This window comes from Pseudoalteromonas sp. SR43-2 (assembly GCF_014163885.1).
GTDB lineage: Bacteria > Pseudomonadota > Gammaproteobacteria > Enterobacterales > Alteromonadaceae > Pseudoalteromonas > Pseudoalteromonas distincta.
Genome location: NZ_JACJED010000024.1, coordinates 1 through 57,671, shown reverse-complemented (window position 1 = coordinate 57,671; position 57,671 = coordinate 1). Strand labels below are relative to the sequence as shown.

Annotated in this window: 52 protein-coding genes and 1 tRNA gene (1 of these 53 running past the window's edge); 20 read left to right on the top strand and 33 right to left on the bottom strand. The window is 39.1% G+C overall.

Features of this window, described 5'->3' with window-relative positions:
- Together H5120_RS17580 and H5120_RS17575 are read left to right on the top strand one after the other, a co-directional pair.
- Positions 1-25, top strand: partial view of a GGDEF domain-containing protein gene (locus H5120_RS17580; RefSeq protein WP_182675639.1) — the end only. It extends 2,507 nt beyond the left edge of the window; 25 of the gene's 2,532 nt are visible here — the last part of the coding sequence; the start codon falls outside the window, past its left edge; the stop codon is at positions 23-25.
- A 191-nt stretch (positions 26-216) separates the two neighbouring features.
- Complete coding sequence (locus H5120_RS17575; RefSeq protein WP_002957835.1) at positions 217-429, top strand: hypothetical protein; 213 nt, start codon at positions 217-219, stop codon at positions 427-429.
- Positions 430-447: 18 nt separating this feature from the next.
- Here H5120_RS17575 and H5120_RS17570 read toward each other — a convergent pair whose 3' ends face one another.
- The 7 genes from H5120_RS17570 to H5120_RS17540 all read right to left on the bottom strand — a co-directional run bounded on the left by H5120_RS17570 (position 448) and on the right by H5120_RS17540 (position 9,095).
- Entirely contained in the window at positions 448-1,374 is a 927-nt protein-coding gene (locus H5120_RS17570) for a hydrogen peroxide-inducible genes activator (RefSeq protein WP_002957836.1), read from the bottom strand.
- 82 nt (positions 1,375-1,456) lie between these two features.
- Entirely contained in the window at positions 1,457-2,725 is a 1,269-nt protein-coding gene (locus tag H5120_RS17565) for an inorganic phosphate transporter (protein WP_024597536.1), read from the bottom strand.
- Between the two features lie 39 nt (positions 2,726-2,764).
- Positions 2,765-3,442 carry a TIGR00153 family protein gene (locus tag H5120_RS17560; RefSeq protein WP_002957838.1) on the bottom strand — a complete coding sequence of 226 codons (678 nt, stop codon included), beginning with the start codon at positions 3,440-3,442 and terminating at the stop codon, positions 2,765-2,767.
- 150 nt (positions 3,443-3,592) lie between these two features.
- The gene (gene phoU / locus H5120_RS17555) at positions 3,593-4,294 is read right to left on the bottom strand and encodes a phosphate signaling complex protein PhoU (protein WP_007586465.1); all 702 of its coding nucleotides are present in this window, start codon (positions 4,292-4,294) and stop codon (positions 3,593-3,595) included.
- 46 nt (positions 4,295-4,340) lie between these two features.
- Positions 4,341-5,168 (bottom strand): phosphate ABC transporter ATP-binding protein PstB, encoded by an 828-nt coding sequence (pstB, locus tag H5120_RS17550; protein WP_002957840.1) that lies wholly within the window; start codon positions 5,166-5,168, stop codon positions 4,341-4,343.
- A 27-nt stretch (positions 5,169-5,195) separates the two neighbouring features.
- A complete protein-coding gene (gene pstA, locus H5120_RS17545; RefSeq protein ID WP_002957841.1) occupies positions 5,196-6,845 on the bottom strand; it encodes a phosphate ABC transporter permease PstA in 1,650 nt (549 codons plus the stop codon).
- Between the two features lie 15 nt (positions 6,846-6,860).
- The gene (locus tag H5120_RS17540) at positions 6,861-9,095 is read right to left on the bottom strand and encodes an ABC transporter permease subunit (RefSeq protein ID WP_182675638.1); all 2,235 of its coding nucleotides are present in this window, start codon (positions 9,093-9,095) and stop codon (positions 6,861-6,863) included.
- 380 nt (positions 9,096-9,475) lie between these two features.
- On the opposite strand from H5120_RS17540, the gene H5120_RS17535 reads away from it, so the two are divergent.
- A complete protein-coding gene (locus H5120_RS17535) occupies positions 9,476-9,982 on the top strand; it encodes a glycine cleavage system protein R (protein ID WP_182675637.1) in 507 nt (168 codons plus the stop codon).
- 137 nt (positions 9,983-10,119) lie between these two features.
- Here the strand turns inward: H5120_RS17535 and H5120_RS17530 are convergent, their stop codons facing one another.
- From H5120_RS17530 to H5120_RS17500, 7 genes are all read right to left on the bottom strand, one after another.
- Complete coding sequence (locus H5120_RS17530) at positions 10,120-10,575, bottom strand: hypothetical protein (protein WP_002957844.1); 456 nt, start codon at positions 10,573-10,575, stop codon at positions 10,120-10,122.
- Positions 10,576-10,775: 200 nt separating this feature from the next.
- On the bottom strand, positions 10,776-13,895 hold the full coding sequence (locus H5120_RS17525) for an efflux RND transporter permease subunit (RefSeq protein WP_182675636.1): 3,120 nt from the start codon (positions 13,893-13,895) through the stop codon (positions 10,776-10,778).
- Between the two features lie 8 nt (positions 13,896-13,903).
- Positions 13,904-15,457, bottom strand: coding sequence for an efflux RND transporter periplasmic adaptor subunit (locus H5120_RS17520; protein WP_182675635.1), 1,554 nt, complete (start codon positions 15,455-15,457; stop codon positions 13,904-13,906).
- The gene (locus tag H5120_RS17515) at positions 15,447-16,823 is read right to left on the bottom strand and encodes a TolC family protein (protein WP_182675634.1); all 1,377 of its coding nucleotides are present in this window, start codon (positions 16,821-16,823) and stop codon (positions 15,447-15,449) included. The genes H5120_RS17520 and H5120_RS17515 overlap by 11 nt, the downstream gene beginning before the upstream one ends.
- Before the next feature lie 112 nt (positions 16,824-16,935).
- Positions 16,936-17,298 (bottom strand): hypothetical protein, encoded by a 363-nt coding sequence (locus tag H5120_RS17510; RefSeq protein ID WP_259397853.1) that lies wholly within the window; start codon positions 17,296-17,298, stop codon positions 16,936-16,938.
- Positions 17,299-17,392: 94 nt separating this feature from the next.
- Positions 17,393-18,007 carry a paraquat-inducible protein A gene (locus H5120_RS17505; protein WP_182671454.1) on the bottom strand — a complete coding sequence of 205 codons (615 nt, stop codon included), beginning with the start codon at positions 18,005-18,007 and terminating at the stop codon, positions 17,393-17,395.
- 2 nt (positions 18,008-18,009) lie between these two features.
- Positions 18,010-19,275, bottom strand: a complete 1,266-nt coding sequence (locus H5120_RS17500) for an HDOD domain-containing protein (RefSeq protein ID WP_182675633.1) — start codon at positions 19,273-19,275, stop codon at positions 18,010-18,012.
- A gap of 149 nt (positions 19,276-19,424) precedes the next feature.
- On the opposite strand from H5120_RS17500, the gene H5120_RS17495 reads away from it, so the two are divergent.
- The 3 genes from H5120_RS17495 (at position 19,425) to H5120_RS17485 (ending at position 21,759) form a co-directional block, all read left to right on the top strand.
- Complete coding sequence (locus H5120_RS17495) at positions 19,425-20,174, top strand: ABC transporter substrate-binding protein (RefSeq protein WP_182675632.1); 750 nt, start codon at positions 19,425-19,427, stop codon at positions 20,172-20,174.
- Positions 20,175-20,252: 78 nt separating this feature from the next.
- The gene (locus tag H5120_RS17490) at positions 20,253-20,819 is read left to right on the top strand and encodes a PhnA domain-containing protein (protein ID WP_007586451.1); all 567 of its coding nucleotides are present in this window, start codon (positions 20,253-20,255) and stop codon (positions 20,817-20,819) included.
- 121 nt (positions 20,820-20,940) lie between these two features.
- Complete coding sequence (locus H5120_RS17485; RefSeq protein ID WP_182675631.1) at positions 20,941-21,759, top strand: META domain-containing protein; 819 nt, start codon at positions 20,941-20,943, stop codon at positions 21,757-21,759.
- A 107-nt stretch (positions 21,760-21,866) separates the two neighbouring features.
- Here the strand turns inward: H5120_RS17485 and H5120_RS17480 are convergent, their stop codons facing one another.
- A complete protein-coding gene (locus H5120_RS17480; protein ID WP_182671457.1) occupies positions 21,867-22,706 on the bottom strand; it encodes a 23S rRNA (adenine(2030)-N(6))-methyltransferase RlmJ in 840 nt (279 codons plus the stop codon).
- A gap of 238 nt (positions 22,707-22,944) precedes the next feature.
- Between H5120_RS17480 and H5120_RS17475 the strand changes: the two genes are divergently transcribed.
- From H5120_RS17475 to H5120_RS17440, 8 genes are all read left to right on the top strand, one after another.
- Complete coding sequence (locus tag H5120_RS17475) at positions 22,945-23,175, top strand: cell division protein ZapB (protein ID WP_182675630.1); 231 nt, start codon at positions 22,945-22,947, stop codon at positions 23,173-23,175.
- Entirely contained in the window at positions 23,175-23,480 is a 306-nt protein-coding gene (locus tag H5120_RS17470; RefSeq protein WP_182675629.1) for a cell division protein ZapA, read from the top strand. Before H5120_RS17475 ends, H5120_RS17470 begins: the two co-directional genes overlap by 1 nt.
- A gap of 63 nt (positions 23,481-23,543) precedes the next feature.
- The gene (locus H5120_RS17465; RefSeq protein WP_182675628.1) at positions 23,544-24,566 is read left to right on the top strand and encodes an MBL fold metallo-hydrolase; all 1,023 of its coding nucleotides are present in this window, start codon (positions 23,544-23,546) and stop codon (positions 24,564-24,566) included.
- A 55-nt stretch (positions 24,567-24,621) separates the two neighbouring features.
- Entirely contained in the window at positions 24,622-26,091 is a 1,470-nt protein-coding gene (locus H5120_RS17460) for a LysM peptidoglycan-binding domain-containing protein (protein WP_182675627.1), read from the top strand.
- Between the two features lie 66 nt (positions 26,092-26,157).
- The gene (locus H5120_RS17455; protein WP_002957860.1) at positions 26,158-26,646 is read left to right on the top strand and encodes a peptidylprolyl isomerase; all 489 of its coding nucleotides are present in this window, start codon (positions 26,158-26,160) and stop codon (positions 26,644-26,646) included.
- A gap of 21 nt (positions 26,647-26,667) precedes the next feature.
- Positions 26,668-27,396 carry an SDR family NAD(P)-dependent oxidoreductase gene (locus tag H5120_RS17450; protein ID WP_182675626.1) on the top strand — a complete coding sequence of 243 codons (729 nt, stop codon included), beginning with the start codon at positions 26,668-26,670 and terminating at the stop codon, positions 27,394-27,396.
- Entirely contained in the window at positions 27,393-28,232 is an 840-nt protein-coding gene (locus H5120_RS17445) for an amidohydrolase (protein WP_182675625.1), read from the top strand. The genes H5120_RS17450 and H5120_RS17445 overlap by 4 nt, the downstream gene beginning before the upstream one ends.
- Positions 28,233-28,281: 49 nt before the next feature.
- Positions 28,282-28,653, top strand: coding sequence for a hypothetical protein (locus H5120_RS17440; protein ID WP_182675624.1), 372 nt, complete (start codon positions 28,282-28,284; stop codon positions 28,651-28,653).
- Between the two features lie 94 nt (positions 28,654-28,747).
- On the opposite strand, the gene H5120_RS17435 is transcribed toward H5120_RS17440, so the two are convergent.
- From H5120_RS17435 to H5120_RS17420, 4 genes are all read right to left on the bottom strand, one after another.
- Positions 28,748-29,923, bottom strand: a complete 1,176-nt coding sequence (locus H5120_RS17435; RefSeq protein ID WP_182675623.1) for a mandelate racemase/muconate lactonizing enzyme family protein — start codon at positions 29,921-29,923, stop codon at positions 28,748-28,750.
- A gap of 26 nt (positions 29,924-29,949) precedes the next feature.
- On the bottom strand, positions 29,950-30,717 hold the full coding sequence (locus tag H5120_RS17430; protein ID WP_010554363.1) for a class II aldolase/adducin family protein: 768 nt from the start codon (positions 30,715-30,717) through the stop codon (positions 29,950-29,952).
- Positions 30,718-30,882: 165 nt separating this feature from the next.
- A complete protein-coding gene (locus H5120_RS17425; protein WP_002957866.1) occupies positions 30,883-31,206 on the bottom strand; it encodes a c-type cytochrome in 324 nt (107 codons plus the stop codon).
- A gap of 182 nt (positions 31,207-31,388) precedes the next feature.
- Positions 31,389-31,928: a DUF2058 domain-containing protein gene (locus tag H5120_RS17420; RefSeq protein WP_002957867.1), complete on the bottom strand. Its 540-nt coding sequence runs from the start codon at positions 31,926-31,928 to the stop codon at positions 31,389-31,391.
- 198 nt (positions 31,929-32,126) lie between these two features.
- Between H5120_RS17420 and H5120_RS17415 the strand changes: the two genes are divergently transcribed.
- A complete protein-coding gene (locus H5120_RS17415) occupies positions 32,127-33,275 on the top strand; it encodes an MFS transporter (RefSeq protein ID WP_182675622.1) in 1,149 nt (382 codons plus the stop codon).
- Here H5120_RS17415 and H5120_RS17410 read toward each other — a convergent pair.
- Entirely contained in the window at positions 33,242-33,742 is a 501-nt protein-coding gene (locus tag H5120_RS17410; protein WP_182675621.1) for a prolyl-tRNA synthetase associated domain-containing protein, read from the bottom strand. The genes H5120_RS17415 and H5120_RS17410 overlap by 34 nt on opposite strands.
- A 1-nt stretch (position 33,743) precedes the next feature.
- Positions 33,744-34,139 carry a hypothetical protein gene (locus H5120_RS17405; protein WP_002957870.1) on the bottom strand — a complete coding sequence of 132 codons (396 nt, stop codon included), beginning with the start codon at positions 34,137-34,139 and terminating at the stop codon, positions 33,744-33,746.
- Positions 34,140-34,305: 166 nt separating this feature from the next.
- Here H5120_RS17405 and H5120_RS17400 point away from each other — a divergent pair.
- The 4 genes from H5120_RS17400 to H5120_RS17385 all read left to right on the top strand — a co-directional run bounded on the left by H5120_RS17400 (position 34,306) and on the right by H5120_RS17385 (position 41,308).
- Positions 34,306-34,381, top strand: a tRNA-Ala gene (locus tag H5120_RS17400).
- A gap of 179 nt (positions 34,382-34,560) precedes the next feature.
- The gene (locus tag H5120_RS17395; RefSeq protein ID WP_182675620.1) at positions 34,561-35,823 is read left to right on the top strand and encodes a PotD/PotF family extracellular solute-binding protein; all 1,263 of its coding nucleotides are present in this window, start codon (positions 34,561-34,563) and stop codon (positions 35,821-35,823) included.
- Positions 35,823-39,041, top strand: a complete 3,219-nt coding sequence (locus tag H5120_RS17390) for an ATP-binding protein (RefSeq protein WP_182675619.1) — start codon at positions 35,823-35,825, stop codon at positions 39,039-39,041. Before H5120_RS17395 ends, H5120_RS17390 begins: the two co-directional genes overlap by 1 nt.
- A 59-nt stretch (positions 39,042-39,100) precedes the next feature.
- Positions 39,101-41,308: an EAL domain-containing protein gene (locus H5120_RS17385; protein ID WP_182671469.1), complete on the top strand. Its 2,208-nt coding sequence runs from the start codon at positions 39,101-39,103 to the stop codon at positions 41,306-41,308.
- 72 nt (positions 41,309-41,380) lie between these two features.
- On the opposite strand, the gene H5120_RS17380 is transcribed toward H5120_RS17385, so the two are convergent.
- Together H5120_RS17380 and proB are read right to left on the bottom strand one after the other, a co-directional pair.
- Positions 41,381-42,628 (bottom strand): glutamate-5-semialdehyde dehydrogenase, encoded by a 1,248-nt coding sequence (locus tag H5120_RS17380; protein ID WP_182675618.1) that lies wholly within the window; start codon positions 42,626-42,628, stop codon positions 41,381-41,383.
- The gene (gene proB, locus H5120_RS17375) at positions 42,625-43,731 is read right to left on the bottom strand and encodes a glutamate 5-kinase (RefSeq protein WP_002957876.1); all 1,107 of its coding nucleotides are present in this window, start codon (positions 43,729-43,731) and stop codon (positions 42,625-42,627) included. The genes H5120_RS17380 and proB overlap by 4 nt, the downstream gene beginning before the upstream one ends.
- 869 nt (positions 43,732-44,600) lie before the next feature.
- On the opposite strand from proB, the gene H5120_RS17370 reads away from it, so the two are divergent.
- Positions 44,601-46,448, top strand: coding sequence for a sodium:proton antiporter (locus H5120_RS17370; RefSeq protein WP_002957877.1), 1,848 nt, complete (start codon positions 44,601-44,603; stop codon positions 46,446-46,448).
- Between the two features lie 69 nt (positions 46,449-46,517).
- Here H5120_RS17370 and H5120_RS17365 read toward each other — a convergent pair whose 3' ends face one another.
- From H5120_RS17365 to tsaE, 10 genes are all read right to left on the bottom strand, one after another.
- Positions 46,518-47,156: a tetratricopeptide repeat protein gene (locus tag H5120_RS17365; protein ID WP_182675617.1), complete on the bottom strand. Its 639-nt coding sequence runs from the start codon at positions 47,154-47,156 to the stop codon at positions 46,518-46,520.
- 111 nt (positions 47,157-47,267) lie between these two features.
- Positions 47,268-48,581: an adenylosuccinate synthase gene (locus H5120_RS17360; RefSeq protein ID WP_024597266.1), complete on the bottom strand. Its 1,314-nt coding sequence runs from the start codon at positions 48,579-48,581 to the stop codon at positions 47,268-47,270.
- A 214-nt stretch (positions 48,582-48,795) separates the two neighbouring features.
- On the bottom strand, positions 48,796-49,674 hold the full coding sequence (gene hflC, locus H5120_RS17355) for a protease modulator HflC (RefSeq protein ID WP_002957880.1): 879 nt from the start codon (positions 49,672-49,674) through the stop codon (positions 48,796-48,798).
- Between the two features lie 5 nt (positions 49,675-49,679).
- Entirely contained in the window at positions 49,680-50,849 is a 1,170-nt protein-coding gene (gene hflK, locus H5120_RS17350) for an FtsH protease activity modulator HflK (RefSeq protein WP_149593759.1), read from the bottom strand.
- A gap of 100 nt (positions 50,850-50,949) precedes the next feature.
- Complete coding sequence (gene hflX, locus H5120_RS17345; protein ID WP_182675616.1) at positions 50,950-52,239, bottom strand: ribosome rescue GTPase HflX; 1,290 nt, start codon at positions 52,237-52,239, stop codon at positions 50,950-50,952.
- A 15-nt stretch (positions 52,240-52,254) separates the two neighbouring features.
- Positions 52,255-52,518 (bottom strand): RNA chaperone Hfq, encoded by a 264-nt coding sequence (gene hfq / locus H5120_RS17340; RefSeq protein WP_007586402.1) that lies wholly within the window; start codon positions 52,516-52,518, stop codon positions 52,255-52,257.
- Positions 52,519-52,596: 78 nt separating this feature from the next.
- Positions 52,597-53,514 carry a tRNA (adenosine(37)-N6)-dimethylallyltransferase MiaA gene (gene miaA, locus H5120_RS17335; protein ID WP_002957884.1) on the bottom strand — a complete coding sequence of 306 codons (918 nt, stop codon included), beginning with the start codon at positions 53,512-53,514 and terminating at the stop codon, positions 52,597-52,599.
- 10 nt (positions 53,515-53,524) lie between these two features.
- Positions 53,525-55,372 carry a DNA mismatch repair endonuclease MutL gene (gene mutL, locus H5120_RS17330; protein ID WP_182675615.1) on the bottom strand — a complete coding sequence of 616 codons (1,848 nt, stop codon included), beginning with the start codon at positions 55,370-55,372 and terminating at the stop codon, positions 53,525-53,527.
- Between the two features lie 36 nt (positions 55,373-55,408).
- Positions 55,409-56,749: an N-acetylmuramoyl-L-alanine amidase gene (locus H5120_RS17325; RefSeq protein WP_182675614.1), complete on the bottom strand. Its 1,341-nt coding sequence runs from the start codon at positions 56,747-56,749 to the stop codon at positions 55,409-55,411.
- A 27-nt stretch (positions 56,750-56,776) separates the two neighbouring features.
- Complete coding sequence (gene tsaE, locus H5120_RS17320; protein ID WP_182675613.1) at positions 56,777-57,244, bottom strand: tRNA (adenosine(37)-N6)-threonylcarbamoyltransferase complex ATPase subunit type 1 TsaE; 468 nt, start codon at positions 57,242-57,244, stop codon at positions 56,777-56,779.
- Positions 57,245-57,671: the final 427 nt, after the last annotated feature.

Below are 57,671 nucleotides of genomic sequence, written 5' to 3'. Positions count from 1 at the left end.
CCAACAACAAGCTAGCCCAAAATAAACAAAATTAAACAATTTTAATCATTTTATTACTACCAATATTACCTTTCTTGCCTATACTTTCAGCATCAAATAAAAAATGTCGTGCCTTTTTATGTATTACACTTTAAAAACATGACATTACCTTTTGGCGGCGTAGTACCGATATTTATAGTGGGTTTCAAAGCTATTTAAGCTTTTAAGGAAGAAGGTATGACACAACTAGTTATGTTATTACTGATTATACATTTTGCAATCGCGTATCAGTGTTACCGCTACGCGAATATTAAAGGCTACCCAGTTAAGGTTTTTACTGTATTAGGCTGCGTGCCTTACTTTAACTTGGTGGTATGGATTTATTTATTATTTTTACCTGAACTTGAGCCTTTTGAAAGTCATCTTCAAAATCAAAAGCAGCCTTTGTAGGCTGCTTTAGTTCACTTATTATTCTGCTTTAGAAAAATCTAAACTACATTGACGCTTTAAAAACACCTCAAGCTGTTGACTAAATAGCCTAAAGTCTCGAATTCGGCCCGTAGTTTTACGCCACAAGATACCAATATCTCTATATGCATCACTTTGTGATGGTGTAGCCACCATATTTTTATTATCTAAAATACCCGCATTAATCGCCATCTGTGGTAAAAAAGTCACCCCGAGCTGATGCTCAACCATGCTTAATAGAGTATGTAAGCTTGCAGCTTCGAATGGGTTAATACAACTGGCACGGTTTAAGTGACATGCACTAAGCGCATGGCCCGTCATGCAGTGCTCGCGCTCTAATAAGAATACGCTAGCCTCTGGTAATAGATTAAAGTCGACTACGCCCTTTGCTGCGCTGTAATCCTTATGGTGCACTAAACTAAACTGATCTTTTGCCAATACTTGTGTATGAAATTTATCTGTTTCGTACGGCAGTGCAAGTAGCGCTAAATCAATATGCCCATGTTCAAGTTTATCCAGTAGCTTGTCACTCGTATCTTCAATTAATACCAGCTCTAAATCACAAAAGGTTTCTTTACAAAAATGATAAAGCGGAGCCGCTATAAAGCTTGCAATTGTAGGTATAACACCCACAGTCAGCTTACCACTTAGTGGTGTTAAAAAGCTTTTTGTAAGCTCTTTTAAACTAATTGTATCGTTAATTATTTTACGAGAACGCTCAACAACTTCTTCACCAATACTGGTAAACATCAGGCTGCGATTTTCACGCTCAATTAGCTGACAGCCTAGTGTTTCTTCAAGATTTTGAATAGCGCTACTTAAAGTAGATTGTCCTATAAAGCAGGCGCTAGCGGCTCTGCCAAAGTGCTGATGTTGATGAACAGCTAATAAATACTGTAGTTGTTTAATACTTGGAAGGTTAGTCATTTTTTCTTTCCACAAATAAAAAGACCCCAACACCTAGGGCATTGAGATCTTTTCAAGCTAAAAGTCTTTGAGTACTTTTTTATTAAACCCCAAATGCGGTTCTTAGTACGTAGAAAATAACAATAGCAAGGGCAGCGCCAACTGGCAATGTAATTACCCAAGAAACTACAATGTTTCTGATAACACCCATGTTAAGCGCGCCAATTCCACGTGCCATACCTACACCTAATACCGCACCCACTAGGGTTTGAGTAGTAGAGATTGGCATACCAGTACCTGAGGCAATAACAACGGTAGAAGCAGCAGCTAGTTCAGCAGCAAAACCACGGCTAGGTGTTAAATGTGTAATACCTTCACCGATTGTTTTGATTACTTTTTTGCCTAAAATAGCAAGACCAGCAACAATACCAAAACCACCTAGAGGTAGAATCCACCAAGCAATAGCTGCTTTTTTAGCAATTTCACCATTGTTTTCAACAATGTTTACAACAGCTGCTAGTGGACCAATTGCATTAGCAACGTCATTGGAACCATGTGCAAATGCCATACAACATGCTGTTAGTACCATAAGAACAGCAAATACTTTTTCAACATTGTTGAACTGCATTTGTTTATCTGCTTTTGGATCAATATTTAAGCGAGATATGGCAATTTTACCAATCACAGCAACAACTATTGCAACACCTACTGACAGTGCATAGCCTTCAGCTGAGCCTAGGTCTATACCAACGTGCTTTAAGCCCTTTTTAATTGTAACCAATGCCATGATAAAACCTGCTAAGCCCATATAAAGAGGGACATAACGTTTAGCATTTTTTAGTGGTGCATCTGTATTAAAAATAAGTTTTTGTGCACTCATGAATATTAAGTATGCAATAAAGCCTGATATGGCAGGTGTTATAATCCAACTACCTACAATACCACCTACTTTATCCCATTGAATCGCCTCAGTACCTACTGCAACTAACGCAAAACCAATGATTGCACCAATGATTGAGTGAGTTGTAGATACAGGCCAGCCTAAGAAGGAGGCCATTAATAACCAAGCGCCGGCTGCAAATAAAGACGAAATCATACCCAGAACCATTAATTCCGGAATATCTGCAAATGGTGCTGCATCAATAATTCCTTTACGAATTGTTGATGTAACCTCACCACCTGCTAAATAGGCGCCTGCAAATTCAAAAATCATCGCTATAAAAATAGCTTGTTTGATTGTTAGCGCTTTTGAACCTACAGATGTACCCATGGCGTTCGCTACGTCGTTCGCGCCAATACCATAAGCCATAAAAAAGCCGACTGCTGCGGCAATTAAAATTAATACCGTGCCGTAAGATGCAATGATATCCATTGTAAAACCTTAATCTTTCGTGTTTGAACTGATTTTAAATTAACGAGCTAACATCAGCTCAAGACGTGATCCTACGCGCTCTGCAATATCTGCAAGCTCGCCAACCCATTCAATGATTTTGTACAAAAACATAACATCAATTGGATTTAACTCACCCTCTACATCACGTAGCTGGCGGCGTACTTTTATCTGCATTTCGTCCGTGTCTTGTTCTATGGCATCCAATTCAACTAACATTTTTTCTACTAAGGTGACTTCTCGACCTTTAAAACCCGTTTCTAGCAATTCTTCTAATTCGTTAATTGCTTTAGATGCTTGTTTAGTCGCATCTACACAACGGGTTAAGTAAGCTAAGAAATCAGCTTGCATAACTTTAGGAATGGTCATTTCACGACCAATCACTCGTCCTGCAATATCTTTTGCTTTATTGGCAATTTTATCTTGTTGAGTTACTAATTCGAGAAGATCTGTACGCTCTACCGGCATGAATAAACCACGTGGCAATTGTAAACGTATATCTCTTTTCATATCATCAGCTTCACGTTCTAAATTGCGAATAGTGATGCGAAGCTCTTCAGCTTGTACCCACTCTTCTTTAAATACGTGATTAAAAAAAGGTATCAAAGCTTTACTTGCTTGATGAACCTTCTTGATGTGTTCTTCCATTGGTTTGATAGGAGATTTTGCAAATACTCCTAAAAACGCGTTTGTAGGCATAACTGACCCTTTAATCAAATTGATATGCTTTGCAGCATGAATTTTACAGTATTAACCAAGATTGTGAACGCTTTTTATTACTTCACTAAGGCTTGCAATGCACAAAGCGGCACTAAGCCGCTTTAATAAAAAAGAAAAATAGGTAAAAAATTATAGCGATTTTTCTATATCTTCTTGAGATGTATGACGAATATCTTTGCCATTTACAAAATAAATAATGTATTCCGCAATATTTTGACAGCGATCCCCTATGCGCTCTAATGAACGAACAGACCAAACTAAGTCCATAATTTTAGGGATTGAGCGTGGATCTTCCATCATATAAGTCATTATTTGACGTGTGATAGCTTCATATTCACGGTCAACTTTTGCATCTTCTTTATGTACTTGAAATGCGCGCTGCACATCCATACGTGCAAATGCGTCTAGTACATCATGTAACATCTTTAAAACTTGGCGGCCCATATTCTCAATATTTACTAGCAAGTCTTGTTGATCTTTAGTAAATGAGTCTAGTGCAACTTTAGCAATTCGCTCAGCTTCATCGCCAATACGTTCTAAATCTGCAATAGTTTTTGCAATTGCAATCACTAAACGTAAGTCACTTGCTGCAGGCTGACGACGAGCAATGATACGCGTACATTCTTCATCAATGCTGACTTCCATTGCATTTACTTTGTAATCGTTCTGACGTACCTTTTGAGCAAGCTCAGCATCGTTACGACTCACCGCATCAAGCGCGCTATTTAATTGCTGCTCAACTAAGCCACCCATACTCAATACATGGTTACGTACATTTTCTAGTTCTTGGTTAAAGCGCCCAGAAATATGCTTATTAATATTATGTTCCATAGTTACCTTCTCTCTTAATCTTGTACAACACGCTATAACGGGCTAATTAACCGTAACGACCGGTAATGTAATCTTCAGTCTTTTTCTTCGTTGGTGTAGTAAATAAGGTATTTGTGTCTGAGTATTCAATCAATTCGCCCATATACATAAAGGCTGTTTGATCAGATACACGCGCTGCTTGTTGCATGTTGTGTGTAACAATAACAACGGTAAATTTGTTTTTTAAATCGTTTATTAGCTCTTCGATTACCAAAGTAGAAATAGGGTCGAGTGCTGATGTTGGTTCATCAAGTAAAAGTACCTCTGGCTCAATTGCAATTGAGCGAGCTATAACTAAACGTTGTTGCTGACCACCCGATAAGCCAAACGCGCTATCGTGCAATCTATCTTTTACTTCATCCCACAAAGCAGCACCACGAAGTGATTGCTCTACCACTTCATCTAATTTACGTTTCTCTTTAATGCCTTGTAAGCGCAGGCCATAAACTACATTTTCATAAATTGATTTAGGAAATGGATTAGGGCGCTGAAACACCATGCCTACATTACGACGAAGTGCTGCTACATCTACGCTCTTATCGTAAATATTTTGACCATGGAGTAATATTTCACCTTCAATACGGCAAATATCAACCAAATCATTCATGCGATTAATACAACGCAGTAATGTTGATTTACCACACCCAGACGGCCCGATAAACGCAGTTACTTGGCCTTTAGGAATGTTCATATTTACTTTATTAAGCGCCTGCTTATCACCGTAGTAAAGATCGAGGTCTTTAATCTCTAGCGCTTTTTGATCATCCGTTAAATTTTCTAGGTCTAACTTTTGACCAATATTAGCTTGGTTTACTTGTGGAGCGACTGTAATCATTTTTGTTACCTATAAAATCTTTACTAATTAGTGTTCAAGCGATCTGAATTTTTCACGTAAATGGTTACGTATACCAATGGCCGTTATGTTTAGGGTAATAATCACCGACACCAATAAAAAGGCAGTGGCGTATACCAGCGGACGTGCCGCTTCAACATTAGGGCTTTGGAAGCCAACATCGTATATATGAAAGCCTAAGTGCATGAACTTTCTATCTAAGTGAAAATACGGGAAGTTACCATCAAGTGGTAATGTAGGGGCCATTTTTACAACGCCTACTAACATTAATGGTGCAACTTCACCTGCAGCACGCGCAACTGCCAGTATTAAACCAGTCATAATTGCAGGGCTTGCCATTGGAATAATTATGCGCCATAACGTTTCAACCTTTGTTGCGCCAAGCGCTAGTGAACCGTCACGTACGGTACTTGGAATACGAGATAAGCCCTCTTCAGTCGATACAATAACAACTGGCAAAGTTAATATAGCAAGCGTTAACGCCGACCACATTACACCTGGCGTACCAAATACTGGCGTTGGTGCCGCTTCAGGGTAAAATAATTGGTCTAAGCTACCACCTAACATGTATACAAAAAAGCCGAGGCCAAATACACCGTACACAATTGAAGGCACACCGGCCAAGTTAATCACCGCAATACGAATCATCTTAGTGACTGCATTTTTAGCGGCATACTCGTGTAAGTAAATTGCAGCAACAACACCAAACGGCGTCACTATTACAGCCATCAGCATAACCATAAACACAGTACCAAATATAGCAGGGAAAACACCGCCCTCTGTATTTGCTTCACGTGGGTCATCAGATACAAACTTACCTAGCTGCACAAAGTAGTGCCCTAGCTTTGCAAAAAAGCCCATATCATTTGGAAACCAAACATCAAGTACTTGATACATTGGAATCGTAACTACTTCACCGCGCATATCTTTTACAGTTACGTGGTCACGTTTAGCTTGTTTACGTAGTGCAAATAAATCTTTTTCAAGTACACCATACTGCGCACGTAATTCAGCACGCTCTTGAGCAAGCTCAGCAACACGTTCATCAGTGAGTGCGTTATCTAGTAAGTAGCCCTTTTCTTTTAAACGAAGACGCTCAAGCTCATAGTTAATATGCCCAATGTCACCATTTTGTAAATCAAGTGCTTCGTCGTTTAAATCCACGGCACGCTCTACAAGTTCATGTAGAGCTTCAATTTTATCGCCTTCGACTGGTTTACCATCTTTAATTACACTTTCAACATAACCATAAAAATTACCGTTTTTACTACGCTCAAATACAGCAAGCGTTGCTGGCGTTGTTTTATTTTTAATATCGGTTTCTAATATCCAACGAAAGTCTAAATCTACATACTCACGATTACCTGTTTTAATAAGTAAGCGCTCTATTTCTTCTTTTTCAAATCCGCTAACGTCAATACCTGTCGCGGCTAAACGCGTTTTTGGTACTAATTCACGGTCATAAACTTCGCCAATAACGGTTTGTTTTGAAATTGACCCTTCAAGTTCAAACTGTACAACTTCTGAAGGCCAGAAAAAACTTAATCCTTTCCAGGCTATCATTGCTAATAAGCCTAAAACTGAAATTAAACTGATGCTCACTGCACCACCGGTCATCCAAATCCAAGGAGAACCAGACTTAAACCACTGCTTTACCATGTCATGTCTCTCCGCTTACATTGAGCTATATTTTTCACGCAGTTGCTGGCGAACAAACTCAGCGACTGTGTTAAAAATGAATGTGAATATGAATAGTACAAAGGCCGCTAAGAACAATATTCTGTAATGCGAACTACCTACTTCTGACTCAGGCATTTCAACTGCAATATTTGCTGCAAGCGTACGCATACCTTGGAAGATGCTCCAATCCATAATAGGTGTATTACCCGTTGCCATAAGTACAATCATGGTTTCGCCAACGGCTCGGCCAAGTCCCATCATTACCGCAGAGAAAATACCAGGGCTTGCTGTTAGTAATACAACACGTATTAGTGTTTGCCACTGCGTTGCACCTAATGCTAATGAGCCATTTGATAAATGCTTTGGAACACTAAATACGGCGTCTTCTGCAATTGAGAATATAGTTGGAATAACTGCAAACCCCATCGCAATACCTACAACAAGCGAGTTACGTTGATCGAATGTCATACCCAGCTCATTTGTTAAGTACTGACGTACATTGCCGTCAAACATCCAAAGCTCAACAAATTCACTCATCGCAAACGAAAACCAGCCAATAAGTAAAACGACCGGAATAAGGATAATTGAATGAGATCCTTCAGGAATTCGATGACGGATTTTGGTTGGTAATTTAGTCCAAGCTAAACCTGTCGCTAACATACCTAAAGGTAATAATATGAGTAACCCAACAATTGCAGGTAAGTGCTCTTCTATCAAAGGAGCTAACCAAAGACCGGCTAAAAAACCTAAAATAACGGTTGGTAATGCTTCCATTATTTCAACAGTAGGCTTAACTACCTTACGTAATTTACTCGACATAAAGTATGCCGTGTAAATTGCCGCCGAAAGCGCAATAGGCACTGCAAATAACATCGCATAAAGGGCTGCTTTTAATGTACCAAACGAAATTGGCACTAATGAAAACTTAGATTCAAAGTCATCACTGGCTGATGTTGACTGCCATATATAACCTGGCTTTGGGTAACCTTCGTACCACACTTCTTGCCAAAGCGCTGACCAAGTGACTTCTGGATGCTCGTTATGTATTTCTAATACTGTTAGTTTGTTATCCGCCAAAATTAATGCAGCATTTGAACGCGGTGAAATTGCAAAGTTTTGTATTGCGCCTTCACTTACTTTACCTTGCCATAATTTTGCTTCGCTTGTTGTGTAGTACACCCCAAGCTCACCGTTACTGCTGGTCGTAAAAAAAGTACGACGGTAGAACTCTGTAAATACATTTAATTTACTTTGCTTAGTCGTTTCAAATGAACGTATTTTTTGATATTCGCGGCCAGTGTCAGTGTTAACTTCAAACCACTGCGAAACTTCGCCGTTATCATTGGCAAGCATTAATGAGTTTGCACCTGCTAGTAATTGTGCAGATACAATATTGGCATTTTCTTCGTTAGCTGAAAGTAACTGAATTTGCTCTACATCACTTGGGTCACGTGTATCGTATACGTAAACTTGATTAGCAGAACGTACAAAAGTACGGGTTGTATCTGGCGACATTAATAGCTCATCTACACGCCCTTCAACATCTAGCTCTGTGCGCTCAACAACCCACTCAACTTCGCCAGTAAACATATTCTCTTCAGCAACAAAACTGCTAAACAGCACCCGTTTGTCTTCTGTAAGTGCGACAACGGCTGTTCTGTCTTCATAGTGGCTAAATGCAAAGCGTTTAATAGCTGAGCCTTGTTCATCTACTTCCAGAGCCATTTCCCCAAGAGGAAAGTCTAAACGAGGCGTTAATTTACGCTCGTTATTAGGAAAGGTGACCAAAAATTTAGGTGCTACGACCGTTACAGTGCCATCTTTTAAACCAAACGCATAATGCCCTTGAAAAGGCGCGCTAGTTGCAAAGCTTGTTGCATCACTTGGTAGCTCGGCGTTTAATGTTTTAAGCTTTTTACCAAAGCTGCCATCTTGCACACTGTAAAAATCAACCTGCCCTTGCTGACTGAGTAAATAAGCAACTTCAGTTTGCTCTTCTACACCTAGGCCTGCTATTTGCTGCGAATTAGCGACCTGAAAGCTATCGCGTTTTTCTACTTTTGCTGATTCAAAAATTGGCTGTACTACATAAAGAAGGTAAAAGAATATTAATAGCAGTGCTACCAATACCATTATCCCACCTGCGGTTATACCAAATTTGGCAAACCGATCTTTAAATAGACGGCTTCGATCCGTATTAAAAGTCGGTTTATTCGGATTTGAAGTCATCAAAACACCCTTAAATCTTAACGTTGTATAAATTATATTTCATCAAGATGACAGTAATGTTACAGCAGTAATAATAAGCACGTTAAAACGGTTTTAAATAAAACTAGCAAAGAAAATCGCTAAATAAGTCTCATATAGATGATTTTTAAGTGAACTAAATTATAAAATAATTGGACAAAGCATTTATCGAGGTCAATACTAAAAGAGTACTTACTAAAAAAAGAATGACTATTAATACCGCGTATAGTCAACACAACCACATTTATTTTTATTACTTTAAAATCAACGTTTTATAAAAAGTACAACAACACAATTTAGATTAGACAATACACTTAATGCCTATGCATTTACTTTCTTTGGGCTTAAAAAGAGAATTATTTATGAAGCAGTTGGTTATAACTATTTTAGGGCAAGATCGCCCAGGTTTAGTAGAGAGTATCTCATCCGTCGTGTTACAAAATCATGGCAACTGGCTAAGCAGTAACTTAAGCCATTTATTAGGTCATTTTGCAGGTATTATTCAACTTGAAGTTGCTGAGGAACACTTTCAATCATTACAAAGCGCTTTAAATAAGTTACCTAAGTTAGACGTTCGAATTGAAACCGGAAACACAGAAATTGAACCACCAACATTAGAACAAATCAATCTGGTTATTACAGGTAACGATCGCCCAGGTATTGTTCAAGAGTTGGCGAGTGTAATACGCCACAAAGGCGCTAACATTACTCATTTAAATTCAAGGCAGCAAAGTGCGCCTAATTGGGGGGTGCCTATTTTTAGTGCTGTGGCTACCGTTACTTTACCCAATGGTATGAATAAAGATGAAGTCATTGAAGCATTGGAATCAATAACAAGTGATTTAATTGTAGATACAGAAGAAGTTTGACATCCCTAGGTGCGTGCCACACGTTGACACGCATATTATTTTAGCCAGTTTATCAAAGCCCTCTGCGGGTTATTTAACGCAGACATAAAATAAGCCGATGCAAGCATCGGCTTATTTTAAATAGTTATCTTATAAAGCTACATATCCATATGACGATTCGTACTTTGCATCATTTGCTTTATACCTTGCTTTTCCAGCTCTAGTATTTGTTGCAGCTTTTCTTGGCCACTTTGAGTTTCAGCGCGCTCAAGTAAGTATTCGTATAATTCAATTACCTTTTGATGCTGCTCTGATAAATAAGCTTGAATAACTTTCTCATCAAATTGCTGGTCTTTACTAATGTCTTCGAAAGTAATTAGCTCAGGATTTTTAGCAAAGTATTCATAACAGTACGTATCAAGCGTATTTATTTCGGTTATCGCTTTAAACCCGACTAAATCTTCAGCGAGTTTTTTTTCGTAATTTAGGTAGTAGTCCACCAGCATTGCATTATGTTCATCGAGTAAATCCTTTACGCTATGAAAATTAGCCGCCATTTGCGTATGAAACAAAACGGTCCAATCGTATACCTCTTTAATTGTTTTAACTTGCATGTGCATTCCTTACTTAGTTGACTGTATAGGTACTACACTGCGTAAAGCGTGCCAATTAAAAAACCATTTAAAAACAGAAGGTTAATTTCAAAATGGATATTAGTTAGCAATTTAATAGAATAACTTACAAATTATAGGTAATTTTTATAGAGCAATGCGTGAGTAGTAACCGCACTGCTCTATCGTCTTGTTGCTTTATATTATTTAAGTCCTTGTTTGCGCCACAGTAGGTAAACCGCAGGAATAACAAGTAAGGTGAGTACAATTGCACTGCCCATACCGCCAACCATAGGTGCAGCTATTCGACTCATTACTTCGCTTCCGGTGCCTGTGCCATACAGCACAGGTAGCAAGCCAATAATAATTGTCGCGACAGTCATCATAACCGGGCGTACTCGAAGCCCTGCACCTTCAATAATAGCTTGCTGTAATTGCACTAAACTAAGTGGCTTACCAGTCTGCTCTGCTTCGATGCATTTTTCTTGATAGGCCTGGTTTAAATACACCAACATAATGACCCCAATTTCTACCGCTACCCCAGCTAAGGCAATAAAGCCCACACCTACTGCAACTGAAAAGTTAAAGCCCTCTAAATACATTAGCCATACGCCACCAATCATTGCCAGTGGCAACGTAGCCATAATAATAGTGACCTCAGCAAAGCTTCTAAAATTAAGATAAAGCAACACAATAATAATCGCTAATGTAAGTGGTAATACATAAGTCAGTTTGTCTTTAGCGCGCTGCATGTATTCATACTGCCCAGCCCACGTAATTGAGTAGCCAGCTGGTAGTATTAGGTCTTTATCGAGCACTTGCTGAGCGTGCTCGACATAAGTACCAATATCAACGCCATCTATATCAATAAAACTCCAACCGTTTAAACGTGCATTTTCGCTTTTTATACCAGGCGGTCCATCTTCAATAAATACAGCAGCTACATCACCAAGTGCTATACGCTGCCCTGTAGGCGTTACAATAGGTAACAACATTAGCTCTTCTGGCGAGTCTCTGTATGCTTGCGGATAACGTAAATTAACAGGGTAGCGCTCTTGCCCTTCAACGGTTTGAGTTACGTTTGTACCACCTATTGCAGTAGATACAACTTGCTGTACGTCGCTAATGTTTAAGCTATAACGCGCCGCTTTTTCACGATTTATATCTACTTTTATATAACGCCCACCAGCTACTCGCTCTGAATAAACCGATGCGGTGCCTTGTAGATCTTTTAAAAGCACTTCTATTTGTTGACCAATTTTTTGAATTTCACTCAACTTTGGTCCCGCAACTTTAATGCCCACGGGAGTTTTAATACCGGTTGCGAGCATATCAATACGTGTTTTAATTGGCATTACCCACGCATTCGTCAACCCCGGAAACTTAACCAAACCGTCGAGTTCTTTCTTAAGTTTTTCAAGAGTCATCCCCTCGCGCCATTCATCTTTTGGTTTTAACTGAATAAACGTCTCTATCATTGTAAGCGGCGCAGGATCTGTTGCAGTTTCTGCTCGCCCAACTTTACCAAATACTGTTTTAACCTCGGGTACTGTGGCAATTAGCTTGTCGGTTTGCTGTAGTATTTCGCGCGCTTTACCTACCGATAAACCAGGATACGTTGTGGGCATATACATTAAGTCGCCCTCATCAAGTGGCGGAATAAATTCACTGCCTATTTTGTTTACCGGGTAAAAGCCAATAACAGAAACAACCACCGCGAGTACCAATGTCATTTTTGGAAATTTAAGCACCCAGTTAAGTAGTGGGCGATACGCTGCGACGAGTAATCGGTTAACTGGATTTTTTTGCTCCGAAATAACTTTACCTCTAATAAAGTAACCCATTAATACCGGCACTAAGGTAATCGCAAGCCCAGCAGACGCCGCCATAGCATAGGTTTTAGTGTAAGCCAGTGGCGCAAACATACGTCCTTCTTGCGCTTCTAAAATAAATACCGGCATAAAGCTGACGGTAATAATTAATAAACTAAAAAATAATGCAGGACCCACTTCACTCGCCGATTTAGCTACAACTTCCCAGCGGTTTTCGTTGGTAAGTGGCGTTTTTTCCATATGTTTGTGCATATTTTCAATCATGACGATAGCGCCGTCGGTCATTGCGCCTATCGCTATTGCAATTCCTCCTAAAGACATAATGTTGGCGTTAATCCCCTGCCAATACATAATTATAAATGCCGTTAAAATGCCAAGCGGTAACGTAATAATTGCCACCAATGATGAGCGCACATGAAACAAAAACACCACACACACTAAAGCAACTACAATCAGCTCTTCAATTAGCTTACTTGTTAGATTATCTACCGCGTTATTTATTAAGTTGGAGCGATCGTACACAGGGACTATTTCAACGCCCTCTGGCAATCCCTTTTTAAGCGATTCTAATTTTGCTTTTACCAGCTCAATGGTTTTTTGTGCATTTTCGCCATAGCGCATAATAACGATGCCGCCGGTTACTTCGCCTTCGCCATTAAGCTCTGCAATACCACGGCGCATTTGCGGCCCGACTCTAATATCGGCTACATCACGCAATTGCAGCGCAGTACCATTAGCGTTTACACCAAGCGGAATAGCTTCTAGGTCGGCAACACTTTTAATGTAGCCTGTGCTTGTTACCATGTATTCAGCTTCAGCCATTTCAACTACCGAGGCGCCCATCTCTTGGTTGCCTTGTTGAATCGCCGTTTGAATAAGGCTAAGCGGGATACCATATGCACGTAATTTATCAGGCTCTACATTGACTTGGTATTGCTTAACCATGCCACCAACAGCAGCCACTTCAGATACACCGGGCACAGTTTGTAGCTCAAACTTTAAAAACCAATCTTGTAAGCTTCGTAGCTGACTAATATCGTGTTTATTTGTTTTATCAATTAGTGCGTATAAGTAAATCCAACCTACGCCTGTTGCATCAGGGCCAAGCTCTGGCGTAGCGCTATCGGGCAATCGGTTTGCTGCTTGGCTTAGGTATTCTTGTACTCGGCTACGCGCCCAATACAAATCAGTTTTTTCGTCAAAAATAACGTAAACGTACGAGTCACCAAAAAACGAAAAACCCCTTACAGTTTGTGCACCCGGCACAGAAAGCATTGCAGTGGTGAGCGGAAATGTAACTTGGTCTTGCACTACTTGCGGCGCTTGCCCCGGGTAAGTAGTTTTTATAATGACCTGAACATCAGATAAGTCAGGTAAGGCATCCACGGGCGTATTTTTTAGTGCAAACAATCCTCCACCCAGTAAAATAAATGTAAGCAACAACACAAAAAAGCGATTGCCAACAGACCAACGAATAATGGCAGTTATCATAATGGCTCCTAGTGAGAACTATGTTGCATAGTAGAATGATCAATCGGCTCTGCGTTTTGCGCTTTAGTAATTACAAATTCATCGTTAATAATGCTAAAAGTAAAATTAATATACTGGGCATTTTCAAACTGACTAATATCAATATCTGGCGCTAATACAAAGTCCATTGTGGCGGGTTCTCGATTCCATTTTTCAATGGCCTCTCGACTAATATTAATAATGCGATTTTGTGTATCTATGGCATTAATAGTGCCGTTAACCGTGGCGCTTTGTGGCTGTATATCCATGCTCATATTTGAGTCTGAACCAGAATCCGAACTCATACCTGAGCTAATGCTAGAACTAGGCATTTCCATTCGTTTAAAGTCGGAGCTCTTACTTGACTCAGAATCTATTAAAAATTGCGCTGAGGTCACTACCGTGTCACCTGTCGTCACACCTGACAAAATGACCGCTTCATTACTATTAATTTGCCCAACTTCGACTTCTACCGATTTAAAACGACCCTCACCTAATGCAATAACCACACGGTTTTGATGCTGCGTGCGAATTACCGCTTCTTTAGGGACTGTAAATTGCGCTTTACTCGCTTTAGCGTGAATGCTCACTTGTGCAAACATATTTGGTTTTAACCGATGATCTGTATTTTCAAACCTGAGTCTTACACGCAGAGTCCGGTTTTTAGCATCAAGCGCGGGGTAAATGTAATCAACCTTACCTTCCCACTTTTGACCTTTTAAGTAATCAAGCGTCATTGTTACAGGTAAACCAACGCTCACTTGTTCTGATTGGCGCTCGAATACTTCTGCCTCTACCCAAATTTCATCAAGCTGAGCAATACTCATCATTGATGTGCCTGGTTTAACGTAAAAGCCTTCTCGTACTGTTAGCTCATCTACCACACCACTTTGCTTTGCGTAAAAAGTAATGTTTTGCATTATCTTTTTATTTTTTTGTAAGCGCTCGATAAATCCATCAGATACATTTAACGACTCTAAACGCGCCTTTGCAGCGCGAATTAACACGGTATTATTACGATTAACCGCCAATAAAAACTCTTCCTGTGCATTCACCAATTGTGGTGAATACAAAGTATATAAAGGCTCACCGGCTTTAACTTGTGCTCCTTGCGCTTTAACGTACAAGCTTTCAATCCAGCCCTCTACACGCGGATGAATGTGAATAAGTTGGTCTTGGTTATATTGCACATACCCCACAGTATTTATATCGCTGTGAAGTGTTTTAAGCTCTACTTTGGCAGTTCTTACACCCAAGTTATTAATGACTGCAGGCGAAATAGTTACTGCACCTGGTCCATCCTGAGCGTTGCTATCGTTTTCATATACAGGGACTAAATCCATTCCCATTGGCGACAGCCCTGGCGCGTCACGCCTGTAATTACTATCCATAGGGGCTACCCAATATAAGGGCTGTTTTTCAGCACTTTGCTGTTCATGCAACGCCGAGCTGCTAGGTAAAAACTGCATCACTAAGGCGCCAATTAACGCAAATGCGCCCGCACCAACTAAGGCAGCAACAAGTAACTTTAAATTAGTATTCATTATGTAATTCTCCAGTTTTATCGCTCATTACTTGGGGGTCTAAGCTACTTGCATAATAATTAAGGCGAGCGGTAATAATATGCTGATCTACTTGAATATTAAGCGCGTCTATTTTGGCGTTAAGCTCACTAATGCGCGCGCGCATCACGTCAGAAAAATCCCCATCGTCGCGCGTATAAGCATTTAGTGTTGCTTGAGATTGCTCTGACATTTGCGGTAATAACGTATTTTGATAAAGCGCATCGCGTTTTTGCAAACGAGCGAGTTGGCTAAACTCCTTAAAGTACATGCCTTTGAGTTTTTGAAGCGCCACCAGCTTTTGTGTTTTAGTAGCTTCTGCACTAGCAATAGCCGATTTAACCTGTTGATCTTGTCTGTTATCAGTAAACAATGGCAAATCAATGCTAAATCCTACTGAAAGTAAATCAGCTCGCGACTCCCCCATCGGCGTATCATCTCGATAACCATAACCCACATTAACGCCCATTTGAGGTTTGTAACTTTGCTTGGCGAGTGCAACTTCGGTTTGCTTTGCGGTGGCGGTTTTGTCTATCGCAATAATTGCGGGATGCGCCATAAGCAACTGTATTAATTTATCAAATTCAAGGTTTGCAAAATCAACCAGCCCTGTGGTTTTAGTAAATTCGGCATTTAAAGGCTGCATAAGCATATTCATAGGTAACCACTGTGCTAAACGGTTTTTAGCACTTTCAAATTGCTGCTCAAGCATAACCAGCTTATCTTCAAGGCGAGTGAGCTCTAATTGCGCACGAATAATATCTTGCTGGCGTGTTTTACCTAAGGTACTTGCGTAGCTTGCTTCGGTAACTTCAATAAGCTGAGTAAATAGCCCTTTATCTTGCTCAATTAAAGCAATACTTCGCTGAGCACGATACGCGTTTAACCACGACTCAATCACAATTGCTTTTACTTGTGCTAAGCGATCGGCGCGCTGCCAAGGGTATTGTTGAGCAGACTGAGCTAATGCCTTTTGTTTAAGCGCTAAACTATTCCCTCGGCTAAACTTTTGGCTCAAATCGACTTTAAGCTGCGTCATCCCTTCTTGATCAAACGCATAACCGTTAGTAGGTAAGTTAAGTAAGCCAACCGTTAAAACAGGATCGGGTAAGGTGCCTGCGGCAATACTTTGCGCTATTGCGGCATCTTCTTGGTAGTCACTCGCTTTTAGCCATGGCTCATGCGTTAGTGCATAATTAAGCGCTTGCGTTAAGCTAAGCGTTTGCTCATTGCGGGCTTGCTTTAGCGTATCGATATTTAGGTTATTTGAATTGTTTTGCGCATCAACAGCTGTGCTAAAAAACACAACACTACATAATACGGCTTTAATACTTACAGCGTGGTTCATCACCTGCTCCATCTAAAAATAAAAGAAATTCTTAAATTAGGAAGCAAAAAAGGTGTTTAGGAATTACCAATAAACGGGGTTACCGCAATTTTTACATACACCTATCCTGCTATTAAGCAGACATAGGAGGGCGGTAAAGTGAACGAGGTATATTAATTTGTGTAGTAAATACACTTATATTTACTTTTTCAGATTCAAGTAAAGTAACGCTAAATAAAGTATCAACATTAAGCATTGAATTAGCAGCGCAGCCACTGATAGGGCATTTGCAATCATTTTGTGGCGTACTTTCGTCGTCGCAACAATCCATCTGCATCATATTTTCAGACATGCTAGCGACAGCTGTTGTATCACTACTTTGTGTCATTGGCATTTGGGCATGCATTGCTGTTTTCGTTGGCATATGTGGCATTTCGCATACCATAGCTACAGACGCAACTGCCTGACCCACAAAAGTGATCAGTAAAGTTATCATGAGTAAACTAGAGTAAAAACGTTGCAACATTATGCCTTTTAATAAATTTTAAAATGATTGTAAGATAACCTAACGGCAACCACAAATACTTTAATTATGTAGACTGCGGTTTATCAGGTGTTTTAATTAAGTTACTCGCTATAATTGCAAATATACAATATGCGCTAAAATACCAAAAGCCCTCACCAAATTGTGCATTCATAACAAGTAGCTCACCACTTTTACCATGAGCGTTACCTGCTAGGTAAGTCACTATTAATGCAATAACAAATACATCAACCATGCTCCACTTACTTAATGCACAAATAACCAGACCGAGCTTTTGCTTCAACCCATTCAAAGGTAGGCAACAATAAAGCAATTGTAATAGCAGCTTCAAGCTTGGAATAACAATAGAAAACAACCCCACTAAAGCAGCTACAAATAAATTATTATTACTAGCAAGCTCTTTAACTGTGCCTAAAATACTTTGTGTTTTGTTATAGGCGCTAATCTCGCCCTCTAACTTATCAAGCCCTAGCATATTTGAGAACATCATTAGCATGCTACGAGTCCGACCATCGCCCTCTTCAGCAAGCATTTCAATGCCCGCCTGCGCTAATTTTGATTTATCTATGTTGCCCTCTATTGTTAATACTGGTTTTGTAATACCAGGAAACAATAAACAAAGAGCAACCACTACACTTATAACCGACAACCAATTACGCATATTTATTCTGCTATTGCCTCAATAATGTCATCACTGTATAAAACAGCATCCAATAAAAAATTAAATATATCGCCAATATGCAGCTCTGAGTTTATGTTGGCCAAATGGACCATAGCTTCATCTATATTATCTAATTCAAACTCTTTTATAAGCGATAAACAGTTCCCTAAAATGCCGCTCTCTAATAGTAACGCATCAGATATTGCAGCATCTAAAGTAAACTCTTTAACTATGTCTTTTAATTCAGCATCTAAAATAGCATCAAGCACCGAGAACAAACCCACCAGATACCCTTGCTCGGTCAACTCTTTATTATTTTGCTCCAATATTAGCGACATAAATTGAGCCCGCGTTAAAGCAAGCTTAGTTAATTCGGTTGGTTTTTCGACCCCCAACTCACTAATTGCTAATACGCGAACAAATTGTCTTATTGTGTCCTCACCTAAATAAATAACCGCTTGTGAAATAGACGTAATGACTAAATTTGCTTTGCCTGAACGCGCGTTAGCTAGCTTTAAAACCCTCGCTGTTATGGCGACATCCCTGGCCACTCGTTGATGAACTTCTTTAAAGCAAAGTGTTTCTTTTGCTGTAAAACGTAATAGATCAAAAACGGTTAGCTTTGAAGGCTCTACACCTTTATACGTAATCATTTCTGGGCGAGAAAAAAAGAACCCTTGAAATAAATCGCAGCCAGCCAATTTTAATGTATTAAATTGCTCATACGTCTCTATTCGTTCAACAATTATTTTTGCATGTGGATTTGCGCGTTTTATTTTTTTAATGCGCATATTGGTTTTAATAACCGGATCATCTATCTCAATTTTTATGTAATCAACATGTGCTAACAGTGGCTCCCATTTTGGATCGCCATCGTAATCATCAAGTGCAAAAACATAGCCTTCTTTTTTAAGTTCTTGCACACGCTCAGCCACCGCAGGAATATTACCCGTGCGCTCCACTATTTCAATAACACTATTTTCTGGCAATAAAAGTTTGGGGAAGTTATCGAGAATAGTTTCTGATGACAAGTTTATAAAAGCTAAATGATGTGCGGTAAGTCTATCTAAACCAACCAACATTAAAGCATTAAAAAATAGGCGGCTTGTCGCATGGACATCAGAAGTGCCTGCAGGAAACGCATTATTGGCTGAGTCTCTATAAAGCAATTCGTACGAGAAAACATTCTGGTCTATATCAAAAATAGGTTGCCGCGCAACAAACTGAGTTATTTTTTGTACTTCATCAGGTATGTTATGTAATTTCACTTGGCTCAAAACCTATAAATAAAAGATGGCAAAACAGCCAATAATATGTGTACTTTAATGCAACACGCATAAGATAAATATAGTCGTCATTGCAAAAATGTTAAAATTACACAACACTAATATAAAATATTAATATAAAAGGTAGAGATTTGACTAACTTTATTCGGTTATTAGTACTGAGCCCTCTGCTATTTGTATTTTTTAGCTATGCCAGCATTAACCCTACTCCTCTCAAATATAATGTTAGCGCGTCAGGGAGTCATTATCCATATTATACAAATGATCCAGAAAAGCCTGGCATATTACCCGAAATTATTGAAAAAGTACTCGATGATGCCAATATTGCAGCTTCTCATATCGGCCTACCTACAAAGCGTATTACCAAATATTTACAAGATGAAATAATCGATTTTGATGTTATTTCATTAGAATGGCTCTCTAAGAGTGAGAGAAATGACCCTCGTTATGTTTTTTCAGAGCCGCTTATTTATGCCACAGAAATGATTGTTACCTTGCCTAAAAATGCCCAGCATTGGCAAAGCGCTGATAGCTTGAAGGGTAAAAATATAGGAACGGTACTAGGTTACTATTACTTTAATGACAACACCTTTGAGCGTGTTGACTTTCCATCCGAAAAAGAACTTATGACAGCCCTATCAAGAAACCGTGTAGAAGCGGCACTAGTAGGTAAGTTAACTGCGCTCTATTGGGCAAAGCAGTTAGGGATAAACATTGCCTTTGGCGCACAGCATTCCCATGGTTTTTTAAGAATTCGCTTATTGAGCAAACATAAAGAATTATTGCCCCAAATAAACCTAGCAATTAAAAACCTTCACGCTCAAGGATATATAAAAACTATTGAAGATAAGTATATGAGTAATATACCCACACAAAATTAAGGGACTAATGGCGCAGAGCTCGTGTTTTGGAGTATAATAGCAGCAAATGTTAACTCGACCAGAATCAGAAAGAGCCCCATGAGTATTGAAAAAGCCTTAATCGAACGTAGTAATAATCAATGTGAATTGTGTGCAGCCACCGAGAACTTATCTGTTTATGAAGTACCACCGGTAACTGAAACCCACTCAGATAAATGTATTTACACGTGTCAAACATGTAAAGATCAAATCGAGAATAACAGCGAAATAACGCCTACGCATTGGCACTGTTTAAACGATAGCATGTGGAGCCAAACTCCTGCAGTACAAGTTGTAGCTTACAGAATGCTTTCGCGTTTAGCGCCTGATAATGGCTGGGCACAAGATGCGCTAGACATGATTTACCTTGAAGAAGACACGCTAACGTGGGCTAAAAAAGCACTTGCTGAAGATGACGATTTAAAGCATGTAGATAGCAACGGTGTAGTACTTCAAGCAGGCGATACTGTTACCCTAATTAAAGACTTAGACGTTAAAGGTAGTAGCCTTACAGCTAAACGTGGAACAGCTGTTCGTAATATTGGCCTAACCAGCAACCCTGAACATATTGAAGGGCGAGTTGACGGCCAGCGCATAGTTATTTTAACTAAGTTTGTTAAAAAATAATCGTTTGTTTTTAATTATTAAAGGCGCTAATGCGCCTTTTTTTATGTTTAAAATAAGTTAAGGAATGATTAAGTCACTAGGTAATACACTAGGGGGATAATATTGAGTAAGGATAACAAACATGGAAACGCATCAAGCAGTACATTCACGTAAAAAAGCACTTACAGGACTTAGTTTATTAGCACTGAGCGCTTTTGCTATAACCGGTTGTGATCAACAAACAAAGCCGACTGAAAATACAGAGCAAGCAAAATCAATATCGACTCTAACTACCCAAGTTAGCTACAAAGATCGCAGTATGCTTCGCCCCGGTTCACAGTTAATAGTTACGCTTTCGGATGTATCTAAAATGGATGTAAAAGCAGATATAATAACCCAAGAAGTGATTGATATTACCCAAGCCCCACCATTTACTGTAGAGCTAACTTATGATGCCAGTAAAGTTAACGATAAACACCGCTATAGCCTAAGCGCCAGAATCATAAATAAAGACAAAGTACTTTACACAAGTACCACAAATAACGACCCATTTAGAGAATCACAGCTAACTGGCCCTTATAAAATTGAGCTTTCAAAAGTATCCGTTGAAAAGCCAGACGTAACGCTTACAAACACGTACTGGAAAGCAATAACAATCAATGCTCAAACAGTAAATGTTACAACTAAAGAGCCGTTTATTCAGTTCGATAAAGACTACCGTGTTAATGGCTTTTTAGGCTGTAATAATTTTAGCGGAAGTTATAGCACCGAGCAGCACACAATTACACTTAGTCAGTTAGCGAGTACAAAAAAGATGTGTTCGGAGAATATGGACCAAGAGGCAGCTATGTCTAACGTACTTAACAATACTTCAAAGTGGGAAATTACAGGCGAGTCACTAAAACTTAAAAACAACAGCGGTAATACGCTTGCTACTTTTAACGCAGTTTATTTTAATTAATATTTAGCTCCCTAATATATGTGTTACCTAACACATTCGTATTGATTTTAAATAAAATGCCCAGCAAAACTGGGCATTTTATCATTCATTGTAAGCACTATTTAAAGCTACTCATCAACGAGTTGTTCACTTCTGTAAAAACCACTTGGCTCACTCAACAAATCAACAAGTTCAGGCATTATTGCATCCATTGTTTGCTTTAGCTTCCATGGAGGGTTAATCACAATCATGCCAGATGCTGTCATGCCGTGTACGTCAGTGTCCGCTTCAGTGCCTAATTCAAATAGCTGAATGTTGCGCATTCCTGAATCAATTAAGCCCTGCTCCATATTATCAATGCGCTCCCTGTCTACTACCGGATACCAAATCATATAAGTACCTGTAGCAAAACGCTGATGAGCTTTAACTAAGGTTTTTACAACCGTTTCGTAGTCATCTTTAATTTCGTACGGAGGGTCAATTAACACACACGCTCTGCGAGATGCTGGTGGTAATAATCCTACTAAGCCGGTAAAGCCATCTTCTCCGCGCACACGAATGGAGCGCTTACCTTGCATATTTTCTTCAAGTAATAATAAATCGCGCGGGTGCAGTTCAAAAAACCAACCCTTATCTTGGCGGCGCAAGTAATGCTCTGCAATTTTTGGTGAACCCGGATAAAATGCAAGTTCGTCAGTGTCGTTAAATGACTTAATTAATTCAATGTACTCATTAAGCTCAGCATGTTCACTTTTATGTTGCCAAAGTTTTTCAATACCATCTTGATACTCTTGCGTTTTTTGCGCATCAGCAGCTGCCAGTTCAAAAAAGCCAGCACCTGAATGCGTGTCTATATAATCAAGCGGTTTATCTTTAATTGTTTGGTAATTTAGTACTTGTGCCAGTACTAAATGTTTAAGTACATCGGCAGGATTACCCGCATGAAATGAGTGTCTGTAACTAAGCATTATTTATTTTCGCCATACGCAATTTAATATCGTAAGTGAACCATAAGCACTAGGCTTTGGCAACTCACACCAAGATAAGAGAGTGTTAAAGTGAACCATTTCTGAATGAAAAAGCTCATATGCTGAATTATCCCTTAACACAGAAGAAAAATCAGCTAAAACTACCGTAAATGCTGGCAAATCAACACACTTTGCTTTACATTTGCATGACATTAATTACAGTTATATGAGCGCCTTTATGAACAACACTACTCTTCAACAACTCGAACAACTGATCGATTCTTTAATCGAACGTAATAATCAATTACAAATAGATGTTGCTACTTTAAAAGAACAGAACACTAAACTAAGCGATGAAAACGAATTACTACAGCTTGAAGCTTTAGAAAATGAAGAAAAGCAAAAAGATGCCAGCACTACTTTATCTGGTCTTCTTGATAAATTACAAAGCGCACAACAGGCTAGCTAATGTCTGAGCTGCAAAACCAGCGGGTCACTGTTGAGTTGCTAGGTAAAGAGCAGCAATTTGCTTGCCCCGAAGGGCAGGAAGATGCATTAATAGCAGCAGCTAAAAATCTAAATGACTTAGTTGAGCAAATGAAACAACGCTCAACCGTTAGAAACGATCAAAAAGCCCTACTAATGGCAGCATTAAACTTAAGCCACGAATTGCTAGAAGCAAAAACACAGGCTACAGTTGAACAACAGCATCAAGACCAATTGATTGATAAACTCAGTCAGCATTTGGCAAATGACCCCAAAAACCAAAAATAAAAAGCGCATACTGCGCTTTTTGTTTATTATTAAAGTAATTAAACCTCAGCGTAGAGATAATAAATGAAGTTAAAACTTTCAAACATAACCTCTTCATGTAAGCACTTACTATTGTCATGTACTTTACTATCAATAGCACCTAGCACCTACGCTGCCGTTATTTGGAATACAATAAACCCTCATATTCAGTTTTTAAAGCAACAAGACAAGCTTCGCTTTTACGACTCTAACCAAGTATTAATTGAAGGCGAAAAATGTGCCCTACTGGTTGATACGAGTGCCAATTTTGCTGCAGTTGAACAACTTGCTGAAGATTTAAAAAAACGCCTTAAAACACCTTTATGCTATTTGGTTGCCACGCATTACCATGACGATCACTTGCTAGGTATGGCGGTTATGCAAAATTTTTATCCTGATGCCAAGCTCGTTGTTCATCAGCAAGTAAATAAAAATTTTAGCCTTTACCAAACAGCATATACCGACAAACTAGACACCTATGAAAAGAGCATTGAGCTGAGCTACCAACGGTTAGCGAATGTACCCAAAGAAGAGCAAGCTAAATGGCGTGATAAGTTAAAGCTTGCAAAAAAGCGATTTTTTCGCTGGCAGGAGTATCAGCTTAGCCAACCCGAAATAGTAATTGATAGTCGTAAAGTTATCGACCTTGGTGGTTTTGAGGTAACGCTTGAGCCGCAGCAAGCGCACACTAACGGTGATTTAACTATTACTACTAATAATGGCAGTGTACTGATTGGTGGCGATATCGTTGACTGGCTTCCTTACCCTGGTCACGGCGAACTTAAAAGTTGGCAAACGTTGCTTAAGCAATATATTAACGACGAAAAGCTCGCTATTATTATACCGGGCCACGGCGGCACATTAACAAAAGAGCAGCTGAAACAGCCACTATCATTTTTAACAGCCATAACAGAGCATGTTAAAAACAATAAAGATCAAAGTATTGAGCAATTAATGCTGTCGTTTCCTGAATCAGTTATTGAGCCCTATAAACAAGAAGCGCTTAATATAAAATCGAGTAACTTTTTTTTACAAGCAGGCCTAAATCGCGTAAAAAGCGCGGAATAACTCAACACAACGGATTGTGTTAAAATAATAAAAGGAATTTACAAAAGTGATCACTATGCGCAGTTTGGTTTTATGTTGTTTGGGTGTTTTGTTATTTGGTTGTCAATCAACGGAGCAAGAACCACAAGAAGCTCCACAAATATTTACTCATTTTGAGCCTGACTATACTTATGATACTGACGAGGAAATAGCTCAAACGCCTCAAGTTAATGAGATAGTTACGCCACTTCAATTCAAAAAAACAATCGTAAAAAAGCGCCCACCTAAAACCACCGATCTGTGGGTGCATATAGCCAATAATCTACACTTTACGATTTATCAAAATCGCGCCTTAAAAAAGCGTATCAGCTGGTATGCAAAGCAACCTAACTACTTACAAACGGTGAGCAAACGCGCAGCGCCTTATCTGTATCACATCGTAAAAAAAATTGAGCAAAAGCAATTACCTATGGAGCTCGCTTTACTACCATTTGTAGAAAGCGATTTTAGACCAACAATAGCCTCATCACAGCAAGCTGTTGGTGTTTGGCAATTAGTTGGCGCAACGGCGCATCACTTTGGTGTTAAATCAGATCAATGGTATGACGGGCGCCAAGACGTACTTGCTTCAACCGATGCTGCACTTGATTACTTAAGTTACTTACATAAACGCTTTGATGGTAATTGGCTACATGCTTTGGCCGCTTATAATAGTGGTGAGGGCCGTGTTAAACGCGCAATCGAAAAAAACAAAAAACGCGGTAAAAGCACCGATTACTGGTCGCTCAGTCTGCCAAAAGAAACCGCTGACTATGTACCCAAGTTACTCGCTTTAAGCTATTTAGTTAAACACCCACAAAAGGGCATTAAACGCCCAAAGCTTGCATATAAACCATTTACAACACAGATGAATATAGGCCAGCAGTTCGATTTTTCAGTCATAGCTAAGCTCTCTGGTATAGGTTCAAAGCAGTTACATGCTATTAATCAGGGGTATTTAAAAAATCAAAGCTCACCTAATGGGCCGCATACTTTACTGCTACCTATAGGACAAGAAGCATTATTAAAAAGTCAGTTTTTTAAATCAAATTTTGCTGGAGAGTACATCGTTAAACAAAACGATACACTTTACAGTATCGCCAGGCGTTTTAGTATGTCTGTAAAAGCTTTAAAACAACTTAATAATAAAAATAATAATTTAATAGGTGTTGGAGAAAAGTTATTAGTTGGACAACCTAAAACCCTGCCAAGCACATTAACTGTTGATTACAAAATCAGCCCTTATTTAGAACACCAAGAGATTGCGATCCCCACCATTGAAATAGATTACGAAGTTAAGTCAGGCGATAGCCTTTGGAGTATAAGTCAGCTTTATGATGTACCTCATAGCGACTTGGCAAAATGGAACAAACTCTCTGCATCAAGTATTTTAAAGCCTGGCACTCAATTAGTACTGTTTATACCACAGGCTGAAAAGCAAAAAGCAGCACCAATAAAAAAAGATTTACTGCTAGATTTACAAAAAACACTAAATCAGCCACGTTAAGTTTATAAACACGTATATTTCGCGTAAAATTGCGCCCTAACATAGTTATTATTTGAAGAGACAAGCATGCAAATTAGCAAAAATTCAGCAGTTGAATTTCATTACACCCTTAGCGAAGCGGGCGAGCAAATTGAAAGTAGCACAAACGAAGCGCCACTTACTTACATTCATGGCAGCGAAGGCATGCTTCCTGGTTTAGAAAAAGCACTTGAAGGTAAAGAAGCTGGCGAAAAATTTAGTGTAACTCTAGAGCCAAGTGAATCGTACGGCGAGCGTGTTGATGACTTAATTCAACGTATTCCGCTTAAGCACCTACAAGGCGACGTTAAAGTATGGAAACCAGGTATGACAGCAATGGTTAGCTCTAACCAAGGTCGTCATCAGGTTACTATAGTTAAGGTTGGTCGTTTTAACGCAGATTGTGATTTAAACCACCCATTTGCGGGCAAAACACTAACGTTTGACGTTGAAGTTGTATCTGTACGTGAAGCGACGAGTGAAGAAGTTTCTCACGGACATGTGCACGCTGAAGGCGGCTGCGGTCACTCTCACTAGTTAGCAATAAAGGAAGTAAGTATGTCTAAAGTTGCAATAGTTACAGGTGGTACAAAAGGAATTGGTCTAGCCGTTGTAAAGCGTTTTCTAAGTAATGGCTATAAAGTACATAACCTTGATATAGAGCCAAGCGAAACTGGTATATTTCATCAGTGTGATGTAAGTGATGTATCGGCGGTACAAAGCTGCATCAACGCTATCTGTGAACAAAGCAAACGTATTGATGTACTTGTTTCTAATGCTGGAAAACACTTAAGCGCAAATATAGAAAGCACCGACGAGCAAACTCTCGATGCACTTTTTGCGCTTAATGTTAAAGGCGCCTATGCCGCAGTACAAAGCGTATTGCCAAGCATGAAAGCGCAAAATAGCGGCGCTATTATATTAGTCGCATCCGATCAAGCAATTATAGGTAAGCAAAACTCTTTTGCGTATAACCTAACAAAACATGCCCTTGCCTCAATGGCCAAAACAACGGCGCTTGATTACGCGAGCTTTAATATTAGAGTAAATGCGGTATGCCCTGGCACAATAGAAACCCCGCTATTTCATAACGCGATAGATGCGTACTGCGCAAACAGTGGCGCAAACAAAGCTGAAATAGTTGCCGAGGAAGCAAGTCTTCAACCGCTTAACCGATTAGGTCAAGCCGATGAGGTTGCTGCCCTTGTGAGCTTTTTAGCAAGTGATGATGCCAGTTTTATAACAGGCAGCCTACAAAGTATTGATGGTGGTTACACTGCCCAATGAGCATGCAAATTATTGACCCTCATGTGCATTTTTTTAATCTTGCCGAGGGGCAATATACTTGGCTACAAGGCGAAAACCCACCAGTATGGCCTAACCTAGAAAAAATTAAACAAGCAATAAGTGCAGAGCAACTTGTTAAAAGTACTGATTTTGAACTTGCGGGTATTGTGCACATTGAGGCTGGGTTTGATAATCAATCACCTATAAACGAGTTAAACTGGCTAAGCTCGCATTTAAAAAACCTTTCATTTAAGGCTATTAGTTACAACCAAATTGATGCGCCCGCAGAGCAATTTAATCACGCGCTAAATGCACTGGCTCATTCAAGCCTTTGTGGTATAAGAGATATAACCGAAGAAGATAATGCAGTGAGACTAAAAAGCCCTCATTGTATTAATAACCTTAATTTATTGGCTACAAATAAACTGCATTTTGAAGCTCAATTTGATATTGAAAATAGCGAAATAACCAAACAAATAGCTTACTACGCTAAGCAGCTACCGCAGCTTCAAATTATAATTAATCATGCAGGACTGCCAAGTAATTTAAATGACTGGCAACAAGGTGCTGAGTTACTTGCTCAGCACGACAACATAGCAATTAAATTCTCTGGTTTTGAATTACTACAACTTACCAGTGAGCAACAAGCAGCGTGTTTTAATATCCTTTTTAATCACTTTGGCCAGCAGCGTATTATGTTTGCAAGCAACTTTCCTGTGTGCCAAATAAATACAAGCTACAACACTCTATGGCACTCCCATAAGGCGTTATGCTCAAACGATAAGACATGGCATGACCTTAGCTATGCAAACGCTAAGCACTACTACCAAGTTTAAGTAAAACTAGTTATATTAAACTCTCTTTTTATAATAATACGGCCAATTTATGAAAATGTCCTTTTTACTAATCGTTGTATTTTCTGCGTTTTTTCTCAATGGCTGCATATCTCAAAATCCAGATCCGACACCTAAGCTGCAACATGCTCTACTGGCAAAGCCAAATAAAGCAGCCGTTAGCAAAGCAATTAAAACACTTGTACATATACAAGAAACTCAATTAGCTGAGAATGTATTTACTACCAGCAGCACAGTAACCCTTAGCAATGTGGATGGTAATAATATTATCGACACGCAAAGTCGCAATACACCCGATCAGTTTGAATTGATGATTAAAGGCAAGCAATGCTATATACGCCACCTTGATAGTAAAGCCACTATTGAGCTTAAAGACGTAGAATGTAGAATTAACGAGTTATAACAAGCTAAAACTTTACCAAACAACTAAAAGCCGGTAAGTGACTAATCACTTACCGGTTTTTTAATGCATGACCTAAAGTTAGGTTAAAAGACTATTATTTTATTTCTACGCGTTGAGAACGCATAACAATCTCATCATTTAATTCAATACCCAACCCTGGCTCTTCTGACACTTCAAAGAAACCATTTTTAGGTTGTGGGTCTTGTAAACATAACTCGCGGTTCCACTTTTTAATCGCATAAGTGTGGTGCTCATGAATCAAAAAGTTAGGGATAGCCGTTTCTAAGTGCAGTGATGCTGCTGTTGCAACAGGCCCGCCACATACGTGAGCTTGAATACGCACATCAAAGATATCTGCGTAATCACATACTTTTTTAGTTTCGGTAAAGCCACCACATAAACCAATATCAGGTTGCAGAACATCAATACTTTGATCTTCTAAGTACGGGCGCACACCCCAGCGATTATACAAACGTTCACCACCAGCAATTGGCACATTAACTTTATCTGCTACTTTTGCATGCAATGAATGGTTTAGGTAGTTAACTGGCTCTTCAAAGTACATACAGTCAAATTCTTCTGCAATTTCACCCAACTGAATGGCTGTTGTCACGCCTGGTAAACTGTGGCATTCAAAAATAATATCCACTTCGTCGCCTACTGCTTCGCGAATAGCTTGCATACGTGCACGGTATAGCTTCATTTCAGTGCGTGAGATTATTTTTGTACGGTCGTAATAAGTATTGCCGTCTTTATCGTACTGAATTGGATCTACTTTTACTGCATCGTAACCTTCGGCCATCGCCTTTAAAGCCGCTTCTGCATATTCTTGCGGTTGTACTAGGGCTTTAAATTCGCTATCCCAGTCAAACTGTAATTGCGAAGCGTAAGTGCGTAGTTTGTCGTTAACTTTACCGCCTAATAACTGGTATACAGGTAAACCAAGCGCTTTACCTTTTATATCCCAAAGTGCGATATCAATTGCGCTCATTGCAGCATATACAACAGGTCCGCCGCCTAAACCCCAAAAGCTTTCACGTAACATACGTGACCATAGTTTTTCTGTTTGAAATGGGTCGTGGCCTATTAAAAAGGCGTCGGCCATTTCCTTAATCATAGCCGCTGCAGCACTGTGACCTAAATCGTATGCAAGGCCCGCTTCGCCAACACCACTAATACCTTCGTCAGTATGAATACGTACAAACACAGGTGTCCAAGAAGGTCTATCAGGACAGTGAATATCAAATACTTCAACGCGATTTACTTTCATTAAAATTCCTTATTAACCGCTATGGGTTATTTTGCAAAACTAGGGTCAAGTCGATACGCTTTACGTAACATCGCAGGCCACGCAAGTTGCCCGCCAGTGCTGCCACTGTGTACTACGTTTGCTTGATTATAAATATTGTCGATTATAGGTTGCGGTACTTCAATCACCTCTTGCGAGCTTGATTGTAGTGCTAGTTGTATTTCACACGCTCGCTGTAAATCATAAAAGCGCATAAACGCATCGCCTACCGTTGGACCTACTGTTAAGCCACCATGATTTACCAATAACATATGGTTAGTGCTGCCCAAATCATCTTGCAGCACTTTTCGCTCGTCGTCGTTTACTGCAAGCCCTTCGTAACCATGATAAGAAAGCGATGGCAGTGAAAACATTGAATATTGGCTAAGCGGTAATAAACCATTTTTTTGTGTAGCGACTGCGATTGTTTCTTTGGTATGAAGGTGAATAACACAATGAGCGTCTTCGCGTACCTCGTGAATCGCACTGTGAATAGTAAATCCAGCTGGATTAATACTAAATGGCGTATCGTCAATAATGTTGCCGTCTAAGTCGACCTTTACTAAATTAGAGGCAGTTACTTCATCAAAGGTTAAACCAAACGCATTCACTAAGTAGTGGTCGGTGCCAGGCAAACGTGCTGATAAATGCGTATAGATTAAATCCCCCCAACGAAAGTGCTCTACCAGTCTATAACACGCGGCTAAATCAACACGAAGTTGCCACTCTTGTGCTGATACTTTATTTTTTAAATCGAGTTGGGGTAAATCAAACATAATGAGCCTTTTAAAAACGTACATTATTAACCTGTACGAACAGATGTTTAGAAGTCTAAAGCAGTCTCTATTTTATAGCAAACACCAAACAAAACAGCCACACTATTGTGTGGCTGTTTGTAAAACTAAAATACCAATTGTATTAAAATGGTATAGCTGCGTAAATTATTTTACGTTAGCTAGGTAATCTGCAATTGCTTCAAACTCTTCATCAGTTACCGTTGCAACCATTGCTTTCATAGCCATGGTCATACCGTTATTACGTGCACCTGACTTAATATCTTTCATTTGCGCCACTAAGTAGTCTTTGTTTTGACCGTTTAGTTTAGGGTACATACCCATAATTGGTGCTTTACCTTCAGCGCCATGACAAGTTTGACAATTCTTAGCGGTATAAAGTGCAGCGCCATCGGCAGCTGCTGCATTAAACGAGAAGCTTGCGGCTAAAGTAATACCCGCGCCTAATAGTAGTGTTTTCATCTTGCTCATTGTATTTACTCTTCTTTTTTGACGGTTAGAAAAACTGTTCTATTGATTGTAGTAAACAATCAAATAAAAAGCATACGTACGAAACGACGCTAGACGATCAACTTAACCAAAAACCGCTAACTCGTTTCTATCTCACTTTTATATACTTTAGCAAATAAAAATGAGCTTACCCTTAATAACTATTACCACACTATATCATCTGGTACTTCAAAGTCTGCGTATGGGTCATCTTCATCTTTTGGTTTGTTTTCTGGCTCTACATGAAAAACAATATACTTTTCGTCAACTTCAGCCACTTTGCGTGCTGGTTCGTCGTCTAATACGTAAAATTGCCCTTCGAGTACACAAATAGCTAAACGACCGCCCGATAACGCTTTTTGCGTTTTCTCGTTCACGTCGATATTTTTTACTTTATTTTGATAAGTAAAATTAAATGTGCGCTCACCACGAATAGCGTCTTGATTGTGGTGTTCTAAAATTTGTTTAACACGCGCTTCTTGTTCGCGCTGCTTTAAGCTCACTTGGCGTGTTTGGTTAAGCTCTTCAGCTTTTTTTTGCTGCTCTAGCTTGGTTTGTTGAATATGCTTTTGCAGATCACTTGGGTTGCTAGTCGCCCCTTTCTTTTGCTTTTTTTGTTGCTTACGCTTTTCTGATTTAGCAACTTTAGCATTATGCGATGTTGTTAATCCTGCTTGAAGCAATTGGTCTTGTAATGAACCCATGACTTTGTTCCACTAAAAACTAATATTATCGCTATTTTAATCACCAACGAGTTCAAATAACAGCGCTATCGACATTAATCTAGCAAACTAGTTAAAACAAACCATGATATAGCGCAGTGGCTATGGTTTTAATTATGAATTAAAAGCAATTTTTAATACAATACCACGCAACCAATCAGCAAATGCACAAGCCATATAATGCGTTTACCTCATCTACTCGTTTGCTCGGTATTTATATTTTTTGTGCTTTATGCACCGCAACCCCTACTTAGCCTTTTTGCGAGCGAATTTAATGTAGCACCTGCGGTAGCTGGCAGCTTAATGACTGCAACTATGCTGCCCTTAGCCATTGCCCCGCTCGTTTATGGTTTATTTTTAGCAAAAATAAATCCACTACTTATATTACGTATTGCAATGGTGCTTTTAGGCCTTAGCTGCTTACTTTTTGTTTATGTACCTAGCTTTGAGCTTTTATTATTAGTCAGATTTTTACAAGGTTTAACGCTCCCCGCAGCTTTAACAGCAATGACTAGCTATATAGGCATGAGTTATAGCGCTGATACACTTCAAAAAAATATGACCCTATATATTGGTAGCAGTATAGTTGGTGGTTACTTTGGACGCGTGTTTGCCGCTTTGTTTAGCGACTTATGGAATTGGCAGAGCTTTTATTACGTAATTGCTTTTATGCTTATTTGCTTAGCTTTGACAGTTAAGCATTCTCGCTTTACAAACCCAGCTAAACAGTCGCAGCTCTCCCCACTCGATTACATTAAACAACTTAAAGACGGCGCTGTACTTAAAGTTTACGGCGCCGTTTTTTGTATGTTCTTTTGTTTCGCTGCACTACTTAATTACTTACCGTTTATATTACAAAACACGTTTTTAATTACCAATACTCGTGACATAGGTTTGGTTTACAGTGGTTATTTAATTGGTGCCCTCGCCTCTATTGCTGCACCTTGGTTACTTAAAAAAGTCCCTTCGCCTTGGCATTTATTAACTGCGGTATTTAGTTTTTATAGTGTGAGTATTATTTTATTAATGAGCCATCAGCTTAGCTTATTTTTAATCGCATTTACTTTGTTTTGTGGTGCTATGTTTGTGATTCATTCAACTGCCGCACCGCTCGTTAATAAAATCAGTAAAGCCCCACCAAGTGTAACCAATGGCGGATATGTATCGTTTTATTACAGTGGTGGCGCATTGGGGTCGTTATTACCCGGTGTGGTATACCAACATCATGGGAAAACAGCGTTTATGTTTACGCTGCTTGCGGTTTGCTTATGTGGTTTATCGTTAATTATGTGGGCTTATTTTGAGGGTAAAAATACAACGCGCGGTTGATGCTTTGTGTAATTAAAAAATGTTTCTAAATCAGCTTTACTAAGCAACCATGTTTGGGTGTTTTCAAACGGATGACAATGAAACAAATCACCGTGCCAAATATCTTGGTCAACCCATAAGCTCACTTCGTTTTGCTTATCATTTAAAAGAGCCAACATAGATACACACCCAGGAGCCACTTTTAAATACGTTGCTAAGCGTTCACTCGATGCAAACCCTAAACGCGAAAGCCCTTGTTGCTTTGATAGTGCCTTTAAGTCGAGTTGCTTATTGTGCGCTGTAATAACTAAAAAGTGTCGCCTGCCTTCGTTATCGCGTAAAAATAGGTTTTTAAGACGAGTACCTGGGCGCTCAATCATAAACTCATCAGCCGCTAAGCTAGTATGCAGCGGCGGATGCTCTATTACATCATAGTTAATATCTAGGTGCGCCAAAAGCTCTGCTAACTTAGTTTTATCCGCCAACATATTACAAACAACGCCCTCTTAGTTGTACACTCAAATCTCGCCATAAAACATCATTAACTTCATGCTTGTTGTCGCAATACTTACGATCTTTTAGCTCTTGATTTAATAATTCAACTGCTTGGTCTTCTAGCTGTAACTTCAGAATGCTCGATTCTTCAAAATGCTCTTTCTCTATATACTGCTTAACCTCACCACGACTTGGTCTCTTATTAGGACCACGATCTAAGTTAAAGTTTTCACGATGCTTAGCTTTTACCGACACAACATAAGCAAAAAGCTTATTACCTTGCTCATCTTGCTTTTCGTGAAACTGTTTATTATTTATTTCAAAAGGCGGCTCATCATTTGAGGCACAGCCAGCGAGTAAAACCATAAGCGCTAGAACACATTTTTTCATTGTTTTTTATCGTTTTAGTTTTGAATTAAGCCGAGTCTAACAAAAATTGACGTAAACAGTGAAAATTTACGAAAAAATACTTGACCAAATTTATAAAAAAACTTAAAGTTCGTCCCGCTTGGAACTCAGCAGTCAAGCAGTTACATTATATGTAACTTAGGAATGTGGGGCTATAGCTCAGCTGGGAGAGCGCCTGCCTTGCACGCAGGAGGTCAGCAGTTCGATCCTGCTTAGCTCCACCACTTTCCTACTCCTTTTCAAATTCGTTCTACTCTTCTATTTTTCCACTGTTTTTATTATTTTTTGACACCCTAACATTCTAATTTTTCATTCTATATAATTTTAAATTTATCCATTCAACTTGTGTCTTTACAAGTTCTTAGCTATACATAATATCACACATTAGTACTTTAGGCTTAACATGGACAACCCTAAGCGTTCAACGCTAAAAAAGCTAGCTGCAATAGGTTTAACAGCAGGTGCAATAACACATACGCCTTATGTTTTTGCCAGAAAAAAAGTCACATTAAGAGTGCTTGGTACGCATGTAACACTCCAAGAGGCTATCCGCAAGCAAGCGATGAGTGACTTGGGTATTAATATAGAATTTACTCCCGCAGGCAGCGCTGCTGTTTTGCAAAAGGCATCAATGGACCCTAGCTCCTTTGATTTATACGAACAGTGGTCAAACAGCATTAATGTGCTTTGGGATGCAGGTTCTATACAGCCAATAGAAAAAAAACGACTCACCTACTTTAACGAAATAAATCCACTTACTAAAACGGGAAAACTAACCGAAACTGCAAGTATTGGTGCAGGTGATGCCCCCTATAAATTATTAAATGTTCAACCCGATGGCACGTTAAGCGCACAAGAAAGCGATCATATTAGCTTTTTACCTTATGTGCATAATGTTGACTCTTTTGGTTACAACACCGACTTTATTAAGCCCGGTATAGCATACGAAACAGAAAGCTGGAGTTGGCTGCTTGATGACGAGAACAGAGGTAAAGTAGCTATTGTAAATGCGCCTACCATTGGATTATTTGACCTAGCCCTAGCAGCACAAAGTAAAGGGCTTATAAAATTTAACAATATAGGTGCAATGACCCGCCCAGAACTTGATAGATTGTTTAGTATATTACTCGACTTTAAACGCCAAGGTCACTTTAGTGGCTATTGGAACTCGGTTCCTGAGTCGATTGAATTTATGAAAAGTAAACGAGCCCATATAGAAAGTATGTTTTCGCCTGCAGTTTCTGCATTAAACAGCCAAAATATTAATGTTCAATTTGCCGCGCCAAAAGAAGGCTACCGAGGCTGGCATGGTGTTATGTGTTTATCGTCACAAATACAAAGTAGCGCAAAAGATGCAGCTTACGATTATATGAATTGGTGGCTTTCAGGCTGGCCTGGTGCATTTATTGCTCGCCAAGGTTATTACATTAGTAACCCGCTGCGCTCTAAACTACTCCTATCTCAGTCTGAATGGGATTACTGGTACGGTGGAAAAGCAACAAACATAGATTTATTAAATACCAATGGCGACGTAGCTGTAAAAGCAGGTGGGCAACGTAATGGCGGTAGTTACCATAAACGCTTTAGTAATGTAGCAGTGTGGAATACAGTTATGCCAACCTATGACTACAGCCTGCAAAAATGGTATGAGTTGATTAGCCGATAATGATAATAAACTCAATTAAATCAAAAATAATATTAGCTCTGTGTTCGCTGATTGGATTACTTCTTTTACAGAGCTATTTGTTTAACTATTCGCAAACGTCTTTACTTAACTTGCAAAAATCGCAACATAACGCGCTTATTCAAAGTGAAGCTGTAACTAACTTAGAAAAAGATATTATTTCCCTGCAAGGGCATGCAGTTTCATTTATTGACAATGCAAATGAAAATACGATTACCAAATTTAATTTTTACTTAAATAAGGCAAATCTAAATCTCGAGCAGCTAAAAACAAACACTCAAAACCAGACCCCTGAGTATCAAAACTCACTAATACGCCTTGGCGAGTATTTAAATAATTACCAAGATACATTTGGCCAAGTTGTCGTAAACAGACAAAAACGCGAACGCCTTTACACTACTCAGTTCAAACAGCCTATTGATGATCTGCAGGTAACAATTAGTGATTTAGAAGGGTCTTCAAACAATGATAATAAAGTTATTTTTAACGATGTTTTACTCACAATAAGTAATTTAAAACACGCAATTATAAGCTATCTCTATAAACCTAATTTTGATGAGGCACAAAATGTAAAACAAAACTTAAATCACTTACATAAAAAACTAACGAGCACCTCTGTAATGAATGAATTCCTCTCCAATAAAACAACAAGCTTAAAACAAGCTTATAACCAACTTGTATTACTCACCCGTAGCTACACTTTTTCTGTAAATGTAGTGCTTACAGGCATAGAAAACGAATTGCTGTATTTAACTAATGAAATTAAAAACATAGAAAAAAATAAACTTATCAAAACAGAAGAGCTACTAAGTAGCCACTTAACAAAAAATACAGAACAGGCAAATATATTTGCCGTTTTAATTATGTTAATCATTTTATTTTTAAGCTATTTTATTTTTAGATCGGTTATAAAACCAATTACTCAGCTCACTTTATTACTTAAAGATATGAATAGCGAAAAGCCAGTAACTATTTCAAATAACAGCCAAAATCAAACTGAAATAGCATCGGTAATAAAAGCAGCTAATGCTTTATATTTAAAAAATAAGCAAACCAAAGAGCTACTCAATGAAACCCGCGTATTAAATTCCCAAATGGAAGCAATGAATGCCGACCTGACGAGCGCTATGGAGCAAACCGATAAAGCCAATAAAACAAAAATAGATTTTGTAGCCAATATGAGTCATGAACTTCGCACCCCAATGAATGGCATATTAGGTATGTTGCAACTTTTACAAAGCAGCGAGCTTCCCTCAAGGCAAAAACACTACGCAGATAAAGCTTTTTCAAGTGCTCAAAATTTATTGCAGATCTTAAATAATATTCTAGATTTTTCTAAGCTAGAATCGGAAAAAGTCCAGTTAGAGCAAATCCCTTTTACTTTACATACTATTGTTTCTAACGTTCAAAATTTATTCTCAACAAATGCCAAGCAAAAAGGTTTGTTATTAAACTTTACTTTACACGTTGATGCAGGGCTTGAACTTATTGGCGACCCAATGCACTTAAGCCAAATAATAAATAACTGTGTAGGTAACGCAATTAAGTTTACTGAGCATGGTGAAATATCATTAATTATAGAAGCGACATCTCAACACGAAAAAACAATAAACCTTCGCTTTAGTATAAAAGACACGGGTATTGGGATGACTGAAGAGCAATCAAAAATTATATTCCAGTCTTTCTCGCAAGGTGATTCAAGCACAACAAGAAAGTATGGTGGGACCGGTTTAGGACTCACTATAAGCAAACAATTAACTAAATTGCTGGGCGGAGATATACAAGTAAGGAGCACGATTAATCAAGGTAGCGAATTTTTCTTTACTTTACCCTTTACTTTATCTGAGCAACAAAAGCTTAAAAAACACGCCTTATTAATTAGCCCCGATAATGAGCAAATTAAAAAATTAATGGACTTACTAAGTGATATAAATATAACGACAGAAACAACACAAGAACCATTAAGAGCCATTGCAAAAATGTCTCAGCCTAGTAGCCCATTTAGTATTGTAATAATGTCGATAGAAAAAAAAGAGCTCAACGATAACTTTATTTTACAACAACTGTACGCTCAAAATAAAAACGTTAATGAAAAACTGACACTGATTTTATTAATTACCGATGAAGAGTCTCCTGAGCCAATTGCAAAAAATGAAAATATAGACATTATAATTATCGGTAATAAAAATAGTGAAGTTGAAGTTTTAAGAAAGCTTTCACCAAATAATTTCAAAGAAAAGCAATTAAAGCCTCACCCTAAATTCTCGGGTTTTAATGCATTAGTTGTTGATGATAATAGAATTAACCAAGAAATAGCCTCCGCCCTTTTAGCAAGATTAGATATGACCGTGATCATTGCTGATAATGGACATGATGCATTAGATAAAGTCGAGATAAATGACATCGATATTATTTTTATGGATGTTCAAATGCCAGTTATGGATGGGCTTGAAGCAACAAGCATATTAAGAGAACGAGGCTACAAAACTCCCATAATTGCCATTACGGCAGCCGCAGATCCTAATGATAAAAAAGCAGCGTTTAGAGCGGGTATGGATGACTTTTTAGTAAAACCGATTATTTTTGATGCGCTTTACGAAAGTATTGAAAAGCATCTGCAAAGTAGCGAATCTCTGAGCACTATAAACCTGCCTTTAGCAAAAGAAAACCTAGAAAACAATGACGAATTGTTAGCTAAATTATTTACTCAGTTTGTCAACGATTACAATGACTTTTCGATTAAAGCTGATATATTAATCAAAAATGGAGAGTTAGAAAGCTTAATTCGACTAGTACATACACTCAAAGGCTTGGCCGGCACATTAGGCTTTGAGCTACTGCAACAAAGCGCTCAAAGTGTTGAGGAAAGCTTAATAGATAAGAAAAGTATTAATTTATCTCATTTTAATGAGCAATTAATACTTACACTTTTTGCTGTAAAACAATTTTTGATAGCTGATAGCTTTAAAAAAGAACATATACAGCAACATGAACTAGAAAACGAAGACTCGGTTATTGATAATATATACTCATTAGCATTAACGGCTCGCCCCGTACCTAGCAGTTTGGTTAGACAGCTAGAAATGAATCAATATGAGAGAGGCCACTCTCTATTTAAGCTCAAAGAAGCAATTGATCACTTTAACTACGCGTTAGTAATTGAGCTTATTGATAAGTATAGAAACGATAATAAAAATTAGGCATAACCACTAACCTGAACTAGATTTAATATTGTAAAGAACGCAGAGAAGGACAGATAGTGCATTCAAATTACCTCGCAAACAATAATGGATTAACCACAGAACAAAAGCATAAACCTTTAATTCTTATTGTTGATGACGAACCTAGTAATTTACACGTATTAGTAGAAGGACTTTTAACTGACTACGATGTACGTATTTCTACTAGTGGTGAGCAGGCTTTGATCTTTATTGAGTCAACTCGGCCTGACTTGATTTTATTAGACATAATGATGCCAGGCATGGACGGCTACGAAGTATGTAATATACTCAAAGCGAAACAAAATACCAAAGGGATCCCTGTCATATTTGTAACAGCACTTACAGAAGAAGAGTCTGAAGAAAAAGGCTTTGCAATGGGCGCAATTGATTACATACATAAGCCTTATAAACTAGCTCTAGTTAGAGCGCGTATTCGTACACACATTACAGCGCAAGGCATGCTAGACAGGTTAATAGAAAAAAACTTTGATCTGCACGACAAGCTACTCGAAATAGAGTCTCTTGCGAAAGAGCTTAGCCAGCGAGAAGAAGAATTAAGAGAACTCTCATCAAAACAAAAATTATTTTATCAAGCCCTAACGGGAACTGCCGATGGTGTTGTTATTACCGATAGTAACGGCAAAATTATTGCGGTAAACCCTTCATTTTGTCGTATAACCGGTTACTGTGAATCAGACTCACTACAAATGCAGTTGCACGATATTAAACAAAATAACCATCCTAGCATTAGCTTTGACCAAGTATGGGAACATGCAAATCAAGCAGGCTATTGGAGTGGAGAACTTGTAACCAGACGAAAAAATGGCGAACTTTATCCAGAGCTACTAACTCTCAGTTTGGTTAAAGGCGATCAAGATACTAACGTTCACTATATTGGTGTATTCAGTGATATTTCGAGCGTTAAAGTAACCCAAGAAAGAATTCATTACCTTACATGGCATGATGAACTTACAGGTTTACCCAACCGAAATGGGTTTTTAAAGCAGTTAGAGCAACAACTTCAAGTTTGTAGTACCGAAAATAGTTATGCCTATATTTATATTATTGATATAGACAGCTTCCACTCAATTAATGATGGATTAGGCTTACTCGCTGGCGATAATATTTTAAAAGAATTAACTAAACGAATTCATTCTAAGGTGAGTAAAAAAGATGTTATTGCTCGCTTAGGCAGTGATGAGTTTGCAGTACTGTGTACAGTTGAAAAAGGTGTGGGCAGAGCTAGAGCTCAAGCAATGGCTGAAAATAAAGCCCAAGAGCTACTTGCAAGTGTAAACCATCCATTTGTCGTTGCTGAGCAAGACGTTAGCTTAACAGTAAGTATTGGCACCTATATTTTTCCACGAGAAGATCAATGGGAAAGTGCTATTGAGACTATTCGTAATTGTGAAGCGGCCTGTTACAAAGCAAAAGAGAAAGGCGGCAATAGAGTTACCTTTTTTGATACTTCATTTGGCGAGCAAGCAAAACGCCGTTTTGAAATAGAACAAGATTTACGTAAAGCTATTTCTAATAACGAGTTATCGCTATATTTACAATCCCAATTTGATCGAAACCAAACCCTTAAAGGCGCTGAAGTTTTATTAAGATGGGAGCATCCTCAAAAAGGCTTTATTAGCCCTGGTGAGTTTATATCTATAGCTGAAGAGTCAGATATAATTTACGATTTAGATTGCTGGGTAACTTCAAATGCACTTGAAATACTAACGCAACTTGGTAAAACTCACCCTGAGTTAAACTTATCAATTAATATAAGTGGCAGGCACTTTCATGAAGCGCGTTTTTTAAACTTTATTAGCCAACAGATAAAGCAACATAACATTAATCCTCAACAACTCACTATTGAGATAATTGAAGGTACGTTACTTAATCATATGGAAGCGGCTATTGAAGCTGTTCACTTTCTCAAGAAGTTAGGTATTAGAGTATCAATTGATGACTTTGGTACTGGATATTCGAGCTTAACCTACCTAAAACAGTTACCAATACAAGAACTTAAAATTGATCGTTCTTTTGTTTTAGAGGCTCCTACCGATAACAACGATAAACTAATTATTGATATGATTGTAAGCTTAGGTCGTTTATTTGAACTCGAGATAGTTGCTGAAGGCGTAGAGAACCAGTCCCACTTTGATTTACTACAGGAGTATCCTGAGGTTATTCTGCAAGGCTATTATTTACACAGGCCTGAACCCGCAAGTGATTGGTTTAAAAAGTTAAAGTAACTGTAGCGTGATTTATAAACTAAAAAGCCGAGCATGAATATGCTCGGCTTTTTATGGACTTAATTTTTGCGGTTACTCGCGAACTTGGCCAACTCCATTAACTAAATACTTTTCGGTCGTTAGTGACTCGAGGCCCATAGGACCGTATGCATGTAGCTTGGAAGTAGCTATTCCAATCTCTGCACCTAGGCCCAATTGTGAGCCATCAGAAAAACGAGACGATGCGTTAACCATTACTACAGAAGCATCAACACTACGTTGGAATAACTCTGCAGCAGCTTCATTTTTAGTACAAATTACTTCTGTATGGTTTGATCCAAACTGTGCAATGTGTTCAACCGCTGCCGTAAAGTTTGGTACAACGCGAATAGCGATTTCTAGGTCTAGATATTCTTCACCAAATTCGTTATCGGCTAACACAGTTGCATTATCAAAATATTTAGCTGCAAAGCTGTCAGCATTTATTTTTACACCTTCCTGGCGTAATACAACTGCACACAGATTTAAAAACTCATCTGCCACATCTTGATGCACAACTAAACCTTCTAGTGCATTACAAACACCAGTACGCTGCGTTTTACCGTTAAGCAGTAAGTTAAGCGCAATTTCTAGGTCGGCATCTTTATCTACATATAGATGACAAACGCCTTTGTAATGCTGAATTACTGGGATCGTGCTGTTTTCAGTAACAAAGTTAATTAAACCCTCGCCGCCGCGTGGAATGATTAAATCAATGCTTTCACGTTGCTGCATTAGTTCCATTAGTAGCGCACGGTCTGGATCTGGAATCACTGAAATAAGTGATACCGGTAAGTTGTGCTTCTCAAGTACGCTGTGCATTACACTTGCGATAGCTTGTGAACTTCTAAGTGCTTCTTTGCCGCCACGTAAAATTACGCCATTACCTGATTTAAAGCATAATGCACCAGCGTCTGCTGTCACATTCGGGCGTGCTTCGTAAATCATACATACAACGCCAAGAGGTACTCGCATTTTGCGAATTTTAATACCATTTGGGCGCTCAGTAATATCACGCAGCTGACCAACAGGATCATCAAGGCTTACGATTACTTCAATACCTTCTGCCATTGCTTCAATACGCTCATCGTTTAACGTTAAGCGGTCGATCATTGAGGCTGCTAAGTTATTGTCGCGTGCTGCGCTTAAATCACTTTCATTTTCTTTTATTATAAATGCTTTGTGCTCTCTTAGTGCCGCTGCCATTTCAACTAATACTTGGTTTTTAGTCTCGGTATCGAGTAAAGCAAGTGTATGTGCAGCTTTAGCTGCCTGACGTGAAATGTCCGTAATTAAACTCATGACTTCTCCAATAATGCGATATGTTTTTCAGATATAACTGGTCCAATTGAATCCTGCATTTTTTCGCTGAATTCACTCTGTTCGTTGTCTGCAATAAAGTTTAACAAACAGCTACTATAATTTGCGGTCGCTTTAGCTAAACGCGTACCGTCTTCACTACGTACTAAAATGGTATCACCCACGGCAAATTCACCGTGAACTTCCATGATTTCGTCACCACGAATACATCCACTTTCACCTTCAAGAGATTCATCAAATGATCCATCAACAACAACTTCACCTTGCTCATTTGCTGTATGTGTCATCCAATGAATAGAGTCCTGCATCGGTTTTTCGTACGGTAAAAATACACTACCTGGGTTTTCTCCAGCTAGCAGTTTTGTAAATGTTTCTTCTTTAAAGCCATTTATAATATAAGTCGCTATACCATGTGACGTTGCTTTTTCTGCCGCTTCTATTTTAGTTTTCATACCACCAGTACCTACCGCACTTGTAGCACATCCTGCCATAGCATAAATAGATTCATCAATTGATTTTATTTCAGGCAGTAACACCGCATCATCATGTAAGTTAGGGTTTTTATCATATAGCCCATCAACGTCTGAGAATATTAATAAAGCATCGGCATCGGCAGCTGCTGCGACCATTGCTGATAAGTTATCGTTGTCACCTACTCGTAAATCGTCGGTGGTTACTGCATCGTTTTCATTAATGATAGGAAGTACACCATGTTCAAGTAAAGTGAACACGGTTTCACGGATGCTCTGGTAACGCTCGCGGTCACGTAAATCGCCATGCGTTAATAATAGCTGCGCAGATGGAAAGTCAAAAAAGCGGTCCCACATGGCAATCATTTCTGTTTGACCCGCTGCCGCCATTGCTTTTTTCATTACCACAGAGCGTGGTTTGTCTGATGGGAATAAATGCGCGCCAGCAGCTACAGAACCCGATGATACTAAAATCACTTCGATTCCACGGGCACGACAACGAACAATGAACTGTGCGATGGTTAATATGTAACGCGAACGGCAGCCATCTTGATCTGGTGCAATTAATGCACTACCTACTTTAAGTACGATACGTCGCCAATTTAACTTTTGCATAAATGCTCAACTTTCCATTTTATCTGCGCTCACCTTAATTAGACGAGCTAAAACTAAGTAGCTAGGTTTAAAACATAGCTTCGAATTTGTCTTTCATTTAGGCAACACTTTTTTACACACACGCGAAAACCATATCTAAAACAATAAGCTTAGATTTAAGGTTAAGTATAAAGTAGCAACAACCCAATAATATCGAGCAGCACTAATCAAAAAATTTAAAAGTGTTGTTTATGCATCGCTGTAAAAAGCTGTGTGTGGCTTTTTTATTAACAACATACATAGAGCCTCTAAAGTCTGATACACCAACAGATAGGGTGAAGACCAAAGGACCGAGATTTAACCGCCACGATGGGGGTTAAACATTGAAAGTAATAGTTCAACTCAAACCTTTATTTACTTAAATAATTAAATAAACTTGTTTAGCAAAACCATACCAAGAGTTCGGCAAATGAAATTTTGTAGTGTTCGAATACTAGTAACACCAATAATACATGATTATAAAGATTAAAAATGACGTTAAGATTAACAAACCACTTTTACTTCCAATAAACTTCATTAGATAACTAATTATTAGAACACGAAGCATATTACACTAAATACCCCTCAAAAATCAAGGTTAAAATTCGAGCGAAGCTAATTCCTCCTCGTTTGTGGTGTTAGATTGTTATTAAAATTCAACCAATTAAACAATTAATACAGCCTAAAATAAGGCGGCTTAACACGCGCAAAATAATTTAAGCCTACTAATCTTCTATAAGCAGCTAAAATTGATTAGTAATATTTTAATTTCCCGTGTATACCCCTGTATTAATAATTAACAAAAGTTATACTTTCTAAACAAACCGTCATAAATAAGGAATTCTTAATCTATGTCAGCAATTTACATAGCCGGTATCGCACTTTGCTCTGTGCTTGCCCAATGGGTCGCGTGGGCTTTTAGAGTGCCCGCTATTCTTTTCTTATTGCTTACTGGTCTTTTACTTGGGCCATTTAGTGGTGTTTTAGACCCTGATGCATTGTTAGGTGATTTACTGTTTCCAGTTGTATCACTAAGTGTTGCCATCATTTTATTTGAAGGATCCTTAACTCTGCATTTCAGAGAGCTAAAAGGAATCGGAAAAGTTGTAAGAAACCTTTGCTCCATCGGCATGCTTACTACCTGTATTATTATTAGCCTCAGCGCCTATTGGTTGCTTGAACTTAATTGGCGTGTAGCTGCGGTATTAGGTGCAGTGCTAGTTGTAACAGGCCCTACTGTTATAGCACCGCTATTAAACTCAATGCGCCCAACACAAGACATTGACCGCATACTTCGATGGGAAGGTATTGTAATAGACCCGATCGGCGCATTATTCGCTGTATTAGTATTTGAAGCCGTAATGCTGGTAGGCCAAGGCGAAGTATTTAGCCACACTATTATTGCTTTAGTTAAAACCCTAGGTGTTGGATTAAGTATTGGTGTTGCTGCTGGTTGGTTAACAACACTATTAATGCGCCGCGAGTGGCTACCATTTGAATTACATAAGTTTGGTATATTGGCATTAGTACTCATTAGTTTTTCTGTATCAAACTATTTAAGCCATGAATCAGGCCTATTAGCAGTGACTGTATTTGGTATTTGGCTTGCTAACCAAGACGATTTAGAAATAGATTCTGTACTTGAGTTCAAAGAAGACTTGTCGATGATATTAATATCAACGCTGTTTATTTTACTTGCAGCACGCTTACAGCTCTCTGATTTAATGATGCTCGACAGCGATGTATTTATATTTTTAGCTATCGTGCTTTTTGTTGCTCGGCCACTGTGTATTGCTATTTCGACCTTTGGTACTGACTTACCAATGAAGTCTCGTTTGGTACTTGCCTGGATAGCTCCACGCGGTATAGTCGCCGCAGCCGTTGGGTCGGTATTTGCGCTTAGCATGATGGAGTCTGGTGTTGCGGATGCTGAAAAAATGGTACCTCTTATATTTACAGTAATTATAATTACCGTTGTACTACAGAGCTTAACCGCCATCCCTGTTGCCAAGCTATTAGGCGTACGCCAACCATCGCCAAATACAATATTAATTATTGGTGCAAACCATGTATCGCGTGCAATCGGCCGAGGCTTACAAGAACAAAACATTCCGGTTCACCTGTCAGATCCTGCATGGGAAAACTGCAGAATGGCACGTATGGATGGTTTAGCTTGTTATTATGGTAACCCGCAATCAGAGCATGCTGAACGCTACTTACCTCTAACAACGATTCGTAGTGTATTAGCATTATCGCCAAATCGTCATCATAATGCGTTAGGTGTTCAATACTTTTCTCATTTACTTAATGAAAAAAATGTATTTTCGCTACGCTCATCAACGTCGCATGCAAAAGCAAATAAAGACAGCGCAACGTTTTTATCTAGACAAATACTGTTTGGAGACGAAGGCTCGTATGCACGTTTAAGCAGTATTATAGCTAAAGGCGGTAAGGTTAGTTCAACACGTATCTCGGATGAGTTTAGCTGGGAACAATACTTAGAAATGAACCCTGAGGCTATCCCTTTATTTATTCTCAAAGGTGATAAAGACAGTGATGACGATACACCAATTAAGCTAAGACCGTTTACAATCAACATGGAAAAACCGCCGCAAGAAGGCGAACGCGTTGTTGCATTACAGCCGCCTAAAATGTCAGTTTTAAAAGACCCGCAAACAAAGGCTAAAGAAGACAGTTAAATACTTTTACAGTCTGTAAAAACTAAAAAACCCTAACTTAAAAAGTTAGGGTTTTGTTTTTAACAGCCATTAAATAGGAAGGCGAGCTCGAGCAACCACACTATCTGGCATTTTTTGCGCTAACTTAGTCAGCGCTCGCTCAATTTTTCTATGAGTCGCTTTATCTGCCACCATAGAATTAAATAGCCAACGATAGGCATCTTCAAAATCACGCGGGCTGCCATAACCATCATTAAATAATTTAACTAAACGTAGTTGTGCTTTTAAATTGCCTTGCGACGAGGCTTCACGCAAATACGTAATTGCCATTGCTTTATCTTGCTGAACTAAGCGACCAGTGTCATAGTATCGTCCCAATTGCTCTAGCGCTGCCGCTAAGCCTTGCTCAGCTGCTTTTCGCATGTAATACACACCTAACTCTACATTGCGATCAACGCACACGTTATAAGCCAGCATATCGCCGTATAAAAATTGATAAGACGGCAATGCCATTTTATTGGCTCGTGCTTCTATATCTTGCACCAACTGGCAATCATCTGCCTTTACGCGCGCTAAATGCGTATTTTTATTTATTAACGCAATTAGCTCTGATTCTGTATACAGCGGCACAGCAGCAGGGCTTTCTGTAGCTAAGCTGTTGGTTGCTATAAATAAAGACAGCGGTATTAACGAAAGCCTTAGTACGCAATTATGATTAAATAAACGCATGTTCACCACTTATATAAATAAACTTATTAAATAATATACAAAGATCGTTCCAAGGTGAATTTTAGACATAAAAAAAGCTGCACGAAGCAGCTTTTTTTAATCTAATGGTAATTACGCAAACGGATTGCGAAGCACCATAGTTTCTACACGGTCAGGACCTGTAGAAATAATATCAATTGGAACACCCGTAATTTCTTCAATACGTTTGATGTAGTCAATCGCAGCTTTTGGTAAACCGTCAAGACTCGTTACACCAACAGTGTTTTCTGACCAACCTGGCATTTCTTCGTATACTGGTGTTACTTTATCGTAACCTTCAGCCGCTAATGGTGTTACGTTAGTAACTGTGCCATCTTCAAGCTTGTAACCAGTACAGATTTTAAGTGTTTCTAAGCCATCTAAAACATCAAGCTTAGTTAAACAAAAACCTGAAATACTGTTGATTTGAACTGCACGGCGCATAGCCACTGCATCTAACCAACCAGTACGACGAAGTCGACCTGTTGTAGCGCCAAACTCATGGCCTTTATCACCTAGGTGCTTACCAACTGGATCTTGTTTATCAAGACCGTCGTAAAGCTCTGTAGGGAAAGGACCTGAACCAACACGTGTCGTGTACGCTTTAATAATACCTAAAACGTAATCAAGGTTTAATGGACCAAAACCTGCACCAGTCGCAACGCCACCAGCGGTAGTGTTTGAAGATGTTACATAAGGGTAAGTACCGTGATCTATATCAAGTAACGTACCTTGTGCACCTTCAAATAAAATGTTTTCGCCTGCTAAACGCGTTTGATCTAAAAGCTCAGTTACATCTACAACCATTGCTTTTAAGATATCAGCAACAGCCATTGCATCATCGAACGTTTTTTGGAAATCTACAGCATCTACTTTGTAGTAGTTAACTAAAGTGAAGTTGTGGTACTCAAGCACTTCTTTTAATTTAGCTGCAAATACTTCAGGATTAAATAAATCGCCTACGCGTAAACCACGACGTGCTACTTTATCCTCGTACGCAGGACCGATTCCACGGCCAGTTGTACCAATAGGCTTATCGCCACGAGCTGTTTCGCGGGCTACATCTAATGCAACATGGAAAGGCAAGATTAGCGGACATGCTTCACTTATTAAAAGACGCTCGCGTACTGGTACGCCGCGCTCTTCAAGCATGCCAATTTCTCTCATTAGCGCTTCTGGTGATAAAACTACACCATTACCAATCACACATTTAACATTGTCACGTAATACACCCGATGGAATAAGGTGTAGAACCGTCTTTTCACCTTCGATAACTAAAGTATGACCCGCATTGTGGCCACCTTGATAACGAACTACTAAAGATGCTTTGTCTGTAAGGAGATCAACTACCTTACCCTTTCCTTCGTCACCCCATTGGGTGCCTAATACAACAACGTTTTTACCCATCGTAAATTCACTTAGAGAAAATTAGGACGAGATTTTACCAGAAAACTAAAGTAAAGATCACCCCTGTTCAGCTTATTTTTTCTGCGGGCAATTGTTATATCCAAATATTGACCAATAACCACATAAATAACAGTGATTTAACGCACTAGTTTGTATTTAACAAAAAGCCCCGCAAATGCGAGGCTTTTTAACTTTTAAATAATTAACGTAAAGTCTATTGAGCTTTAGCGCCTTTCATATATTGGAAGAAGTCGCTATCTGGTGAAAGCACCATAACATCTTGCTTATCTTTAAAAGTCTTTTTGTAAGCTTCCAGCGAACGTACAAAACTAAAGAACTCAGGGTCTTTGTTGTACGCATTAGCATAAATGCCTGCAGCATCAGCATCGCCTTGACCACGTACAGAACGTGCATTACGCTCAGCATCAGCAAGCATTACAGTTACTCGACGGTCAACTCCCGCACGAATAGTCTCTGCTTTTTCCTGACCTTCAGAGCGGTGCTCTTTTGCAACCGCAGTACGCTCAGCGCGCATACGTTGGTAAATAGAGCTACTCACTTCTTGTGGTAGGTTGATTTGCTTAACACGTACGTCTAGTACTTCAATACCTAGCTCACGTGCACTTTCAGAAGCTTGTACTAACGCTTCTTCCATCAACTCGCTACGCTCACCTGATACAATTTCGCGAATTGTACGTGTACCAAAGTTTGTACGAAGACCATTGTTTACTTTTTGCTTAAGTAGCGTTTCAGCATATTGCTTATCGCCACGAGCACGTAAGTAAAAAGCACTAAAGTCATTAACGCGCCATTTTACAAACGAATCAACAATTAAGTCTTTTTTCTCGCTAGTAACAAAGCGATCTGGCGCACCATCTAGCGTTTGAATACGTGCATCAATACGACGTACTTGGCTAAAAAATGGTACTTTAAATTGTAGGCCTGGGCCATATACAATCGCTTTATCGTCGCTATCTTTTTGTACTTTACTGAATAACATTACAATTGCTTTTTGCCCTTCAGGTACAACAAATACCGATGAGAAAGACATAACAATGGCAGCTAATAGTATTACTAAACTAAAGTTTTTCATTATGATTATCTCCCATCATTGAAGCGGTCGTTGTTAAAGCGGTCATTGCCACTATTAACAGAGCTATTGCGCGACGTATTAACTTTATTACGTAAGTCTTGAATATCACTTGAACTTGGAAGTGCAACGCGTGTTGCAGCTCCTTGCTTGTCCATGATTTTATCAAGAGGTAAATACATCATGTTATTGCCGCCTTTAACATCAACCAATATTTTAGAACTACTCCCTAACACTTCTTCCATTGCATCAATGTATAAGCGCTCACGAGTAACTTCTTTAGCTGCTTGATATTCAGGTAAAAGCTTTTCAAAGCGAGCTACCTCACCTTGTGCTTCTAATGTAATGCGCTCTTGATAACCTTCCGCTTCTTGAGTCATACGCGTTACTTGACCACGAGCACGCGGTTCAATTTCACGAGCATATGCTTCTGCTTCACGGATGAAACGTTCTTCATCTTCTTGTGCAGCAATTGCATCATCAAATGCATCTTTAACTTCAGTTGGTGGACGAGAGTCTTTAAAGTTCACGTCAGTAACAATTAAACCTAAGTTATATGGTTCGATAATCTTATTAAGCTCATCCCATGTATTTTGACGAACAACCTCACGGCCATTAGTTAATACTTGGTCCATTTTTGCATGGCCCACAACATAACGCAGTGCACTGTCTAGCGCTTCTTCTAAGCTACTATCAGCGTTAGTTACGCTAAATTCATAAAGGTATGGGTCAATAACACGGTATTGCACCTGAAACTCAACGCTCACTACGTTTTCGTCTTCAGTAAGCATAAAACCAGAAGCCGATAATGAACGAACAGCTTCAATATCTACTGGGATTACCGTTTCGATGAAAGTCATTTTCCAACGCAAACCAGGATCAGCAATTCGGTCATATTTACCAAATTGAAGAACCACACCACGCTCGGCTTCTTTAACCGTATAAATACCACTTAACGCCCATACAATAACGGCGATAATAAGTATGAATGAAATACCGGCTCCGCCAAGTCCACCGCCGCTACCATTGCCGGATTTTTTCCCGCCAAATAAGCCGCTGAACTTGTTACTAAACTTGCGGAACACCTCGTCTAAATCAGGTGGGCCTTGATCACGTCCGCCTTTATTATTCCACGGATCTTTGTCATTGCCATTATTACCCGGTTCATTCCAGGCCATAGCTATACTCCATTGTTATCTAAATAAATTAGGAAATTGTGTTAAATCTAACAAATCTACCGCGTTTCTCATACAAAAACCGACATTAAAACGTCAATTTTTAATTACGGTTGATAAAACCAGCAATTTCAGGACCAAATTCTTTAATTAAACGATTCCACTCAACCATTGGCATTCTAACATCTAACAGCCAATTACCTTGCTCATCAAATTGCTCTTCATGCACTGCATTTAAACTGAACAATGCTGCTCTTAAGCGACCATACAATGGCGTAAGGAATAATGTTTCGTTAAACATCTTCTTAGCTAGTAGCTCACTGATAGCCTCGCTAAGTAATTCACACCCTTTACCAGTCTGAGCGCTAAGCCATACTCTTATAGGTTGGCCTTCGTCGTCTCGATCAATACGTGGGCTTACGTTATCCAGCGCATCAATTTTATTATAAATTAATAGCTGTGGTACTTCATCGGCCTCAATTTCTTTAAGCACCGATTGTACTTGTTCAATATTTTCTTGCAGACGTGAGTCTGCTGCATCAATTACGTGTAACTGCAAATCAGCTTCGCGAGTTTCAGTAAGCGTTGCTTTAAAAGCAGCAACTAAGTCATGTGGTAGGTGACGAATAAAGCCCACTGTATCAGCTAAGATAACAGGGCCAACATCACCTAACTCAAGCTTACGTAGAGTCGGGTCAAGCGTGGCAAACAACTGATCGGCCGCGTATACATCTGAATTTGTAATTCGATTAAATAACGTAGATTTACCCGCATTGGTATAACCAACTAATGAAACTGTAGGTATTTCGTTGCGAGTACGAGCTCGCCTACCTTGTTCACGTTGCACTGCAACTTTAGCTAAACGTGCACGAATATTTTGAATACGGGCACGAAGTAATCTTCTGTCAGTTTCAAGTTGAGTTTCACCAGGACCACGTAAACCAATCCCCCCTTTTTGACGTTCAAGGTGAGTCCAGCCTCGAATTAATCGAGTCGACATATGGCGAAGTTGAGCCAATTCAACTTGCAGCTTACCCTCGTGGGTACGTGCGCGTTGGGCAAAAATATCAAGAATTAGTGTCGTTCTATCAAGCACACGACATTGACAAACGCGCTCTAAATTACGCTCTTGTGATGGCCTGAGTTGATGATTAAAAATTACGACATCTGCATTGTGGATTTTGACAATCTCAGCTATTTCTTCTGCTTTACCGGTACCGACGAATAGTTTCGGATGTGGTGCTTGACGGCTGCCTTGCACAACCGCCAAACTACTAACACCAGCAGAAGATACCAACATTTCTAATTCATGAAGATCTTCACGATCCCCTTCTTTAGGTAAGTCGATATGAACTAAAATTGCCTGTTCGCCGGATTCATAGCGGTCAAACAAACATTATGCTCCTAATTAAAAGTTACCAGCTTCTGGTTCTTCAGTGTCTTCACTCCCTTGAACTGCTTGGAAGTTAACTGCGCGAGCAGGGACAACTGTAGAAATTGCATGCTTATAAACCATTTGATTTACGGTGTTCTCTAGTAAAATAACAAATTGGTCAAATGACTGAATTTTGCCTTGTAATTTTATGCCATTTACCAAAAAGATTGATACTGGAATGCGCTCACGTCGTAGTGCATTCAAAAATGGGTCTTGTAACGATTGGCCTTTTGCCATGTTATTGTTCCTTCGTTCTAGGTGTTATTATAATTAAGTGGCTGAACTTATTTGATAAAAAACAATATTCAACTACTACTAGCTTAGCGAACTTACTACACGATGCAAGTTTTCTTCGTCGCCTGTTGTTAACCAAGTAACATCAGGCCAACTACGAAGCCACGTTAACTGCCGTTTTGCCAGCTGACGTGTTGCTGCGATGCCACGAAAAACCATTTCATCATGGTTTGTTTCACCCGCAAGGTAATCCCACATTTGTCTATAACCAACACAACGAATAGAAGGCATATTGGGGTGTAAATCCTTACGTAGATATAGGGTCGAAACTTCATTTTCAAACCCCTGATCAATCATTATTTTAAACCTTTCTTCAATTCGGCGGTGTAATTCACTGCGTTCTTGCGGTGCAATCGCAAATTGATGAAAAGTATAAGGTAAAGCCGGCTGTTTTTGCATTTGCAACTCAGTCATGGTCTTACCAGTTAACCTGTAAACCTCTAAAGCCCGATTAATTCTTTGTGAATCATTTTCACTTATTTTTTCGGCTGCTTTTGGGTCAACTTTAACTAATTCTTTATATAAATGAGGCCAGCCAAATTCTTTAGCTTGCGCTTCTAACTCTGCTCTTATCTCTGTATCTGCTTCAGGTAATGGCGATAAACCATCAATTAAAGATTTGAAGTACAGCATTGTACCTCCAACCAATACAGGCACTTTACCTTGTCTGTGAAATTCGTCAATTTTTTGCACTGCATCGCGCCTAAAATCTGCAACTGAATACGTTTCACTCGGGTCAAGTAGATCAATTAAATGATGCGGAGCTTTGGCTAACTCTTCGGCATCAGGTTTTGCTGTACCAATGTCCATACCTTTATACACTAGCGCTGAATCTACGCTGATTATTTCTGTATTTAAATGCTCGCACAGCGAGATTGCCAATGCTGTTTTACCTGCTGCAGTTGGACCCATTAAAAATATAACTGGTAAATTACTCAACACTGATACCTTAATCTAATTGCGTTAAATAGTGATTTAGCTCTATTTTAACTGCTTTTTTACGCAAGCGTTCAATAGTTTGTGGATTATTTTGTAAGCGCATTTGTTGCGCTAAAAATACATTGCTTAAATAAAATCGGGTCGGCACGCATTTCATTTGCCATTCTAACCAATTTTCTATATTTTCAAGTTTTGCTTTACACGCATCAAGTAGCTCACCTACCGCTGCACTTACGTCAAGTAAATATAAACACGCTGGCAATTTTTTAACCATTACAAATTGTTTTTCTATTACAAGTTCAAAACCAAGTAAGGTAAACCACGATTGCTGGGATTCTATAAGTAAGCAATCTTCTTTTTCTAAGTTTACTCGCACTGGTAACAAAAGGGCTTTCCCTTCTAAACTTCCGAACTCTTTAATTTGATTATGCCAATCATCAACTAATGCATATTTAAAATGTGAGCAATACAATTGCTGCTCTTCACTAAAGACACACACTCCTTTACTAACACTTATAATAGAAACAGCTTTTAAGACATTATCAACAGATACTGATTGGTGTTGTGCAGCAGATATATTGGCTGCATTATCAAAATGCGCGGCGTGTTGCTCACTCACTCCTTGATAAAACGCATTTACGTCATGATGGCTCGTACTTGGTGCAGCACGGTATGCTCCGCTAACACTTCTAGTACCTGAGGACGAACTTGAGCTACCAGCACTTCCAGAGTAAGAGGGCTGTAATTGCGATTTAGGGTAATCAAACACTCCTTCGCTTTCTATATTATTAGCACTGCTATGCGTTGACTCAATGAACGCTGGCGTGAATTCTGCTTCTATGCTCGCTGATTCGTTAGTGAATTCGCCTTGCAATGGCACGACTACCTGCTTAATAGCTTGCAATATAAAATCATGAATTAATCGCCCTTGATGAAAACGCACTTCATGCTTAGCAGGGTGAACATTTACATCAACCTGTCGTGGGTCAATATCAATATAAATAACAAACCCTGGTAGCTCTTGCGTCCCGCTTACCTCTTCAAACGCTTGGCGTATCGCATGCAAAATAAGCTTATCGCGCATCATGCGATTATTCACATAAGTGTACTGAGTCGTATTAGCTGAGCCGACAGGCAGCACCCAACCATGCAACTGTAAACCGCCTTCTCCTGATTGAATATGCAAACCTTGCTCGGCAAAGGCCTTACCTGCAACTTGTGCTACGCGTGTTATAGCCTGAGAGGGATCAGTTTTGGCACGATACTGCCTTACTACTTTTTCGTTGTGAGTTAGTGTAATAGAGACATCAAAGCGACTAAGCGCAATACGCTTTATCAACTCATCAATATGGCTAAATTCAGTTTTTTCGGTGCGTAAAAATTTACGACGTGCTGGAGTGTTAAAAAATAAATCTTTTACTTCAATGGTTGTGCCATCGGGATGCGCTACAGGTTTTACTTGAACGGCCATGTCGCGGCCTTCTGCAAAAGCTTGCCAAGCTGCTTCTTGCTCTTTTGGTTTTGAGCTCAGCGTTAAACGCGACACAGAACTAATTGACGCAAGTGCTTCCCCTCTAAAGCCAAGTGAGCAAATGTTTTCAAGGTCATCAAGTGATTTTAATTTACTTGTCGCGTGGCGAGAAAGTGCGAGCGTTAGCTCATCTTTACTTATCCCTGCGCCATTATCACGAATACGAATAAGTTTGTGGCCGCCGCGCTCAATATCAATTTGAATACGCGTTGCGCCAGCATCTAAGCTATTTTCAACAAGCTCTTTTACTACCGACGCTGGGCGCTCAACCACTTCGCCTGCGGCAATTTGGTTGGCTAAACGCGCGGGTAATATTTCAATATTCATGAGACTTCCTAGCAAACATTGCGCTAATAATAATGACTAACTTTGAGGTATATCGAGCTCTTGCCCAATAAATAAGGTATTAGAACTAAGCTTATTAACTTGTTTTAATTTATTGACTGTAACGCCATAGCGACTCGCTAACATACTTAAAGATTCACCGGGGCGTACTTTATGCTTTGTTGGATATTGCGACTTTAATTTAGCAAATAAAGAATCATCCGGCGGATTTTTCAAATAATAATTTTTAATTGAAGTAAATATAGCTTTAGCTAAACGCTCTTGATGATTAGGACTTTTAAGTAGCTTTTCTTCTCGCGGGTTAGATATAAACCCTGTTTCTACCAAAATAGATGGAATATCTGGTGATTTTAGTACTGCAAGGCTCGCATGCTGGGGATCTTTTTTATGCAGTTTGGCAACCTTACGAAGCTCTTTAACCACTTCGTCAGCTACATTTAAGCCAGTTTTCATTGAGTGGTCCATCGACATATCAAGCAACGCTTGTGCTAGATATTTTTCATTGGCGGCATCTTTCATTACATCAGCAGCGCCACCTAAAAGCTCGGAGTGTTTTTCTTTATCTTCTATCCATTTACCTATTTCTGAATTAGCACGTCTTAATGATAAAACCCACACAGAGGCACCATTTGGCCCAGGGCTTGTAAATGCATCAGCATGAATAGAAACAAAAAAATCTGCCTTTTTTTCACGGGCCCGATTAGTACGGGTATTTAATTTTACAAAATAGTCACCGCTTCGTACCATGCGCGAAATCATGCCACGTTCGCCATCAATCATGCGCTCTAAACGCTTCGCAATTTGCAGTGTAACTGTTTTTTCGTAGGTGCCTGATGGCCCAATTGAACCAGGGTCTTCGCCGCCATGCCCCGCATCAATCGCAATAACAATGTCGCGCTCTTGGCTTAGTTGACGGTTTTTAGCGGCTGTTTGAGCGGGAGAAACTGTAGTAGCTTGGCTTTTATTGTATAAATCAACAACGAGTCTATTTTTATAAGGGCCTGTAGGTGCGAGGGCAAATACCACTGGCTTTATTGGCGCACTTAATTCAAATACTAAACGTACGCTTTGTTTATTTTTAGGTTTTGAGTAACGTAATTTGCTTACTATTTGATGTTTCGGGGGCACACCTGGCAATGTTTTTAACTCGCTAGTATTTTCTAAATCAATCACTAGGCGGCTAGGGTTTTTAAGCATGAAATAGCTAAAGTCGGGCTTATCATTTAAATCAAATACCACGCGCGTACTATCTGGAGACGGCCATACACGCACACTATTGATTGTGTTTTTAGCCCATAGCGGCAAGCTTATGGTGATAACCATAAGATAAATAAAAAGTTTAACTACACCTCGGCTCATTGGATAATTACTGCCTTAACTATATTATTATTGATTATTTAGTTTTTCGACAATTGCTATACCGCGCTCATTCGCACTATTTATAACAATTTTACGTTCGTTACCCACATAGCTTAGAGTAATATCTAAATCAGGCACAGGAATAAATTCACCACCCTTTTCAGGCCATTCAACAACACAAATTGCGTCTGCTGAGAAATAATCGCGTATTCCCATGTATTCGAGTTCTTCAGGATCACCTAAGCGGTATAAGTCAAAATGATAAACATTTGCACGCTCAAGCTCATAAGGTTCTACTAGTGTATAGGTCGGGCTTTTAACCTTACCTGTATGGCCAAAGCCTTGCACTACACCTCGTGTAAACGTTGTTTTACCAGCACCTAAATCACCATGTAAATAAATAACCGCACCTTGATCTATAATATCAGCAACGCGATTACCCATTGCAACCGTGGCAATCTCATCAGTTAAATGAAATTCAAAACTACGCGTCATTATTACCTCAAAAATTCATTCAAAAGCGCATATTTGCTAATCATACCAGAATATTCATTTAAGGCGATAAATTGAGGTTTTAGACATAAAAAAACCAGACAAGCGAATGATTAAAGTTATATTTGAATATCTATTTTCGATACCTTAAAACTGTAACATTGAAATAAAGTAAGAGAAAAGTAACACAACGGCTGAGATGCCTATAGCCAGTATTAAAGTTACTGAGATATGTAAGCTTATAATCAAACTTTTGTGATTCAACCACTAGTTCTGATACAAAAAATATATGGCAACAACGGAGTTGATGACACAAACCAGAATAACTACCCTGCATGCTTTTGTATTTCTGATAAAAAGATAATACCAACTAACTTAACGTATTTAGTTTTCATAGTTTTCATAGTTTTCATAGTTTTCATAGTTTTCA

What these genes read in the sequence shown, in the direction of transcription:
- H5120_RS17530 (WP_002957844.1), bottom strand. Translation starts at nt 10,575, where the DNA reads ATGCAAGTTAAAACAATTAAAGAGGTATACGATTGGACCGTTTTGTTT.
- H5120_RS17485 (WP_182675631.1), top strand. Translation starts at nt 20,941, where the DNA reads ATGGAAACGCATCAAGCAGTACATTCACGTAAAAAAGCACTTACAGGA.
- H5120_RS17425 (WP_002957866.1), bottom strand. Translation starts at nt 31,206, where the DNA reads ATGAGCAAGATGAAAACACTACTATTAGGCGCGGGTATTACTTTAGCC.
- H5120_RS17515 (WP_182675634.1), bottom strand. Translation starts at nt 16,823, where the DNA reads ATGAACCACGCTGTAAGTATTAAAGCCGTATTATGTAGTGTTGTGTTT.
- H5120_RS17370 (WP_002957877.1), top strand. Translation starts at nt 44,601, where the DNA reads ATGTCAGCAATTTACATAGCCGGTATCGCACTTTGCTCTGTGCTTGCC.
- H5120_RS17490 (WP_007586451.1), top strand. Translation starts at nt 20,253, where the DNA reads ATGAGTATTGAAAAAGCCTTAATCGAACGTAGTAATAATCAATGTGAA.
- H5120_RS17505 (WP_182671454.1), bottom strand. Translation starts at nt 18,007, where the DNA reads ATGCGTAATTGGTTGTCGGTTATAAGTGTAGTGGTTGCTCTTTGTTTA.
- H5120_RS17465 (WP_182675628.1), top strand. Translation starts at nt 23,544, where the DNA reads ATGAAGTTAAAACTTTCAAACATAACCTCTTCATGTAAGCACTTACTA.
- H5120_RS17445 (WP_182675625.1), top strand. Translation starts at nt 27,393, where the DNA reads ATGAGCATGCAAATTATTGACCCTCATGTGCATTTTTTTAATCTTGCC.
- H5120_RS17475 (WP_182675630.1), top strand. Translation starts at nt 22,945, where the DNA reads ATGAACAACACTACTCTTCAACAACTCGAACAACTGATCGATTCTTTA.
- H5120_RS17405 (WP_002957870.1), bottom strand. Translation starts at nt 34,139, where the DNA reads ATGAAAAAATGTGTTCTAGCGCTTATGGTTTTACTCGCTGGCTGTGCC.
- H5120_RS17410 (WP_182675621.1), bottom strand. Translation starts at nt 33,742, where the DNA reads ATGTTGGCGGATAAAACTAAGTTAGCAGAGCTTTTGGCGCACCTAGAT.
- H5120_RS17430 (WP_010554363.1), bottom strand. Translation starts at nt 30,717, where the DNA reads ATGTTTGATTTACCCCAACTCGATTTAAAAAATAAAGTATCAGCACAA.
- H5120_RS17380 (WP_182675618.1), bottom strand. Translation starts at nt 42,628, where the DNA reads ATGAGTTTAATTACGGACATTTCACGTCAGGCAGCTAAAGCTGCACAT.
- H5120_RS17390 (WP_182675619.1), top strand. Translation starts at nt 35,823, where the DNA reads ATGATAATAAACTCAATTAAATCAAAAATAATATTAGCTCTGTGTTCG.
- phoU (WP_007586465.1), bottom strand. Translation starts at nt 4,294, where the DNA reads ATGGAACATAATATTAATAAGCATATTTCTGGGCGCTTTAACCAAGAA.
- mutL (WP_182675615.1), bottom strand. Translation starts at nt 55,372, where the DNA reads ATGAATATTGAAATATTACCCGCGCGTTTAGCCAACCAAATTGCCGCA.
- H5120_RS17540 (WP_182675638.1), bottom strand. Translation starts at nt 9,095, where the DNA reads ATGACTTCAAATCCGAATAAACCGACTTTTAATACGGATCGAAGCCGT.
- H5120_RS17520 (WP_182675635.1), bottom strand. Translation starts at nt 15,457, where the DNA reads ATGAATACTAATTTAAAGTTACTTGTTGCTGCCTTAGTTGGTGCGGGC.
- hflC (WP_002957880.1), bottom strand. Translation starts at nt 49,674, where the DNA reads ATGAAAAACTTTAGTTTAGTAATACTATTAGCTGCCATTGTTATGTCT.
- H5120_RS17365 (WP_182675617.1), bottom strand. Translation starts at nt 47,156, where the DNA reads ATGCGTTTATTTAATCATAATTGCGTACTAAGGCTTTCGTTAATACCG.
- H5120_RS17360 (WP_024597266.1), bottom strand. Translation starts at nt 48,581, where the DNA reads ATGGGTAAAAACGTTGTTGTATTAGGCACCCAATGGGGTGACGAAGGA.
- H5120_RS17510 (WP_259397853.1), bottom strand. Translation starts at nt 17,298, where the DNA reads ATGATAACTTTACTGATCACTTTTGTGGGTCAGGCAGTTGCGTCTGTA.
- H5120_RS17525 (WP_182675636.1), bottom strand. Translation starts at nt 13,895, where the DNA reads ATGATAACTGCCATTATTCGTTGGTCTGTTGGCAATCGCTTTTTTGTG.
- H5120_RS17460 (WP_182675627.1), top strand. Translation starts at nt 24,622, where the DNA reads ATGCGCAGTTTGGTTTTATGTTGTTTGGGTGTTTTGTTATTTGGTTGT.
- H5120_RS17575 (WP_002957835.1), top strand. Translation starts at nt 217, where the DNA reads ATGACACAACTAGTTATGTTATTACTGATTATACATTTTGCAATCGCG.
- pstB (WP_002957840.1), bottom strand. Translation starts at nt 5,168, where the DNA reads ATGATTACAGTCGCTCCACAAGTAAACCAAGCTAATATTGGTCAAAAG.
- H5120_RS17535 (WP_182675637.1), top strand. Translation starts at nt 9,476, where the DNA reads ATGAAGCAGTTGGTTATAACTATTTTAGGGCAAGATCGCCCAGGTTTA.
- tsaE (WP_182675613.1), bottom strand. Translation starts at nt 57,244, where the DNA reads ATGACGCGTAGTTTTGAATTTCATTTAACTGATGAGATTGCCACGGTT.
- H5120_RS17440 (WP_182675624.1), top strand. Translation starts at nt 28,282, where the DNA reads ATGAAAATGTCCTTTTTACTAATCGTTGTATTTTCTGCGTTTTTTCTC.
- H5120_RS17560 (WP_002957838.1), bottom strand. Translation starts at nt 3,442, where the DNA reads ATGCCTACAAACGCGTTTTTAGGAGTATTTGCAAAATCTCCTATCAAA.
- H5120_RS17450 (WP_182675626.1), top strand. Translation starts at nt 26,668, where the DNA reads ATGTCTAAAGTTGCAATAGTTACAGGTGGTACAAAAGGAATTGGTCTA.
- H5120_RS17565 (WP_024597536.1), bottom strand. Translation starts at nt 2,725, where the DNA reads ATGGATATCATTGCATCTTACGGCACGGTATTAATTTTAATTGCCGCA.
- H5120_RS17325 (WP_182675614.1), bottom strand. Translation starts at nt 56,749, where the DNA reads ATGAGCCGAGGTGTAGTTAAACTTTTTATTTATCTTATGGTTATCACC.
- H5120_RS17435 (WP_182675623.1), bottom strand. Translation starts at nt 29,923, where the DNA reads ATGAAAGTAAATCGCGTTGAAGTATTTGATATTCACTGTCCTGATAGA.
- hfq (WP_007586402.1), bottom strand. Translation starts at nt 52,518, where the DNA reads ATGGCAAAAGGCCAATCGTTACAAGACCCATTTTTGAATGCACTACGA.
- H5120_RS17470 (WP_182675629.1), top strand. Translation starts at nt 23,175, where the DNA reads ATGTCTGAGCTGCAAAACCAGCGGGTCACTGTTGAGTTGCTAGGTAAA.
- pstA (WP_002957841.1), bottom strand. Translation starts at nt 6,845, where the DNA reads ATGGTAAAGCAGTGGTTTAAGTCTGGTTCTCCTTGGATTTGGATGACC.
- H5120_RS17570 (WP_002957836.1), bottom strand. Translation starts at nt 1,374, where the DNA reads ATGACTAACCTTCCAAGTATTAAACAACTACAGTATTTATTAGCTGTT.
- H5120_RS17480 (WP_182671457.1), bottom strand. Translation starts at nt 22,706, where the DNA reads ATGCTTAGTTACAGACACTCATTTCATGCGGGTAATCCTGCCGATGTA.
- H5120_RS17415 (WP_182675622.1), top strand. Translation starts at nt 32,127, where the DNA reads ATGCGTTTACCTCATCTACTCGTTTGCTCGGTATTTATATTTTTTGTG.
- proB (WP_002957876.1), bottom strand. Translation starts at nt 43,731, where the DNA reads ATGCAAAAGTTAAATTGGCGACGTATCGTACTTAAAGTAGGTAGTGCA.
- H5120_RS17455 (WP_002957860.1), top strand. Translation starts at nt 26,158, where the DNA reads ATGCAAATTAGCAAAAATTCAGCAGTTGAATTTCATTACACCCTTAGC.
- H5120_RS17420 (WP_002957867.1), bottom strand. Translation starts at nt 31,928, where the DNA reads ATGGGTTCATTACAAGACCAATTGCTTCAAGCAGGATTAACAACATCG.
- hflK (WP_149593759.1), bottom strand. Translation starts at nt 50,849, where the DNA reads ATGGCCTGGAATGAACCGGGTAATAATGGCAATGACAAAGATCCGTGG.
- H5120_RS17395 (WP_182675620.1), top strand. Translation starts at nt 34,561, where the DNA reads ATGGACAACCCTAAGCGTTCAACGCTAAAAAAGCTAGCTGCAATAGGT.